Source organism: Streptomyces sp. NPDC002787 (assembly GCF_053592095.1).
Map to the genome: position 1 here is coordinate 1 of NZ_JBSFVC010000044.1, position 45,343 is coordinate 45,343.

The window sequence follows — 45,343 nt, forward strand, 5'->3', positions numbered from 1 at the left end:
GCACCCCCCGCCAGCTCGGCACCCCCGCAGACGACCGAACCGGAGAGCGACAGCGGAAGCGGCGACGGCAGCGGCGGCGGGGGGTCCGGCGGAGGGGCAGGGGAGCAGAAGAAGAAGGCCCCGAGCGTGCTGCCCGCGTCCAACGTCATGCTGTGGAACCCGACCACCAAGATGTGCGCCAGCCTCCCGCAGCCCGAGGGCCAGGCGGTGGACCGGGTGAAGCAGTCCACCTGTGACGAGAGCGCCACCGGCGACCAGCGGTGGAACCTCGAGGTGAAGTACCCGAGGCTCGGCCCCGGCGGCGCCCCTCTCTTCCAGATCCGCAACGTCAAGAACCAGCTCTGCGTGGACCTGTCGGACTACGGTGCCAAGCCCATCAGGTCGCCGATCCTGGAGTACCCCTGCGACGGGACGACCGCCGACAACCAGCTGTGGTGGCTCGACAAGCAGGAGAGCGGCTACTACTGGATCCGCAACTACGCCAGCGACAACGAGTGCCTGGACGTGGCCGGTTACAGCACCGGCGGCGACGGGACCAACCTCACGCTCTTCACCTGCTCCAACACCGACGACCAGGAGTGGCGGATCATCCGTCCCTCGGAGGACTGAGGGCCCGGGGCGGTTCCCCCACGCCGTCCTGCCCGTCGACCCGGCGGGCAGACTGCTGCCATGCAGCTTCCCGCGCAGGCCGTCGCCGCCACCGTCCTGGTGGAGGTCGTCGGGATCTCCGCCCTGCCGACCAGACCGGGCGCCCCCTGTCAGGGCGAGGTGGTCGCCCACTGGGCCGAGAACGAGGCGGTCGACGCCCTCGCCTTGATCGAGACCCTGCCCGGCAGCGCACAGCACCGCTGCGGCTTCTCACCGGGCTGGAGCATCCGGGCGTACGGGGAGACCCTCAACCTCGCCTTGTTCGAGGCGGCGTTCTGCTTTACGTGCCATGAGGTCCGGATGCGGGGGACGGCTGTGCCGTCCGCGCCGGCCACCCAGTTCTTCGACCCGGCCGCCCCGTCGGCCCAGAGCCTCCTGGCCCTCTTCCGCGGGGCGGCCCGGCCAGGGCGCTGACCGGCTACGACAGCCGGGCCGGACATCGCCCGGCCCGCGCCCCCGCGCCGGGTCAGCTACCCGCCCGGCCCGGAGCCCTGCGTCGCGTCACCACGAAGATCGCGCCGCCCGCCGCGACGAGGCCCGCCGCGCCGATGGCGATCGGGATGGCGTTGCCGCCGCCCGTCTCCGCGAGGTCGCCGGGCTCACCGCCGTTGGGGGTGGGGGCGACCGGGGTGGAGTCGGAGGGGGAGGGTGACGGGGAGTCGGTCTTCGGGGTGTCGTCGGCAGGGGGGTTCTCGTCCGCCGGCGGGTTCTCCTCAGCCGGGGGCTGCTCCTCGGCCGGAGGGTTCTCCTCGGCCGGCGGCTGCTCCTCGGCCGGGGGCTGCTCCTCGGCCGGAGGGTTCTCCTCCGCCGGCGGCTGCTCCTCGGTGGTGCAGTCCTTCGTGCCGCCGTTCCAGGCCGCGATCAGCTTGTCCTTGATGACGGGGCGGTCGGGACCCTTGGGGACGTCGCCGTGCTCGAAGCCGTCCTTCGCGTCGAGCTTGCCGTCGAACTTCACCTTCCCCCGGTACAGGTCGATCTGGGCGTAGCAGCCCGCGTCGGGGACCGCGATGTCCAGGGAGTCCGTCGCGCCCGGCTTCACCGTGACCGTGTCGAAGTCGACGAAGACCTGCTCGCCGGAGGTGGCGAAGGTCGGGCCGTGGGCGAGGTAGGACGCGAGGGAGACCGTGCAGGTCGTGGCGTCGGAGGCGGCACGGACCTTGATGTGGACCTTGCCGTCCTCGGTGGGCTTGAGGTTCTGGTCGTCGAGCTTGACCCAGTCGGCGAACTTCACGCCGTCCAGGGAGAACTCGCAGCGGTCGGTCTCGGTGGCCGTGCCCGCGCCCTGGCCGGGGGCGTAGCTCTTCTGGCCCCAGCCGTCGCCGCCGGGCGTATCGGTGGCGAAGGCCGGACCGGAGAACGCCGCGCTCAGCGCGAGAGCGGCGATGCCCGTCCCCATCAGGCGGCTCACGATGACACGTCTCGCTATGGACATGCAGATCCCATTCTCGAACTCGGATCGTACGAGACCCGGGACGCGGCGGCGGGACGGCAGCACGAGGCCGCGCCGGGCCGCGCCAGGGTGTGAGTGGTCTAGAAAACACGGGGCTCATTGGTCACTTGAGCCACACGGTTCGCACATCGTTTACCAAGGGGTAGGGGCTGTCAACCTCGGGAAACGCCCCCTTCGGTGGCCGGTCCCGCGACCCCTGCGGCACACCTTCACCCCACGCGCGGCACATATGGGACACAAAGGGAATCAGCCCCTCCGGCGCGTCACGGGCACCCCATCGCCAGGTCGCCGAACGGCAAAAGGTTCACCAATAGACCATTTCGCCAAGGGAGTTGACAGAGGAACGGATTTGACAACCCCGCCCCCGCTCCCGAATCTACGTTCATGACATCCATTTTCATTATCGGCGTCAGGGGTGCCGCTGAGAGCGAGCGGGGTGAGCGCCCATGCGTGTGGCCTTCGTAGGCAAGGGTGGCAGCGGCAAGACGACGCTCTCCGCGCTCTTCGCCCGGCACCTCGCCCGGTCGGGCGCGCCGCTCGTGGCGATCGACGGGGACATCAACCAGCATCTGGCGCACGCCCTCGGCCTCGACGAGGACGACACCTTCGGCGCGCCGCCGCTGAGTTCGCGCACCGGCGAGATCAAGGACCATCTGCGCGGCACCAACCCGCGGATCGTCTCCCGGGAGGCGATGGTCAAGACGACCCCGCCCGGCCGGGGTTCGCGTCTGCTCCGGCTGCTCGGGGACGACGAGGTCCACCGCCACCACGTCCAGGACGTCGCGGGTGTGCCGCTCATGGTCACCGGCGCCTTCGACGAGAGCGACCTCGGGGTGGCCTGCTACCACTCCAAGCTCGGCGCGGTGGAGCTGTACCTCAACCATCTCGTCGACGGGCCCGGCGAGTACGTCGTCGTCGACATGACCGCCGGCGCGGACGCCTTCGCCTCCGGGCTCTTCACGCGGTTCGACATGACCTTCCTGGTCGTGGAGCCGACGCGGAAGAGCGTGTCCGTGTACCGGCAGTACCGGGAGCACGCCGCCGAGTTCGGCATCCCCATCGCCGTCGTCGGCAACAAGGTCACCGGCGAGGACGACCTGCTCTTCCTCAAGGAGCACGTCGGCGACGACCTGCTCGCGCACTGCGTGCAGTCGTCGTACGTCCGCGCACAGGAACAGGGCCGGGAGCAGGGTGAGTTGGAGGCGCAGAACCTGCACGCGCTCACCCAGCTGAAGGCTGCCGTCGACGCCCGCACGAAGGACTGGGCCACTTTCCAGCGCCACGCCGTCGAGTTCCACCTCCGCAACGCCGCCGCCTGGGCCAACGACGCGACCGGGCACGATCTGGCCGCCCAGGTCGACCCCGGGTTCCGCCACGGACCGGAGGCGCTCGCCGCCGGGTCCGACACCGCCGAGTCCGCCCCCCTCACCTCCTCCCCCTCCGCAGTCTCCCTCTGATCAGAACAGGAACACCCATGTCGCTCGACGTCTCCCCGCAGCTGCTCGCCGATGCCGAGAAGGGCGAGGTGCGGGAGGAGGAGTTCGTGGAAACGGTCCGTACGTCGCTGCCGTACGCCTACGACCTGATCGCCTCCCTCGTCGGTGAACTGCGCGCTGGTACCGCGGAGTTCGCCGACAACCAGACTCCGCCGCCGTCGGAGAGGGAGCGCGGGCAGCTGCTGCGGGCGCTGTCCAGTGACGCGATCCGGGGGAGCCTGGAGCGGCACTTCGGGGTGGCGCTCGCCTTCCAGAACTGCCACCGGGTGGCGGTGTTCCCGACCTCGGCGCGCGGCGGTGAGACGTACACCCGCTTCACCTCGCTGCGGTCGCAGATCCTCAACCAGTCCCCGGAGTTCCGCGACTGCTGACGGACTCGCCGACGACACGAGGCCGCGCCCGTGTCCGCACCCGTGTCCGCGCCCATGTCAGCGCCGTGTCCGTGCCGTGTCCGCGACCGGCCCGAATCGGCCATCGACCGCCCCCTCCGCACCCCACCCGCGGAGGGGGCGGTCGCTTCGACACGCCGGAGCTCAGGGGCGCACGGGGGCGCATTACCGGCGTACGGCTGCACGGATGGTCGGGGGTGGAGGCGTCCATGTGTACGGCTTCGGGGTGTTCGTGTGGGCGGCTTCGTCCCGGTTACGCCCGATCCCTCCCCTTGTCAGGGGCTCGCGTGTGGCGGTCCCGTGCCTGGCGTGTGCCTGTTGTGTGGCCGACGCGGGCCGGGGGGCGCGCCACGGCGTGCGGCCGTGTGAATTGCGCCGTCACGAGTTGGCCTGCTTGCGATCACACAAGGTGAATAATGGGCCCGGAGGGCGTCTCAGCGACAGAGAGGGCCGCCGTGGGGACCGACAGGGACAGTGCCGTCACCCGTCAGCGCTTCGACGTGGCCGATGCCGCGCCGTTGTTGATCGACGCGGACGGGGTCGTGACGAGCTGGACGCGGGACGCCGAGCGGCTCTTCGGGTATCCGGCGGCCGAGATCCTGGGCCACAGCGTCCGTACGCTCCTGGTCGACGAGGACGGCGAACGCATCGGCCGGCTGGCCGAATCCCATCGTGCCACCGGCGGCTGGTCGGGCATCCTCACCGGCCGCCACCGCGACGGGCACACCATCAAGGTGATGGTCCGCGTCGTCCCGACCCGGGAAGCGGCCACGCCGGCTCCCTCCGCCACGCCGACCTCCCGGTCCGGTCCGGCCGACGCGACGACCTCGCCGACGGCCCGCGCCGCCTGGCCCGCGCCACGCCCCGGTTACCCCGACGCGCCCCACGCCACGACGCCGTCTCCGGCCCCGGCTCCGTCCGCATCCCCTGCTCCCCCCTCGCCCGGGGTCGGCCGCGCCCCCGCCCGGGAGGCGGGCACATGGCCGGCCGCCGGCAACACCGGAAGCCCGCCCCGGCCGAGCCCACCCGCACCCAAGCCCGCCCCACCCTCACCCAAGGCCGGGCGGGACCCGGTCCGGGAGCGCGGCAGCTGGCCGGCCGCCGGGGACATCAGCGGCCCACCGGCTCGGCAGACCACGCCCGCCCCCGCACTCCCGTCCTCCCCACCCTCGTCCCCGGCCCTCCCCCCCTCCCCCTCCGGCCTCCCCGAAGTCCTCAAGCCCGCCCACTGGGTGGCCCTCGTCTCCGACGCCACCCAGGCTCCCGGCTGGGACATGAGCCGGACCGTGTTGGAGCGGATGACGACGTGGTCGCCCGTGGGGATCGCGATCGTGGACACGGAGCTGCGGTTCGTGTGGTCGAACGCGGCGTTGGAGCGGTTCGGGGGCGGGAAGGCACACGAGCGGGTGGGGCTCAGGCTCGCGGAGGTGCAGCCGGGGCTCGACGCGGAGCGCATCGAGGCGCAGATGCGGCAGGTGCTGGAGACGGGCGTACCGGTGCTCGACTACGAGCACGTGGGCCGGGTGCGGTCCACGCCGTACCGCGAGACCGCGCACGCGATGTCGTTCACCCGGCTGGAGGACGACCACGGCCGCCCCATCGGCGTGTACTACACGGTCGTCGACGTGTCGGAGCGGCACCGCGCCCGCACCCGGCTGGCCCTGCTGGACCGGGCCGGGGAGCAGATCGGCCGGACCCTCGACGTACGGCGGACCGCGCAGGAGCTGGCGGACGTGGTGGTGCCGGCGCTCGCCGACTTCGTGACCGTCGACCTGCTGGACTCGGTGCTGCGCGGCGCCGAGCCGGGGCCCCTCGGCGACGGTTCCGTCCCGCTGCGGCGGAGCGCCCAGCAGTCCGTGCACCCCGGGGTGCCGGAGGCCGTCCTGGAGGTCGGCGCGGTCGCCTCGTACGCCGCCGGTTCGCCCCCCGTGCGGGCGCTGGTGAGCGGGCGGTCGTGGTCGGAGCCGAGACTGGACCCGTTGTCGGCGGAGTGGGCCGAGGCGGTCCCGGGCGGCCGGGCGGTGCCCGTCGAGGCACTCGGACTGCACAGTGTGATGATCGTGCCGGTGCGGGCGCGCGGCATCACGCTCGGCATCACCACGTTCTTCCGGCGCGACCGGCAGGACCCCTTCGACGCGGTCGACCTGGGCCTCGCCGAGGAACTCGTCCGCCGGGCCGCCGTCTGCGTCGACAACGCCCGCCGGTACACGCGCGAGCGCGACGCCGCCCTCGTCCTGCAGCGCAGCCTGCTGCCGCGCCGACTGCCCGAGCAGGACGCGGCCGAGGTCGCCGTCCGCTACCGGCCCGCCGACGAACTGACCGGCCTGGGCGGCGACTGGTACGACGTCATCCCGCTCTCCGGCGCCCGCCTCGCCCTCGTCATCGGCGAGGTCGCGGGCCACGGCATCGACGGCGCCGCCGCCATGGGCCGCCTCCGCACGGCCGTACGCACCCTCGCCGACCTCGATCTGCCGCCGGACGAGGTCCTCGCCCACCTCGACGACATGGTCGCCAAGTCGGCGCGGCAGGAGGGCCCCGAGCCGGGCACGGGCAGCGTCCAGACGGTCGGGGCGCGCTGTCTGTACGTCGTCCACGACCCGGTGTCCGGCACGTGCTCCATGGCCGCCGCCGGGCCGTTCGCCCCGGCCCTGGTCGCCCCCGACGGCACGGTCACCTTCCCGAGGCTGCCCGAGGGACCGGCGCTCGGTGTCGACCAGCGGCCCTTCGAGGCACTGGAGGTGGAGTTGCCCGAGGGCACGGTGATCGCCCTGCACACCGACGGGCTGCTCGCGGAGGCCCCCCGGGAGGCGCTGTGCCGCGCCCTGGCCCGGCCCGAGGACTCCCTGGACCGGCACGCCCAGCGCGTCCTCGACTCCCTCGCCCCGGCCCGCCCCACCGACGACGTCGCCCTCCTGCTGGCCCGCACCCGGCACCTGCCCGCCGACCGGGTCGCCTGCTGGGAACTGCCGGCCGACCCGGCACTGGTGGCCGAGGCCCGCAAGACCACCACCCGGCAGCTCGGTGTCTGGGGGCTGGACGAGCTGGCGTTCACCACCGAACTGGTCGTCAGCGAGCTGGTCACCAACGCGATCCGGCACGCCGCCGGGCCCATCCGGCTCCGGCTCATCCTCGAACGCACCCTGATCTGCGAGGTGTTCGACGGTGGCGCCACCGCGCCCCATCTGCGCCACCCGCGCACCAGCGACGAGGGCGGCCGCGGACTCTTCCTCATCTCCCAGTTCACCCAGCGCTGGGGCACCCGCTTCCTGCCCGAGGGCAAGGTGATCTGGGCGGAGCAGTCCCTGGCGGACCCGCTCGCCTGAATCTCCGTCAGGCCCCCGGCCGGCCCCGCGTCCGTACTCCGCGCGGGCGCACCCCCACTGACCCGACCGGATGAACTCGCCGGAGCGCCCGCTCCCGCGCGCCTCCCCCACCTCCTCCAAACCTCCACATCACCGACATTCCGCCTCGCCCTCGACCCGCCCATGCCCCGTTCGGCCTGATTAGCGGCACTTGGCGATTCATATGAATGCAGGGTCGGCTTCGGGCACCGGGCTCCGTCGCCTCGGCAGGACATCAGGAGAAGAGGGACGTGGTGAAGCGAAGAACACCGGGAGGTGTGGGTCTGGCCCTGGCCGTCTCGGCGGCGCTGGTGATCGGACTGGCCGGCGAGGCGGTCCCCGCCGCCCCCGGCGCCAGGAGCACCGCGGACGGCAAGGCACCCGGCGACGGCACCGTGACCGTACGCGTCGTCACCGAGGTGGACGCCGACGGGACGTACGACCACCCGCTGGAGAAGGGCCGGGAGGGCGTGCGGGTCACCCTGACCGACGACCACGGCACCGTGCTGACCCGGAAGACGGACTCCTACGGCCTCGCCCGGTTCGCCCCGGCCACGTCACGGCTGCGGGGCGGCAAGTACCGCGTCCAGGCCCACAACCCCGACCCCCGAACCCTCCAGCCGGCGATCGCGGGCCACGGCGACAAAGCGCACGTCATCCGCAGCAGCGTCGGCTTCGTGGACGTCTCCCGCAACCGGAACGCGACGTACACGACCGGCTTCTGGGAGCCCGGGGTCTACTGCCAGGAGAACCCGCACCTGGTCACCTGCAACCTGACCAAGGGCGACGCGCCCGAGTTCCACAAGGGCCTGGTGCGGTTCCCGGGGAACTCCCCGAGCGCCCACCCCGGCGGCCCGGTCACCCAGCTGACCAGCAACAAGCAGCAGGAAGCCGTGTTCGGCATCGGCACCGACCGCACCGGCAACACGTACCTGGGCACGCTGGTCAAGCGGCACGCGGCGTACGGCCCGGCGGGCGCGACCAACACGATCTACCGGCGCAACAGCGGCTCCGGGGTGAGCACCTTCGTCACCCTGCCGGGCGAGCTGACCCCGCACGACGCCGACGACTCCTGGCTGCGCGACGACGCGATCTACGGCAAGGTCGGCCGGGAGGGCATCGGCGACGTCGACGTCTCCGGCGACGGCCGGACCCTCTACGCGGTCAACCTCAACGACTCCAAGCTGTACACCGTGCCGATCCGCGGCAGGGGCGACGGGGTCTACCCGGGCATGTACCGGTCGTACGCGATCCCCGAGCCGGACGCCTGCGCCGGCTACTGGCACCCGTACGGCATCGGGGTGCGGGGCGGGCGGGTGCTCGTCGGCGGGGTGTGCGGCGCGGAGAACACGGTCACCCGGGACACCCCGTGGGGCGACCCGTCCCAGGTCACCTCGCACGTCTACGAGTTCTCCCGCGGCTCGTTCCGCCACGTGTTCCGCATGGCCATGAACTACCCGCGCGGCTGCGCGTCCCGGTTCACCGGACTGCCCGAGAAGGATTACCGCTGCACCAAGCCCTCGACGGTCGGCCAGCGGCTGAGCACCATGTGGGAGGCGTGGAACGAGCGCGTCCCGGAGCACGAGGAGCACTACTTCGTCTCCGCGCCGCAGCCGATCCTGTCCAACATCGAGGTCGCCGACAACGGCGACCTGATCCTGGGCTTCCGCGACCGTTTCGGCGACATGCAGGGCTCGGCGACGTACCCCTACCACCGCGACCGTCCCCTGGTCAGCGCCCTCGCCGCCGGTGACGTCCTGCGTGTGTGCAAGACCCGCAGGACGTACACGCCGGAGAACAACGCCCGGTGCGACGGGCTCTACGGCGCGCGCCCGAACAACGACGAGGGCCCCGGGTACGGCGAGTTCTACGCCGACTCGACCAGGCTGGCGCACGCCCACCACGACCAGATCACCCAGGGCGGCACCGTCCTCCAGCCGTACCGGAACAGGCTGTGGAGCACGGTCCACAACCCGTTCGACCTCCGCTCCCACGAACAGGGCGTACGCCGCTGGAACGCCGGCTACGGCACGACCGAGGGCAACCTCCTCGTCCAGCGGACCTGGAGCGGCGATGTGCGGGAACGCGCCATGCTCTTCGGCCACGCCAACGGGCTCGCCGACCTGGAGCTGGTCTGCGACGAGGCACCCGTCCAGCTCGGCAACCGCGTCTGGTACGACAGCAACGGCAACGGCGTCCAGGACCCCTCCGAGCCGGCCGTCCCGCGCGTGAAGGTCACGCTCGACCCGGAGTCGCCCGGCCCGAACATCACGACGTACACGGACGCGCGCGGCGAGTACTACGTCGGCGGCAGGCAGGGCCTGAGGGCGAACACCACCTACCGGATCGCCTTCGACTTCGGGGGCGTCGACACGGCCACGCTGCCCGGCCGCCCGAGCCGTACCTCCCTCAAGTGGACGGTGAAGGACGCCGTGCCGAACGGCGCGATCGACTCCGACGTCGACTCCCGCGGCCGGACCACGGTCCGCGTCGGCGCCCCCGGTTATGTGAACCACGGGGTCGACGCCGGCCTCACCAAGCCGCTGCGGCTGACGCTCGTGAAGCTCGACAGGAAGAACAACAAGCCGCTGGCCCGCGCGGTGTTCGAGCTGTGGCGGGACGACAACGACGTCCGCGGCCTCCAGCGGAGCGGCGGGAAGAAGGACAGGTTCGTCAACGACTGCGCCACCTCCCGCTCCGGCCGCTGCTCCTTCGGCTCGCTCCGGCCCGGTACGTACCACCTGGTGGAGACGGACGTCCCCGAGGGCTACCGCAAGCCGAAGCAGCCGGTCAGCGGGCCGTACGTCCTCACCCCGAAGAACGCCTCGCACGGCGACGGGCTGTTCGTGAAGCTCTTCAACCAGCGAGGAGGGCCGTGCAAGGGCAAGAAGTGCTGACGCGCTGACCCGGGAGGGTGACGTGAGGCGGGCCGCCCACCGGTCGACAACGGTGGGCGGCCCGTGGCCGGTCCCCGTTCGGCTCAGCAGGACGTCTCCGGGGTGCGCGGGATGACGTATCTCTGGGAGGGGGTACGGCGAATGAGTACCGGAGGCGGCGTTGACGGGACGGAAGACGAAGACACGGATACGAGGACGGGAACGGGGACGGGAACAGGAACGGGGACGGAGAGGAAGAAGAGGGGTCCGGGCGGTCGCGGCGGTGTCGGCGGTGTCGGCCGCGCTGATGTGCTGGACGGCGGCCCCGCGGGCGACCGCGGCCACCTCGCCGCTCGCACCGCCCGCCACCACGGACGACCCCGCGTGCAGCGCGCGTACCGGCCCCTACCAGCGGGACCTGGAGCGCCATCTGAAACTGTCGGTCGACGGTCGTCAGTCCACCGCCGACTGCGTGGCCATCCGCGCCTTCCAGCAGCGCACGGGTGTGAAGCCGGCGAACGGCTACGCGGGCCTCGCCACCTACCGGCTGATGCTGGTGGTGCAGGCCCGCGCCGATCCCAACGCGGCCGGGAAGTGCCCGGTGCGGTCGTACCAGGTGACGTGCGTGGACCTCGACCGGCAGCTGGTGTGGGTGCAGAAGGGGAAGCGGGTGATCTTCGCGCCGGTGCCCGCGCGCACCGGCAAGGACGGCTACGAGACCCGTACCGGCTGGCACAAGGTCTACTGGAAGCACCGCGACCATTACTCCGACCTGTACGACAACGCCCCCATGCCCTTCGCCCAGTTCTTCAGCGACGGCCAGGCCTTCCACGGCGTCCTCGACGACCTCTTCACCGGCGGCTCCCACGGCTGCGTGAACCTGCGCTACGTGGACGCCGAACGGCTGTGGCACATGATGCACGAGGAGGACTCGGTCTACGTGTGGGGCGTCAAGCCGGGGACGGAGCGGTCCTTGAGCCCGTGATCCACGGCGTCACAGAGCGATCAGACCGGCTGCCGTCTCCTTGAAGCCGCAGGCGTCGACGTAGAACGAACGCAGGTGCTCCTCGAAGTCGACGTGGAGCCATGCGCAGTTCGCGCTGCGGGCCTCGTGGGCGGCGGTCGCGACCAGCGCGGCACCAATACCCCTCCCCCGGCGATGCCGTGCGACCACCGTGTCCAGGACGAAGGCGTGAACCCCACCGTCCCACCCGACGTTGACGAAGCCGACGAGGGAGCCGTCCTCCCACGCGCAGACCCAGCCGAGACTGTGGCGCTCCAGCCGTCCCCGCCAGTCCGTCCGAGCGACCGGGTGGCCGAAGCCGTCAGCGTGCAGCGCGTTGAGGGCGGCGTTGTCGAAGTCGCCGCGCCACTCGTACTCGATCGTCACCTCTCGATCGTACGGATGATCGAGCAGCGCTGGGCCTGTCCGGCCGAACCCGGCCGGACAGGCCCTCGTCCCGAGGACGGCTCAGCGCTTGAGCGTGAAGGTGAAGTCGCCGGTGAGCCTGCCGGTCAGCCGGGCTGACGAGACAAGTCGCCCCTGCGTGATCAGTCTCTCGACCTCGGCCCGTGAAAGAGCGCACCCTTCAGCGATCAGGCGCACCGGCCGGACGGGAATCCGCGCCGCGAAGCGGACCGCGACATCGATCACCTCACGGTCCAGGTGATCCGATCCGCCGGTGTCGAGGCGCCAGGCGTCGTCCCAGTCGAGGGCGATGTGATTACGGCGCCGCACGACCGGATCCTGGAGCAGCTCGGCCGCCAGGCCGGGGTCGTTGTCGTGCATCCGGTCCAGCAGTTCGGGTCGTACGGAGCGCACGTTCATCCGCTCGAAGATGGTGAGCTTCGCCGTGGCCCCGCAAGCGGTACAGAGCGCGAGGAGCCAGGCGTCGAGGAGCTTGTGGTGCGCGTTGACGCGGAATTTACCGTTCGCCCGGAAGCGCCCGGACGCGCATGTGTGGCAACGGCGGAGAACGGTCGGCAGGCAGGTGGGCATGACCACCCAGCTATTGAGCACAGAGGTACACCGGTTTCAGTGAGAAGTCCGCAGCAAAAAGCAGCGCGGCGCACGGATGCGACGCGCGACGAATCAGCGCTCGGGAGGTCTCACACGGTGTACAACGGCACGCCCTTCACCAGACGACTTGGCTCGGCAGCACGGTAGTGGCGCACAGCGGCGCCGCTCCACCGGTTTTCGAGCGTCCTCTCTGTGACGTGGCCGTGTCATTGCAGGGTTCTTCTTGTCAGTAGCGGACGCTAAGTTGGGGGGTAGATCGCCGCCGCACCCGGGGCACGGGGCTCTGTCGGGAAAGCGGCGTCGGGAAAGGCCGACCATGACCAAGAGGTCTGACGCGGGAGACACGGCTTGCGCCTACCGGCGCACGGGAGCCGACCCGGTGCGGGACATCAGCAGGGTGAAGTCGCTGACGGACCGGGAGAGGGAAGTCCTGCTGCTGCTGGGCACGGGCCTGGGCAACCGGCAACTGGCCCGTGAACTCGGCATTGCCGAGCGGACGGTGAAGGCGCATGTCGCGCGCATAGTGGAGAAACTGGAGCAGCAGACGAGACTGCAGGCCGCGGTGCTCTCCGTCCTCGCCCATGAACTGCTGTGTGCCGATCCGCGGTGCGCGTGCGGTTCCGCCTCGCCCCTGGCCCGCCTCGCCGGGACGTCGGCGCTCTGAGTGCCGACTGCGGGGGGAACCCTTCGAAGGCCCCCTCGCGGCATAGAATTTGACGTTCACTTGTGGAAATTTTGACCATCCGCCCAAGCGCGGGCCCGCGACGAAGCACGGGAGCTGACGGGATGAGACGCCCTTCGCGGCGCGGGCAGGTCGCCCTCGGGGTGGGTGTGGGCGCGGCGGTCGTCGCCGGGGTGCTCGTGGCCCGGGAGGTGTCCTCCCCCGCCCTCGACGTACGGCCGGCCGCGCGGGCCGGTGACCCCGCCTGCACCCGGATCGCCGACCGCTACCCCGACCGGATCGCCGGCGAGTCCCGCGACCCCGTCGCCGTGACCGGCGTGGCCTCCTGGGGCAACGGCGGTGTCGTACTGCGCTGCGGCCTCGAACCGCCGGGCGAGACCGCCGACCCGTGCGTCGAAGTCGACGGCGTCGACTGGGTGTTCAGGGAGGACCGGTCCACCGGCTCCGGCTACCGCATCCTCATCACCTATGGCCGGAACCCGGCCGTACAGGCCTTCGTCGACGAGCGGATCACGGCGGTCGACGGCGTCCTCGTGGACCTCAGCGACGTGGTGAGACCGATCGAGCGATCACCCGACGACGCGTGCGTGGCCGCTCCGCGCTGACGGCCACGGATCGCTTCGTGACGACGCGTGCGTGGCCGCTCCACGCTGACGGCCACGGGTCGCTTCCCGCTGACGCCCACCGGTCGCTCCGCGCTGACCGCCACCGGCCGCTCCGCAGTGGTCAGACCGGCCGGTCCGCGGTGGTCAGACCGGGCGGTCCGCGCGGCCGCCGGAGAGGCGGCCCGAGGGGGCCGTCGGGACCAGGCGGTCGTAGCGCCAGGCGCACAGGCCCAGGGCGATCAGGAACTGCAGGTCGAGCAGGGCCACGGTCATCATCAGGAAGGCCCAGTCCACCGCGTAGGCCGTCCCGGAACCGGTCAGCACCATGGTCGCCACCAGGGAGAGCAGATACAGCACCGCGTACACGGAGACGTCGATGATCACCGTGCGCCAGCGCGACAGCGCCGGGAACACCTTCCGGACCACCGTCAGCACGAGGATCGCCACCGGAGGGAAAAGGAGCCCACCGCCTTCGATCATGTCCAGGCCGACACCGCCGGCCGACTCGTCCCCCGGGAGCATCCCCACGTGCATCACGGCCACCCCCCACAGCCACGAGGGAAGGGTGACTGTGGCCGCGTACTCGACCGCCCGGCGCCAAGGCGTGATCATCCGCGCTCGCTCCTCGCATCCCCGTACGTCACCGGCGGTCAACCGGTGACCACAGCAGTGTCCCAGCCGCCGTCGAGGGGGCGATCGGCAGGCTCCCCAAGGGGGCCAGGGAGGTCTCCGCAAGGAGGTTGCCTAAGCTGTGCGGCGATGAAGACGAACCCCCGCGCGGCTCTGAGCGTCGTGGTGGTGGCCGGGCTCGCGGTGACCGGGTGCGCCACCTCGAAGGCCCTGCCGACCGACGTGGAACAGGCCGAGCAGGCACAACGGGCGGGCGGGGCCGGGCTGTTCAGGAGCATCCCGGTGGCCGAGCGGCCCGCCGCACCCGACTTCTCCGGCACGACCGTCGACGGCGAGCCGGTCCACCTCTCCGACTACCGGGGCCACGTCGTCGTCCTGAACGCCTGGGCCTCCACCTGCGGCCCCTGCCGCGCCGAGTCCCCCGATCTCGACCGTACGCAACGGAAGTTGAAGGCGAAGGGCGTGCGGGTCCTGGGGATCAGCACCGACGCCGCCCGGCAGAACGCCCTCGCCTTCCAGCAGGACCTCGGCCTCTCCTACCCCAGCCTCCACGACCCGGGCGGCAAGCAGTTCCTGCGACTGCCCAACGGCCTGGTGAACCCCCAGATCCTCCCCTTCACCCTGTTCGTCGACCGCGAGGGCCGCATCGCCGGGGCCGTGCAGAGCAAGGTGTCGGAGGCGGAGGTGCGGAGCATCGTCACGCCGATGCTGGAGGAGTAGGGCGCGGGGGGAGGGGGCGGCTGGGTGCCGGGCCCAGACGGAGCCCTCCTCCTAGGAAGCCTCCTCGGAGGGCTTCGTCGCGGAAGGCGATCCCTTCTTGGACGGCTTCGCCTTCTTTTCCTCCGCCTTCTGCCCCTTCTCCTTCGTCTCCTTCTCCTTCTTCAGGAGGTCCTGGAGGCGTTTGACGCCGGCCTGGGTGGCTTCCTCGGTGGCGGTGTCGTCGATGCCGTAGAGGCCGCCGTGGGTGAGAAGGGCAGCCGTGTCGCCGACGCGTACGGTGACGAGGTCAAGGGTGAGGGTGCCGTCCCCGCCGTCGATGTCACCGGTGATGACGAGCCGCAGCCCCTGCCGGGCGTCGCCGATGCCGTCGGGCATCTCGATGGGGGTGACCTCGGCGCCGTACTCCCGCCCCTGGACGCCGGCGATGGTGAACTTCCCGCACTTGTCGACGAGTTGGCGAAGGTGGCCGAGGCGTGCGTCGATGCGGGCCTTGTCGTACGCACCGACCTGGTAGCGCAGCTGGGCGCCGTACTCGTAGTCGTCGAAGCCGGCGACGGCCGTGCCGCCCCTGGGCTCGCCGAGCACGTCCTCGGCGTACACCGCGTCGAGGAGTTCCTGGCACTCGGGACGGTCGGTGCGGCCCTTGAGGAGCCCGTCCCGCCAGGTCGCCGCGCCCTCGGTGCCGGTCCAGGCGTCGCCGAGGTCGTCCTGGCGGAGCAGCGCGCTGCGGGCCCTGGCCTCGGTGAGGGCGGGCGGGGACGAGACGGTCGGCGACGCGGAGGCCGTGGTCTCGTCGACGGCGGCCTCGGGGAATCCGCGTGGGTACCCTGGGTCGTCCACCGCGCAGGCCGCCGCCCCCGCGAGCATCCCGACGCCCACGACGCTGGCGAGAACACGGTACGGACGACGCATGGCGGAGCCTCCCGAGAGCGCACGACGTTTCCGCTCCTACGCCAACACCACCCGGCTCCGCCCACCAGCGCACGGGGGCATTCGGGTGACGGGCCCCTCGTACGGCGGGCTGCTACCCGGACGGGGTGTCGTCGGGCCGGACGGCCACAGTCGGGGGTGTGGCCGGTTCGGCGGTCGCCGTCGTGCCCCGGACGTCGACGATCGCGCCCTCCGCGAGACGGGCGTACAGCCACCGTGCGTCGGTGGGGCGGAGGCCGATCCAGCCGAGGGTGGTGTCGTAGTCGCCGGGGGCGGCCTGGTCGTCGTCGGGGGTGAGGGCGGCGATGAAGACGGTGCCGGGGGCGGCGCTCCGCGTCGGGGCCCGGCTCGCGCCCTCGCTCGGGACGGGCGTGGCGCGGTCGTCGGCCCCGTCGGCCCCGTCGGCAGAGACGCTTCCCTCGATCGGGACGCTCTCCTCGCCCGGGACGCTCTCCTCGCCCGGGACGTTCCCCTCGATCGGGGACAGTTCCAGGACCCACGCCAGCTTCATCTCGTACGCGCCGCCGACGCCGACCATCTCGCCGGTGACGAGCTTGGCGCTGCTCTTCGCGGTGACGGTCATCAGGCCCGTAGGGGTCGGGGTCTTGGCGACACCGGCGGAGACGGGCAGCGCGCGGCCGGCGACGGTGAGGACACGGCGGGAGAGATCCACGGTGACCTCGGGGGCGCCCGGTGTGGTGGTCGGAGTGGTGGTACCGGAGGCGGTCGTGGCGGGGGGCCGGTGCTGCTTCGTGCCGTGGGAGGCGGCGCCCAGCGTGAGGAAGGACGCCACGGCGGCGGCCGCACAGCCTCCGGCGACCACGGCGGCCGTACGGCGACGGCGTCGGCGGCGGCCCGCCGTGGCCCGGACCTCGGCACCGGACCCGGGCGGGGGCACCTCGGCGGTATCGGCCAACTCGCGCAGGCGGACGGTGAGTTCATCGGACACGGCCGTCCTCCTTCTCACCCTCGCCGGGGGCCAGTTCGCGCGCCAGCGCCGCCCGGCCACGGGACAACCGGGCCTTGACCGTGCCCACGGGGGCGCCGGTCTCGGAGGCTACCTGCTCGACACTCAAGTCGCACAGATGGTGCAGAACCACTGCCTTCCGCTGTGCCTCCGGAAGCCGGCGCAACGCCTGGACCAGCACCGCCCGCTCGGGATCGGGTCCGGGCGCGTGGTCCGGGGGCGGGTTGCGGCGCACCAGCTCCAGCCAGCGGCGCGCCCGCCGCCAGCGGCTCACCGCGAGCCGCATCGCCACGGTCCGCAGCCATGCCTCGGGCGCCCCCTCCGCGAGGAACTCCCGCCGCCGGTCCCAGGCCCGTACGAAGGCCTCCTGCACGACGTCCTGGGCCTCGCCGTGGTCGCCGGTGAAGGCGTAGAGCTGGCCGGTCAGCCGGGGGAAAGCGGTGGCGTAGAACGCGTCGAACTCTTCCTCGGTCATGCCCCTGCCGTTGTCCGAAGTCCCGTGCATCGCCATGCAACCCGGTCGCCCCCGTCGTGCGTACAGGTCCCGTACGTACGTCGCACATCGAAACACATCGTCGAAGCACATCGCCGGAAGACGTCGTCGAAGCACAAAGCCGGAAGACGTCGTCGAAGCACATCGCTGGGGGAAGACCATGACCACCAGGAGCAGGATGCTCGCCGTGGCGGCCGCGTGCGCGGTCGCGCTCGGGATCACGGGGTGCGCGGGCAGCGGGGAGGGGGTGCGGGTCGAGGGGTCGAGCGCGATCCCCCGGGCCGAGGCCGAGGTGGACGCCGGGATCGACGGAGCGCGCGTCGACATCGCCGACGGGCGGTCCGGCGGCCTCGGCCCGGCGATATCCGTCACCTTCGACCGCCCCGTCCCGGCGGCCGAACGGGCCGGTGTGGAGAGACAGTTGAGGGTCGTCATGGAGTCCGACGCCCAGGGCTCCTGGAGCTGGGTCAAGGGCCGCGATCTCGCCCCCGGGCAGCGCGTGGACTTCCGGCCGCGCGTCTCCTGGACGCCCGGCACGAGGGTCACCGTCCAGGTCGGCGCGGACCTCACCCGGCACTTCACGATCGCCGCGCGCTGACCACCGCTCACAGACCCGTCGGAAAAAAGTTCGTCGGCGGTGTCATCCGGCCCGTGCGTCCCCCGGGTTTACAGGGGTGTCAGACCAACACACCTATGGGGGTTGTCCGTTCATGGCCATGGCACGGATGCACAAGTACGTCGCCGTCGCAGCGCTGACCACGCTGCTGGCGGGGGCGCCGACGATGTCGTACGCCGTCTCGCGGGGGGACACGGCGCACGGCGCGGACAGGACGGTGGCGGCGGGGGCGGCGGCGGGCGCGGTGGCCAAGAAGGCTCCGACCCCGCGCATCGTCAAGCCCGGTGAGCACGTCGTCGCCGCGCCCGGCTTCGAGCTGTGGCTCACGGCGGAGGGCAAGCACTGGACGGACCCGGACATGCCCGACTTCCCACAGTTCCGCAGTGTCGTCGACGGCAACATCGACCCGACCCGGCCCGGGGTGTCGCTCCAGGCCAGCGGCTTCGAGGGCCGCTACTACCTCTCCGGCCTCTACTACGGCGGCAAGGGCACCGCCTCCCGCGTCGAGGTCGCGACCAGCACGGGCAAGGTCCACGGCAAGCTGATCGAGCTGGCCGGGAAGCCGGGCTGGGGCGTCTGGTACGCCATCGCCGACCTGCCCGAGGGGGACAACGGGGAGGACTTCCTCCGCAAGGTCACCGTCTACGACACCAAGGGCCGCGTCTACTCCAAGCTGCCGCTGAGCTGACCCGCGGCTCGAAGTGACCGTGCGGGCGCGGGACTTGACCGCTCCCCCGTCCGCACGGCACGCTCCCCCCACTCCCGACCCCGAGGACCGTCGTCCGTGCCGCACGAGACACCCGGACCGCACGAGCAGCCCGGACCGCCCGAGGGCGGCGACTTCGCCGCGTACGCCACCGCGGCCTGGCCCCGCCTCGTGCGTACCGCGCACATGCTGACGGGCGACTTCCACGAGGCCGAGGATCTCGTACAGACCACCCTGGCGAAGGTGTACGCCCGCTGGGGGCGCATACCGCGCGACGACGTCGACTTCTACGTACGGCGCTCGCTGGTCAACAACAACATCAGCCGCGTACGGAAGAGACGCGTGGCCCATCTGCTGACACCGTTCCTGCCGGAGCGGGTGCACGAGCGGCAGGCAGGGCACGCCGAGTCGGTGGCCCAACGGGCCGCCGTCACCCAGGCGTTGGCCACGCTGTCGGCCCGGCAGCGGTCCGTGCTGGTGCTCCGCTACTGGGAGGACCTCGGCGAGAACGAGATCGCGCAGCTGCTGGGCTGCTCGCTCGGCACGGTCAAGACCCATCTGCGGCGCGGCCTCCAGGCCCTGCGCGTCCACCCCGTGTTCGCCGCCGCCCCCCACACGGACGGCGCCCACGGCCCCAAGTCCTCCGCTTCCCCTCCCCCGTTCGCCCCGGCGCCCCCCTCGCCCGTCCCCGGAGCCCGCCCATGAACCACCCGACCTCCGGGCCCGACCCGACCGGGACCGGCACAGACACAGGCGTCGGAACAGACGCAGGAGTCGGCGCGGGCACCGGCGTGAGCGCGGGCAGCGACGTGCCGGCCGATACCGGGCAGGTGCTGCGGGAGGTGTTCGCCGGGGTTGCGTACGACTTCACGCCGCCACCCGTGCCGTTGGAGGCGATCGAGCGGGACGGCCGCAGGCTCCGCCGGCGGCGCCGGGCCGCCGCGCTGAGCACGGGCTGCGGGCTGCTGCTGATCCCGCTCGTCGTGCTGGGCCTCCGCCTCGACGGCCCCTCCTCCACCGTGCAGCCCATGACCCCGCCGCGCATGAACAGCAGCGCGTCCCCCTCACCGACGCCCACGCCCCCGTCCACGCCCACCCGGAGCACCGCGACCGCGACGACCGCCCCGCCCTCCGCGCCGCTCGCCGGGCAGGTGCGGGTGGTCGCACCGGGTGAGCGGGTCAGGACCGAGTACGGCTCCGAGTTCTGGCTGACGGCGGAGGGCAAGCACTGGACGGACCCGGAGCCCGAACCGGGCGTTCCCCCGATGAAGGAGTTCCGCAGCGTCGTCGACGGCAACCTCGACACGTCCGAGCCCGGCCTCTCCATGCAGGGCTCGGGCTCGGCCACGCAGGGCTACCTCGTCTCCGGCCTCTTCTACGGCGTCCGGTCCGCGGCCGCCGGCGTGCGGATCACCGCCTACGACGGCGAGGTCATCGACGGCACGGTGCTGCGGCTGAAGGGCAACACGAGGTGGGGGGTCTGGTACGGCCGGGTGCGGCCCCCGGAGGATCCCGCCCGCTCCCCCGACTTCGAGGACCCCGTGCGCAAGGTCAGCGTCTACGACACCGATGGCGGCGTGCTCGCGGAAATGGACTTCGGCACCTGAGGTCCCCGCGTCGCTCTCACCTCTTCTCGTACGGGTTCTCCGGCTGGGCCACCCGCCGCACCGACGCCGCGTCCAGCGCGGGCGGCCAGGCCTGCTCGGAGCCCGGGGCTCCCTTGCGGTGCCAGGTGCCGGTGACGGTGACCCAGGTGTCGGCGGCCGGGGCGTCGGCGTCCCGGATCTCGACCCTGTAGGGGCTGGCGTCGGCGGCACAGCAGGAGACGAGGAGCCGGGTGAGGTACCAGGTGCCGTCGTCCCCGTGTGTGACGAAGCCGGTCATGCGGACCGTACGGCCCTTCAGGGACCGCTCGCTGTCGTAGATCGCCCGGGAGGAGAACTCACCGAGGGTCAGCTCGACCGGATCCCCGCCCGGCAGCGCGGGGAACGTCCCGACGCCCCGCGCCGCGTACTCGGCGGCCTTTCGGTCCGCGCTGTACGAGCCGAGCGCCGGGGGCGGGAAGAGGAGGAGCACGAGCGCGGGCACGGCGAGCAGCCAGGCGACGCGGGGGCCGCCGCCGTGGCCGTGGTCATGGCCGTGGTCGTGGTCATGGCCGCCCACGTCGTCGTGGGTCTCGTGCTGGTGCCGGCCGCCCGCCCTGAGTGCGCGCACCCCGGCGGTGATGCCCAGCACCACCAGCAGTACCCCCGAGACGATCAGGAACGGCCTGAGCCCCGGCTGCACGTACCGCAGATACAGCTCGCTGAAGAGGGAGACGCGCAGGATCGCCGCGCCGGAGAGGAGCAGGAGGACAGCCGGCCCGTAGCGCTTCACAGCAACCACCACCCCACCAGCGCGCTGCTCGCCACGGCCACCACCCACGTCGCGGCGGAGAAGCGGAGCGCGAACGCGCGGCCGAAGGTCCCCGCCTGGAGGGCGATGAGCTTCAGGTCGACCATCGGGCCGACCACCATGAACGCCAGCCGCGCGGTCGGGGAGAAGCCGCTGAGCGACGCGGCGACGAACGCGTCGGCCTCGCTGCACACGCACAGCACGACGGCGAGGGCGGCGAGGAGGAGGGCGGACAGCCAGACGGAGCCGGTGAAGACGTCCAGGAGGGACCTCGGTACGACGATGTTGAACGTGGCCGCCGCCCCCGCGCCGACGACGAGGAAGCCGCCGGCGTGGAGGAAGTCGTGCTGCAGCCCGGCGGCGAAGTCGCCCCAGCGGGAGCCCTCCCTCTTGCCGGGCCCCGTACTGCCGCGCTTCGGCAGCCGCAGCCACTCGTCCCGCCCGAAGCGCACCCACAACCAACCCATGACCACGGCCGTGGCGAGGGAGGCGACCAGGCGGCCGAGGACCATCATCGGCTGGCCGGGGAAGGCGACGGAGGTGGCGACGAGGACGACCGGGTTGATCGCGGGGGCGGAGAGCAGGAAGGCGAGGGCGGCGGCGGGCGCGACTCCGCTCCGCATCAGGCTCCCGGCCACCGGGACGGAGGCGCACTCGCAGCCCGGCAGTACGACACCGGCCGCGCCGGCGACGGGGACGGCGAGGGCTGGGTTGCGCGGCAGCAGCCGGCTGAAGACCCGCTCCGGTACGAACGCGCCGATGGCCGCCGAGACGAGGGTGCCGAGCAGCAGGAACGGCACCCCCTGCACGACGACCGCCGTGAACACGGTCCACCAGGCGGCCATCGCGGGCGTGGCGAGGTCGAGCGCGAGCACCGGGCCGAGCACGGAGACGACGGTCGCGATGGCGATGAGGGCGAGGCCGCCGGGGACGGCATAGAGCAGGACGCGCACGACGATCCGGACGCCGGCGAGGAGGCCCGGCCACGCTCCGCCCCTCGGCCGCTCCCGGGCCGCTGGCCGCTCTCGGACCTCCGGCCGCTGCCCGGCGCTCCTCCGGTCTTCCTCGGTCTTCGCGGTCTTCGCGGTCTTCACATGAAGAAGGTATTGAGCGGGGCTGTGCGGGGGCCCGAAATCGTCAAAGAGGCGGCTGTGCTGGCGCCGGTCCGAGCGTCGTGGTACCGGGGGCCGTGCGGTGGCCGAGGCCGGTGCGGTACGCGTCGAGCGCGGCCTCCACCCGGCCGCCGCGCCGGTACAGGTCGCCGAGCAGCCGGCACAGGTCGGCCAGGTCACCGGCCGCGCCCGCCCGCTCCAGCAGGCTCAGCGCCCGCACATAGTGCTCCTCGGCGCCGTCCGCGTCCCGCGCGTCCTCGGCGATGATGCCGAGGAGGCGGTGCGCGGCGGCGGAGTGCAGGGCGCCGCGTTCGGAGCTGAGGTCGCTGAGGACCTCGCGGAGCAGTTCGGCGGCCTCGTCGGACTTGCCGCGGCGGTGCAGCACGTCGGCGAGTTCGACGGCGACCTGGCTGGTGTAGAGGGCGGCGCGTTTGGCGGAGAGCATGCAGCGGGCCTCGCGCAGCTCCTCCTCGGCGCGGGCGTAGTCGCCGTTCTGGGCGTGGAGGTAGCCGCGCATCCAGTGGCAGTTGGCCAGCTCGGTGCGGATCTGGAGCTGCCGGTAGAGCTCGGAGGCCTTGGCGAGCGACGCGTCGGCCTCGGCGATGCGCCCCTCGGCGATCATCGTCCGGGCGACGGACCGGTGCATCCGGGCGACGAGGGCGGGGTCGCCGGACCGCGGGGCGAGCGCGAGGGCCAGCTCGGCGGCCTGCGCGGCGCGGGCGTGGGCGCCCATGTCCATGTAGGGGGCGATGACGCCGGTGTAGAGGAGGAGTAACGCGTCGGGGTCGTGCATGCCGTTGCGGTTCAGCTCGTCGAGGGTGGACTCGTATAGGTAGCAGGAGTAGCGGAGCTCACCGGCGAGGTAGTGGGCGAGCGCGCGACCGCGCAGGGCGGGAACCCGGGCGGACAGCGGGGCGTCCGCGAGTCGCTGCTCAGCCTGCTCGAACCGCAGCTGGGCGGTCTCCAGGTCCCCGGTCTCCAGGGCGCACTCACCGAGCCCGAGCAGCGCGTCGGCCTGCTCGGCGACCAGCCCGTACTCCTCCGCCTCCGCGAGGACCACCGTGAATCCCTCGGCGGCGGCCTCCGTGGCGCCGCCGGTGAGGGTGCGCTGGGCGCCGGTCAGCCGGAGCCGCAGTTCGGTGGCGAAGCCGGCGGGGCGGCCGGTGGCCAGTTCGTCGTAGCCCACGCCGAGCCGCTCGGCGATATGCCGCAGGGCGGGTTCGGAGGCCCGCACCCGGCCCGCCTCCAGGGTCGAGATGTACGCCGGGGTGTATGCCGGTTCCGCCAACTGCCGCTGTGTGAGGCCCCGTTGCGTCCGCAGCTGCTGCACCCTGCGCCCGATGACCTCGGGGTCGTCACGCTCGGCCATACCTGCCATGACGTAAGCATGCCAGTAACCCCGCTTACACCGGCCGCTTTACCCCAACTCCCCACACACTCTTGCCGTTGGTAGACCAAAGCCTTACGTTGAGCGACACGTCGAGCTCGCTGAACCCGTTGAGCCCGATGAACCCGTCGAGCCCGTCGAGCCCTTCAGCACGTTCCACACGTGGGAGGTCCCCATGATCCGAGACCTGCTCACCCGCCACGCCCGCCCCTTCGTCGCCGCGCTCGCGACGGTGGCCGCCCTGATGACCGTGGCCAACGCCTTCCCCCGCTGACGCGGTCCCGTTTCGCTTCGCTCAGAACTCGGCGGTGTCCAGCTCGAAGCCGAGGGGGGCGGGCAGGGGCACGGCCAGCCCCATCTTGTGCTGGGCACTCTTGGCGTACTCGTCGCCGGACGGATCCGAGTACACGGTCACCTGCCCCTCCTCCCGGTCGATGAGGAGGTAGACGGGGATGGCGGCGCGGGCATAGCCAAGGATCTTCTTCTCACGGTCACGGTCGGCCGTACTGCCGGAGGTGACCTCGGCGACGAGCAGGACGGGGGAAGGGTCGTGCCACTCTTCCTGGTCGCTGAAGCTTCCCTTGGGCGCGATGACCAGGTCGGGGACGACGTGGCCTGTCGCGGAGGAGCCGGGGACGGTCAGACCGATGCCGGTGAAATTCCGCAGTGAGTTATCGCGGACTTTCCGGCCGACCTGATGGTTGACCTCGGACACAATCTCCTCGTGTTCCCCGTTGGCCGGAGGTGTCACGCAGATCTCCCCTTCGATCAGCTCCACACGCCAGCCCTCCGGGGCCGCCGCACTGAACAACTCGAAGGCCTGCTCCACGCTTACGCCGCCCATGGCCAAGGGCTCCTCGTACTCGCCGTCAGGATCGTCGTAGGGACCGTAAATGTACTCACCCTGGTACCCCGGCATGATGATCGGCTCCGCCGTCGCCATGACAGATTTCCGTTCGCTCAGCGCGACGTTCTCAGAGTAGACCGGAAGCCCGCACAAGGAATCCGGAGCCATTCACTCGAACGAGTGTGCTGTTACGTTTCTGTACGAACCGTGACGAGCACGACGTCACTCGGCTAGTGCCGCGCCCTCGCCGGTCAGAGCGAGCCGACGAACGCGGCGAAGGCCTCCGGCGAGACGGTGAAGGCACCGGCGTCGGGGTTCTTGGAGTCGCGGAGGGCTATGTGGGGGGTCAGGGGGGCGACTTCGACGCATTGACCACCGGTGTCACCGCTGTACGAGGACTTCTGCCACTGGGCGGTGCCGAGGGGGGTGCATTCGACGCATTCGCCGCCGGTGCTCCCGCTGTAACTGGACTTACGCCACTGGGCGTTCGCCAGACCCGGTGTGCTCCCCATAACGCTCCTCCAGTACCCGCTTGATCAACTCCGCCGAATCCTCCACGGAGAGCGCGGCGGCCTGCAAGCCAGCGTAACGAAGGGCGGCCTCGCGGATAGTGTCCGGATTGGCCGTCATGTGGCCCGAGATCAGGTCCTCGGTGTAGATGACGTCCGGGTCGTTGTCGAAGCGAAGCAAGGTGAACGCCCCATCCAGACTTGTGTGTTCACCTGCCCTATAGGGCAGCACCTGGACGCGCGTCCAGCGCTCGTTCTGGAAGCCCAACAAGTGCAGCAGTTGCTGCCGCATGACCTCCAAGCCGCCAATCGGACGGTGCAGCACCGCCTCGTCGAGGATCACCAGACCCAGCGGCGGGTGCTCCCTGCGCAGGATGCGCTGGCGCTCCATACGTGCCGCGAGCAGGTCGTCGAGCTTGTCCGGCCGGCCCGTGGCCAGGACCGCACGGGCGTACTCCTCCGTCTGCTGCAGCCCGTACACGACTTGGGCCTGATACGTGGAGATGTACGTCGCCCGCGCCTCCATGTCCGCGAACGGCTGGAACCACGACGGCAACTGACTGCGGAGCACCAACCCCACCAGCCGCGAGAACAACCCGTCCGTCATCAACGCGGCGTCCACCCGTTCGGCGAACCCCCTCGTGGGAACCTTCGCGCCGGTCTCGATCTGGCCGACCAGAGAGGCGGTGCAGAAGATGACCGAGCCCAACTCCTTCTGCCAGCCCCGCTTCCTCTCTCCTCCTCCGCAACTCCGAGCCGAAGTAGTCCAACGGCGAGGCATTGGAGTCCAGTCGGCGCACTTTCGACATGCACCGACCGTAACCGAGCGATCACGCCCATGTGCCCCGAATCACACAACATGGTTCGGGTCAGTCGCCCACGCGTGGCAGGAGGGAGACCATCTTGCTGCCGTTCCGGGCGATCAGTACGTCCTCGTAGAGCATGACCTGGGGCCTGCTCCCGTTGACGGGCCCGTACTCGCCGGTGTCGACGTGGCTGCGCCAGAGCCGCTCGCCCGTGCGCAGATCGAGGCCGGATGCGTCGCCGGTCGGGCTGAAGAAGTACACGACGTTCTGGCTCCACGACACCACGGGAGACGCGATGCCTTCCCACATCGTTTCCTTGTCGGGCATCTTGACGCCGACCGGGGCGGTCCACAGGGTCTTTCCGGTCGTGAGCGAGTAGGCCGAGGCCTCGCCCTCCCAGGACACGGAGATCAGACGGTCACCGATGAGCTCCGAGGTGGCCGGGGATCCCTCGATCCGAAAGGAGTACGAGGTCTGCTTCCCCGAACTGTCGACGATGGTCAGCCCCAGGTCCTTCTTGCCCAGGTCCTTCCTCGCGAACAGGGCCATCCAGTCTCCCGGGGTCCCGACGAGTTGATACTGGCCGGGGAGGGTCGTGACCTTCTCGGCGCGTCCGGTGGCGGGGTCGAGACGGAGGACGTCGGTGTCGCCCGGCCGCTTGGTCTCCGGCGTGCACAGGAGATAGGGCACACCGCTCAGCACCGCCCGGTCACACCAGATGCCCTTGTCCCAGGTGTGGCGCCACTTCACCTCACCGGTCAGCGGATCGAGGGCCGACATCGTGCGATCCGTCGGGGTGTTGGCCAGTATCGCGCTGTCGATGAGCATGGCGGAGTTGTCGTCGCGGTTGTCGTGCGCCATCTCCACCGACCACAGCACCTTGCCGGTGTCGGTGTTCACCCCCATGAGGTCGGTGCCGCCCGCGTAGTCCCCGTTCGGCTGCTTGTCGGCGGTGTGATTGCGGTAGCCGTAGAGCACGCCGTCGCGCACGGCGAACGGGTGGTCGGGTCCGTCACCCTCGCCGTTGACCTCGACCGTCCACAGCCGCTCACCGGTGTTGGCGTCGAATTTCACCGCGTCGTACTTCGACCCGACGCAGTACAGCGCGGAACCGTCCGCCAGGCAGCCCCGCTCACCGGCGCCCGGGACGCTGCTCCGCCACGGTTTCCAGCCCTCCGGCGACGCCGCCGGCCGCACCGGCCGGTCCTGGTCGGTCACCCCGCCGCCCCGAAGCCGAGCACCGCGCCCACGGTGATGGCGGCCACGGCCGCCGCCGCCCCCGCCGCCTGCGAGAAACGGCGCCGGGCGCGCCGCCGCACCACCTTCTCGACCAGGTCGCCGGGGGCGCGTACGCGGTCCAGGTCGACCGCGTGCAGTGTCTCCCGGACCTTCGTCTCCACCTTCTGCTCCACCTGCTCGGTCGTCATCCCTGGACCCCCTTCGGCGTAAGACTGAGCTGCCGCGCCTGTTCTCCCGTAGACACTTCCGGCACCAACTCCGGTACCAGCGACCGCAGTTTGGCGAGCGACCGGTATGCCGTACTGCGCACGGTGCCGACCGGACACCCCAGCAGCGCGGCGACCTCGGCCTCCGGCAGGTCCTCGAAGTAGCGCAGCACGACCACGGCCCGCTGGCGCTTCGTCAGCCGGCCGAGCGCCGCCCACAGCGCGATCCGCAGCTCGGACTCCGCCCCCGCGTCGGCGTCCGTGCCGGACTCGGGCAGTACGGGCACCGTCGTCTCGGCGCGGTGTCTACGCAGCCGCCAGCGGTTGACCTGCTGGCGGTACATGACCTGGCGGACATACGCCTCGGGCTGCTCGATACTCGACCAGCGCCCGTACGCTTTCAGCAACGCGATCTGCAGCAGATCCTCCGCGCCGTGCCGGTCCCCGCCGGTGAGCAGCACCGCGAGCCGCAGCAGCGCGGTGGAGCGCATCGCTACGAACTCCCGGAACTCATCGTGACTCGAGGCCTTCATCGACCCTCCCCCTTCTCGGCAACCACCACGACGCGATGAGCCGCCCACGGCTATCCCTCGTCGAGCGAGATTGTGCGTCCACCCCGAGAAGAGAGGAGTCAGCCACTGAACCAGCCACTGATCCAGCCGCTGATCCAGCCGCTAGTCGCACACCCTCCGGTACGGCGCGTCCGGTACGTACGTCTCCCACTCCGCCCTCGTCAGCTCCTGGTACCCGGCGCGGGCGCAGACGTGGGCGACCGTGCGGGCGGGGTCGACCGCGTGGTGCCGGAGGGAAACATGACTGCCGCCGGTGAAGAGGGTCGTGTTGTCGGGACTGAAGGCGAGCGAGGTGATGCGTTCGCCGGGGGTGGGAAGGGGGCCGCCGAGGGGCTGTTGGGTGGTGGTGTCCCAGAGCTGGATGGTGCCGGCGTCGCCCCCGACGGCGAGGGTGTGGCCGTCGGGGCTGAGGGCGAGGGCGCTGACGGCTTCCGGGGTGTCGCCGAGCGGGGCCGGGAAGACGTTGCGCAGGACGCCCGCGCGGCGGTGCAGGTCGCCGTCCCACAGGGCGACCCGGCCGGTACGGTCGCCCACCGCCACCCGGCTGCCGTCGGGGCTGAACGCCAACGCGCTGATGCGGTCGCCCTGTACGAGGTCCAGTGCGACGCTCCTGCCGGTGCTCTCGCGGGCGACCCGGTTGTCGCCGACGACCAGGGGGGCGCGGGGGCTGAGCGCGAGGTGCGCACTGGCCAGGCCCGGACCGGTGAGGAAGTCCGTCCGGCGGCCGGTCACGGTGTCCCACCGCTCGTTGCTCGGCTCACCGTCGGGCGGGGTCCGGGTGGTGAAGAGGGTGCGGCCGTCGGGGGTCAGGGCCAGGGCCGTCACCGCCGTGCCGGACTCGGTCAGGCCCAGGTCCAGCACGCTCTGCTCGCGGTCCCGCTTCAGGTCCCAGACGGTGAACCGCTGCGACGCGGCCCGGTGGCCGGGCACGGTGACGCCGTAGACGAACCTGCTGCCGTCGGGGCTGAAGGCCATCTGCGGGACGTCGGCACCCGGGGGGAGCGATACGGCCGGCACCTCACCGGGTGCGCGGGGGCCGGGGGCATCACGAGCGTCGGGGGCGGCGCGGCCGGCGCGCGCGTCGACGGCGTCGCGGGCGGCGGAGGCCGGGGCCGCGGCCGGCTGGGGCGGTGGTGGAGACGGCAAGGTGCGGACCAGGCGGCCGTTGTCGGTCTCATGGAGTTCGAAGGCGAAGCCCGCCCCCGTACCGGTGCCCGTGCCGGTGCCGGTGCCGGTGCGTTCGGCGGTGGCGAAGAGCCGCCCGTCCGGGCTGAGCAGCACGCCGTCCATGGGGCGGTCGCGCCAGGCGGCGGTGACGGTCGTCGTCAGATCGAGGGTGTGGACGGTGCCGCCCTCCAGGTAGCGCAGGACGGGCGGGCCCGGGTCCCAGGCGAGGCCGCCGCGCAGGTGCTGGTTGTTGAGGGGGTGCCGTAGGACGGGCGCGGCCGGGGAGGACAGCCGCCACACGCGGATCTCGTCGGCGGAACCGGCCGTCGCCAGGAATCCGCCGTCCCGGCTGAACGACGCGTACCGCACCCCCGGGTCGCGGATCTCGGCGACCCGGCCACCGGTACGGACGTCCCACACCCGCACCCTGTCCCCGGCCACCACGGCGAACCGTCCGCGCGCCCCGAACAGCACCACGGAGCCGTCGCCGCAGACCCCGGTGTCCCCCTCCCACGACCCACGCGACACGCGCCGCCCCCCGACCTCCAGAACCCGCGGCGCCTTCCCGGTGGGACACACGGCCACCAGCCGGTCGTCACCACTGGGCGCCACGTTCGCGGGAGTGGCCCCCCGCGTCTCGAACAGCACCGCGCCGTCCACGACGGACCTCAGCCGCACGAGACCGGAACCGGGGGTGTCAGCGCGCACCGCCGTACCCGCTTCGGCGTCACCCGCTTCGATGTCGCCCGCTTCGGCGTCACCCCGTTCGGTGTCGCCCGCTTCGGCGCCCACCACATAACTCCGCCCGCTCGCCCCGAAGGCGATCGCCTCCGCGCCCGGGGGCAGCGGCCCGCCCCCGGTCCAGCTCCCCGTCTGCGTGTCCCAGAGGCGTACACCCCCGGCCGGGTCCGCGAGCGCCAGGACCCGGGCGTCCGAGCCGGCGGCCAGGATCTCGCCCTCGGGCAGGCGGCCGGAGGCGGTGACGTGGCGGGTGCTGAGGTTCCAGGTCTGCCAGGTGCGGTCGTCGATGCTGAGGAGGGTGCGGCCGGAGTCGGCGAGGAAGCGTCGCGAGCGGTAGCCGGAGGCGGGATCGCTGAAGGCGTCCACCTCCGGCTGGGCGAGCGAGCCGAGGAGGGCGCGGCGGGTCTCCGGCAGCGGGGCGATGCGCCAGGCGGCGACGCCGAGGAGGAGCGCGGCGCGGGGGTCGGTGGTGCGCAGCCCGTCGGCGACGGCGGCGATCCGGCGGGCGGTGTTCTCCGTCCGCTGCCGGAGGTTGTCGTCGTGCTGCCGCCACGCGGCGAGGCCCACGACGAGCGCCACCGCGAGGACCGCCGACAGCGCGCCGACCAGGGTCCGGGCCCGGCGCGTGGCGCGGGTGGCGGCGCGCCGCTCCGCCTCACGGGCGTCGAAAGCCGCTGTGAGGAAGTCCCGTTCGACCGCGGTGAGCGCGGCGTCGGAGGCGTGCCCGGGGAACACCTCCTCCGTACGGGCCAGGCGGGTGCCCCGGTAGAGCGTGCCGGGGTCGCGGTCGTGCTCCAGCCACGCGCGGGCGGCCTCGGTGAGCTGCCGGTGGTGGCGCAGCCGTTCGCGGTCCTGGCCGATCCAGCCGTGCAGCCGGGGCCAGCAGCCGATCAGCGACTCGTGGGCGAGGCGTACGCCGTCCTCGTCGACGGTCAGCAGCCGGGCGTGGGCGAGCCGTTCGACGACCAGGGGCAGGTCGGGGTGGGCGCACTCCCGCAGTTCGTCCGTGGTCAGGGGGCGCCCGGTGTCGACGGTGCCCCGGCCGGGCTCGACCAGCCGCAGCAGCAGCTGCCGGGCGGCGGCGGCCTGGGGCGCGGACAGCTGCCCGTAGACCTCCTCGGCGCTCGCCGCGATCGCGCCGTTGAGTCCGCCGGCCGCCTCGTACGCGGCCGTCGTCAGCATGCGGCCCTTGCGGCGGCGCCAGGTCTCCAGCAGGGCGTGCGACAGCATCGGCAGTGCGCCGGGCCGGCCGAGGACCTCTTCGACGACGGTCGCGGCGAGCGACCGCTCGACCAGGAGTCCGGCCGCCTGCGCGGGCCGTACGACCACCTCGCGCAGCTCGTCGGCGGTCATCGGGCCGACCGCGAGGCCGGCGTGGCGCAGCGCGGCCGCGAGGCCCGGGTGTTCGGCGCAGCCGGCGTAGAAGTCGGCGCGTACGGCGATGAGGACGCGGAGCCGGGAGTCCGGGTCGCGGGCGGTCAGGAGCAGGTCGATGAAGCGGGCCCGTTCCGCCTCGTCCCGGCAGAGGGTGAACACCTCCTCGAACTGGTCCACCACCACCCAGCTCTCCGGCTCGCCCTCGCCGACGGTCAGCAGATGCCCGTACGTCTCGGCCGGTCGCGGGCCCGGGGTGAACACCCGCAGCACCGCCACGCGGTCCCGGCGCGCGATCTTCTCCCGGACGCGGGGGAGGAAGCCGGCGCGCAGCAGCGAGGACTTGCCGCTGCCGGAGGCGCCGAACACGGCCGCGAAGCGGTGTGCGGAGACCACGTCGCACAGCTCCTCGACCAGCCGGTCGCGGCCGAAGAACAGCTCGTGGTCGTCCGGTTCGAAACGGGCGAGGCCCCGGTACGGCGCCGGGCCGTCCCCGCCGTCGTCCACCACGGCCGCGCTGGCCGCCGCCTCGGCCTCCTTCCAGCGCGCCTCCCACTCGGCGGGGTCGCCCCCACAGGCCCGCACGTACGCCTGGACGACGGCGAGCGAGGGGAGGCGTTCCCCGGCCGCCGCCTGGGAGAGCGTCGTCGCGGAGAACTCGGCGCCCTCGGCCATCGCCCGGTAGGACGGGCTGCCCGCCGACCGGCGCAGTTCGCGCATCTCGTGGGCGAGGCGCTGCACGGGGCCGGCGCTCGGGTCGACAGGTCTCTCGGGACGCCCCACGAATGCCCCCTCCGAGCAGCGCGGATGTATGTGCACGGGCGCGTCAACCTACGTGTCGTGCTCGGCGGCCGTAACCCTGTGCGCGCCAGATGTGGCGTTGATGACTCGGGAGATACGCGCGGCCGAACAAACGGAATCCGCCGCCTCAAAGTTGATTGCCCTGATCAGAACAGGTGCCGATCAACTCTCCGCTTGCCAGCGTATGACCGCCGAGCCGCCAGACCGGCCTCCCCGCACCGACCGAGTCAAGTGGAGAACCGTTGATGTCCCCTGCAGCCCAGCGTCCCAGGAAGTCCCGTTTCGGCCGCCTCGGCCGTGCCGCGCTCGTCGCCTCCAGCGCCATCGCGCTGACCGTCGGCCTCACCGGCAGCGCCCACGCCGGCGTACTGACCCCCCTGCCGGAGAGCACCACCACGTTCCAGAAGACCTTCCAGCCGGTCTTCGACTACGACACGGACGGCTGTCTCCCGGTCGCCGCCATCGACCAGTGGGGCAACCTCAACGGCGGCCTCGACGACAGCGGAGCCATCACCGGCCAGTGCCGCGACAACCACCTGGGCAGGGCCAACGTCTACTCGCGGGCCAAGTGCAACAACGGCTGGTGCGCGATCGTCTACACCGAGTACTTCGAGAAGGACATGTCCTGCGCTGGATGCACCAGCACGTCGCACCGCCACGACTGGGAAGCCGCCGTGATCTGGATCCGGCAGGGCGCGAGCACGCCCTCGTACGCGTCCGTCTCCGCCCACGGCGACTACACGACCAAGAACTGGAGCGATGTCCCGAGGGACGGGAACCGTCTCAAGGTCGTCTACCACAAGGAGGGCCAGGTGCTTGACTGGGGGACCCACTCCTTCCGCTTCGCCGGGTGGGACGAGCGCGCGGAGGCCTGGGGCGACGGCGGCTGGGACTTCCCGCCCCTGGTCACCTGGAACAGGTTCCCGGCCGGCTACAACGGCGTTAACCTCCAGAGCCGGATGCAGAACGCCACCTGGGGCAGCGCGAACTTCCCGCTGAAGGACGGCCGCTACAACAACGAGCTCAACGCGGCCAAGAACGGCCCCGCCGCCGGCATCCCCTTCGACGTATGGGCCGCCGGCTGACGGACGCAGGAACGGACGCGGAAAGGGGCCTGCCCCGACGGCACTCCCCCGCCGGCGGGGCAGGCCCCTTCCCTCACGTAAACCCATTGAGTTCTCAACCGCCCCCTGTGACCCTCTTGTCGGTGGCATGACTTAGTCTTCGCTCACGCGTCACACGCGCCGCACAGGTCGAACACACCGGCCCCGCGCGACGACGCGCCCACTTCTTTCGTTCCGGGGGGTTCGAAACCCGTGCGTATGCGCACTCTTCCGGCTGCCACCGCGCTGGCAGTCCTCTTCAGCTCGGCCGCGCTCGCGGTCGGTACGGCCGCACCGGCCGCCGCCGACAGCAGCAGGCCCATCGCCGTCTCGTCGCCGTCCGACACGGTGGTGGACGCCAAGCACCAGCGGCTCTTCATCAGCGACCGGGACAACAACAAGATCGTCGTCACCACCTACGCCGGTGTGGTCGTCGGCCAGATCACCGGCCTTCCCCAGGTCAGGGATCTTGAACTCAGCCCGGACGGCACCACCCTGTACGCCGCCCTGTACGGCGCCGACAAGATCGTCGCCATCGACACGGAGACGCGGGCGCAGACGGCCGAGTACGCGACCGGCGCGAACACCGAACCGTCGCGGCTGGCCTTCGCCGCGGGCAAGCTGTGGTTCGCCTACGGGGACCAGTGGGACTCCGGACTCGGCGCGGTCGACCTGACCGCCGAGACCCCGACGGTCACGCTGGACCTCGCCGCGGGCCACGACTACGCCAGCCCGCCCCAGTTGTACGCCGACCCGGACAACCCGGGCACGCTCGTCGCGCTCGACGCGGGCATCAGCTCCGGCCCGGTCATCGTCTACGACGTCTCCTCCGGTACGCCGGTGATCCGGATCTCCGCGGACAAGGGCGGCTTCCCCAACGACGCGGCCCTCACCCCGGACGGCACCCACCTGGTGATGGCCGGCCCAGGCAACCGCGCGCTCTCCGAGTACCGCCTCTCCGACCTGGAGCAGACGCGCACGTTCCCGGTGCCGGACGAGCCGATGGGCGTCGACATCGCCCCGGACGGCACGGTCGCGGCGACGATCTTCGACTTCGACGGCAAGGGCGACACCTACGTCTTCGCCAACGGCGCGGACCAGCCCGCGAGCGTCCGCGATCTGCAGCCCTCGGTGCTGTGGAACAACAACGGCGTGGTGTGGGCCCCGGACGGCACGAAGCTGTTCGCGCTGACCTCGTCGTCCGGCACGACCACGTTCCACGTCGTCGACGAGCCCCGCAAGTACGGCAGCACCGCCACGGTCAGCGCCCCGGCGACCGGCACCCGCGCCAAGCCGCTCACCGTCTCCGGCAAGCTCACCTCCAACCTGGCACTGCCCGCCGGCACCCCGCTCACGGTCACCCGTACCGACATGGAGTCCCCCAAGGGCAAGTCCCTCGGCACCAAGACCCTGGGCACCGGCGGCAAGTTCTCTTTCACGGACTCCCCGCCGGCCGGCGGCAAGGTGACGTACAAGGTGTCGTACGCGGGCGACGCGGACCACACCGCCGCGTCCGCCTCCGACACCGTCGAGGTCTCCCGGGCGACGCCCACGCTGACGCTGGACAAGAACCGCAAGACGTACTCGTACGGCGCGGACGTGAAGTTCACCGCGCACCTCGGCAAGACGTACAAGAACCGCAAGGTCGAGATCTGGGCCGACCCGTACGGCTCGGACAGGCCGAACAAGCTGGTGAAGTCGGGGACGGTGAACTCCTCGGGCAACCTGTCGGTCACCCTCGACCTCAAGCGCGACACCAAGCTGTCGGTGAAGTTCGCGGGCGACGCGCGCTACAAGGCGAAGACGGTCACCAACACCGTCTACACCAAGGTCGCCATCTCCTCCTCTATCTCCGGCCACTACAAGACGCAGACGGCCTGGGGCCAGAAGTACCACTACGTCCGCAAGTCCAAGGACCCGGTCCTGAAGACCACGATGACGTACTACCCGAACCGCGAGCAGCGCCTGCAGCTGCAGTTCTTCTACGACGGCGCCTGGCGGGACTGGGGCTCCGAGTACTTCCCCCTCGGCACCGCCGGCAAGTCGAACGTCACCCTCACCGGCGACCCGACCACCAACGTCCGCCTCCGCTTCCGCTCCGAGTACCGCGACACGGGCTCGGGCGACAACGTCAACACCACGACGTACGGGGCGTGGAAGTACTTCATCTTCACCAGGTAGCCCTCAGGCCTGCCGAAGTAGTGCGGCACCGGCCGGACGCCACGGGCTCGTACCCCGAGGCGCCCGGCCGTTCCGTGCCGTGGTGCGTCAGGCCGACGAGGGTGGCGGCGGCTCGATCGTCTCCACGCGGGCCGCCAGGTCGCGATACAACGCCTCCAGCTTTCGCACCCGCTCTGCCAGGTCGTCCGGTGGCCCACCCGCCGGGCGATCGGTACCGGGATCGAGGAAGTACGTGTCCCGGTACTCGTCGTGCAGTTGCAGGAGCCCGGCCCTGCGGAGCTCTCGGATCGCGAGGTGGACGTCCCCCTCCGGTACGCCGTAACGGTCCCGTAGCTCGGCAACCGTCGGCAGGATGTCGCCGCGGACGTAACGGCGCTCCGCCAGGCCGTCCTGGATGTGGTCGACAAGTTCCTCACGAGAGCGTTCCGGGTCGCTCGTCGTGGGTCCCGGCAGCTGGACCGCCTTCAGTCGCGGGGGCCTCGCATACTTCTTCTCCGGCATCCGTTCAGGACCTCTCGTCCGTCGTCGCCACGCTGCCCCGCTGAAGGGTCAGGCCGACTCCGTGCCCACTGGGTAGCCCGTCTCCGTGTCGAACAGCACCGATTCCCGTTGCGTGCTGCCCTCTTCCCCGGCTCGGGCCAGTCGATCAACTACAGCATCTGTCAGCAGTCTTCCTACGGCCAGGAAGGCGACGCCTGCGTCCACATATCCGCCGCCCCCCGAGACGATCCACGTCACCGACAGCGCCGACCCGACCCAAGCCGTACTCAACTCCGCCCCCTCCGCCTTCGGCGCCCTCCTGGCCGTGCTCGTCGACTCCGCTGTGGAGCGGCTGAATTCGGGAGCGGACATCTCCCTCGGCCGCTACCTCGAACGCCCCACGTATCTCTCCCTGGCTCTGGTGACCTGCTCCCCGAACCGCTCCCTGCCCGACCTGCGATGCCCCACAGGGTGACCCGTCACGGTCCGGCCGGCTGCTGGACAGCGCGTTCTCGGCGCCCCTGTGGGGCTCCTGTCAGTGGCGTGATCTAGTCTTCGCTCACGCGCCACACGCGCCCCACACGGTCCCCCCACCCGGTCACGGATCAAGCACGTCCTCGGTCCCGCGCCGGCGGCCGTATGCGACGGCGTCTCCATCGCTGTCCCTTCGTTTTCCTTCCGGGGGTTCGAAAAACCGTGCGCAGACACGTACGTACTCTTCCGGCCGGCACCGCGCTGGCCGTTCTCTTCAGCTCGGCCGCGCTCGCGGTCGGGACGGCCGCGCCCGCCGTGGCCGACACCAGTACGCCCCTGCCGGTGCAGTCGTCCGGCGACATCGTCGTCGACGGTGTCCACCAGCGGGTCTTCGTCTCCGACCCCACCGGCGGCCAGGTCGTCGCGACCGACTACGCGGGCACGGTCCTCGGCACCGTTCCCTCCCTGCCCGGGGCCAAGGGCCTGGAGCTGTCCCCCGATTCCGGCACGCTCTACGCGGCCGTGCCGGGCGACGACGCCATCGTGGCCATCGACACGGCGACGGTGGCCGAAACCAAGCGGTACCCGACCGGCGAGGGCACCGACCCGCAGTACCCGGCCTGGGCGGGCGGCAAGCTGTGGTTCGGCTACGGCGCCGCCGCCCAGGGCAACATCGGCTCGCTGGACGTCTCCGGCACCGACCCCGTGCTCACGCTGGGCCAGGACCGCGGCTGGTACGCGGCCCCGACCCTGACCTCCACCCCCGGCGCCCCGAACACCCTGGCGGCGGGCATCGAAGGCATGAGCCCGATCACCGTGGCCGTCTACGACGTGTCGTCCGGTACGGCGACGAAGACGGCGAGCGGCCCCAACACCAGCGAGTACGTGGCGAGCAACCTGAGCGACCTCGCCCTCACCCCCGACGGCTCCCACCTCGTGGTGGCCAGCGGCGCCCCGTACTTCCACCAGGTGTACAAGACCTCGGACCTGACGCCGGACGGGAAGTACCCGACCGACGCGTACCCGAACGCCGTGGAGATCGCCCCCGACGGCACCGTCGCCGCGGGCATCAACGGCATGTACGAGCCGGACGTGTGGGTCTACGAGCCGGGCGCCGCCACGGCCGCCCACATCTACGACTTCACGAACACGGCCGACGGCACCGGCGCGGGCACGCTCGTGTCCGGCGGCCTCGCCTTCACCCCGGACGAGTCGCACCTGTTCGCGGTGGTCGCCACCAGCACGGGCGGCTACGCGCTGCGCGACCTGAACGACCAGGCCCCGCCGCCGGCCCCCACGCCGTCCCCGACGACCCTCACGGTCAACGCGCCCGCCACCGCCACCCGCGCCAAGGAGCTGACGGTCACCGGCAAGCTGACCTCCGACGCGGCCTTCGCCTCCGGAACCGCCCTCACGGTCACCCGTACCGACCTGGAGTCCCCGGCGGGCAAGGCGCTCGCCCCGGTCACGGTCGCCGCGGACGGCACGTACTCCTTCAAGGACACCCCGCCGGCCGGTGGTTCGGTGAGGTACACCGTCTCCTACGCCGGTGACGCCACGCACGAGGCGGCCTCCGCGTCCGACACGGTCCAGGTCTCCCGTGCCACGCCCACGCTGACGCTCAACAAGAACGGCGACGTGTACGCGTACGGCGCGGACGTGACGTTCACCGCGCACCTCGGCACGACCTACAAGAACCGCAAGGTCGAGATCTGGGCCGACCCCTACGGCTCCGACAGGCCGAACAAGCTGGTGAAGTCCGGCACGGTCAACTCCTCCGGCAACCTGTCCGTCACCCTCGACCTGACCCGTGACACCAAGCTCACCGCCAAGTTCGCGGGCGACGCGCGCTACGCGCCGAAGACGGTGGAGAGCCGCGTCTACACCAAGGTGAGGGTGTCGACGACGCCGAGCCGCCACTACAAGACCAACTACGCCTGGAACCACACGTACTACTACTTCCGGAAGTCCGTGGACCCGCTGTTCACGACCTCGATGTCGATGTACCCGGGCCGCGACTACCGCCTGCAGGTCCAGGCGTACTACGACGGCGCCTGGCGGACCACGGGCACGAAGTACTTCCCGCTGGAGGCCGACGGCAGGGCGGCGGCCGAGCTGACGGGCACGCCGGCCACGGGTGTCCGCTTCCGGATCCGGTCGTCGTACATCGACACGACGTCCGGTGACAACGTGAACACGACGACGCACGGCTCCTGGAAGTACTTCATCTTCACGAGCTGAGCCGACGGGTTCTGCCCGGGTTCTCTGCTCGGGTTGCCTGTTCGGGTTTTCTGTTCGGGTTTTCTGTTCGGGTTCTCCCCACGGCGGCGCGCCTCGGTCAACGACCGGGCGCGCCGTCGTCGTGCACGCAGGGAACGCGGGATTCCGATTCATTTCGAAAGCGTTCTCCCTTACCTGCCGGTACATGTGACGATACGAACCTGCCGGAACTTGAGACCTCAACCGAGGTCACGGTCGCAAAGGAACAGGACATGACCACCCCTGTGCCCGCGGTTCAGTCAGCAGCGGCACCCATCCCCTCAGCGACATCGGCGTCCACGGGACGGCTGCTCGTCGTGGACGACGAGGAGGGCATCCGTTCCATGCTCACCATGGCGCTGGAATTTCTCGGGTACCAGGTGAGCGCCGCGGCCACCGGTCGTCAGGCGCTGCAGGCCGTCACACGGTACGGCCCCGATCTGATCCTCCTCGACGTCAACCTGCCCGACCTGAGCGGTTTCGAGGTCTGCCGGACGCTGCGGGACCGGGGCAACGACGTGCCCGTGCTGTTCCTCACCGGTCTCGGCGGCGTCGACGACCGGGTGCGCGGCCTCGACATGGGCGGCGACGACTTCGTCACGAAGCCCTTCGAGTTGAAGGAGGTCGCCGCCCGCGTCCGCGCCCTGCTGCGCCGGACCGGTGGCGGCCACCCCACGCCCGACCGCAACCGCCTGCGCGCCGGCGCGGTCCAGCTCGACGCCGACGCCCACCAGGTCTGGGCCGGCGGCCGCCCCGTCGACCTCACCACCACCGAGTTCGCCCTCCTGCGCTACCTCATGGAGAACCCCGGCCGCGTCCTCTCCCGGGGCCAGATCCAGGAACGCGTCTGGAACCACCGCGACGAGGGGTCCGGCGTCGTCGACACGTACATCTACTACTTGCGCCGCAAGTTGGGCGAACCGGGCCAGTCCCTCATACGAACAGTGAGGGGAGTGGGCTACCAACTGTGCCCTCACTGAGTGAAGGAGAGCTGGGCGGAGTGGACGGGCTGGGCGGATGAGTGGGTTCACAGGGCTGGGCGGAAGCATCAGGGCAGCCGGACTGCTCGCACCAGGTGACACGTGCCCCCGGCCGGACCCCGGCCACCCCCTCCCTCCCGTCGAGCAACCGATCCGCCCCCACCGCACGGGCCAACGCACCGTCGCCTTCTGGCTGATCGCCACCCTCACCACCCTGGGCATCGTCGCCGCCCTCTCCGCCCACACCCTCGCCCACCACCTGGCCGCCCGCACGGACCAGGAGATAGCGGCGATCAGCGACCTCGGCCTCGCCCCGCCCCTCGACAGCAACTCCCTGGTCCTCGTCCTCGACGCCGACGGCAGGGTCGTACATCGCCACCCCGGTTCCGCCGGCCTCCCCGCCTTCCCCACCCTCACGCCCGCCCGCCTGAAGGAGTACGCGGCCCGCCCGAACCCCTCCGCGTTCGGGGAGAGTTACCGGGCGAAGGTGGCACGCGTCCCACAGGCGGGCCGCGACCACGAGGGCACCTACATCGTCACGGCGCGCTCGACGGCTGAGGACCGCCGAGCGGTCGAACGACTCCTCCAGGTCGAGACGGCCGCCGCACTCCCCCTCCTCGCCACCGTCCTGGTCGGCGCCCGCCGTCTCGGCCGCCGTGAGCTCATGGAGCGGCAGGACACCGAACGGCGGCTGCGCGAGTTCATGGCCGCCGCCGGGCACGAACTGCGCAACCCGCTGACCACGATCTCCGGTTACGCCGAGCTCGCCCGGGTCGGCGACCCCGCGTACGAGCCGATGCGGCAGGAGGTGCTCGGCCGGATCACCACCGAGGTCGGCCGGATGAGCACGCTCATCGACGAGCTCGTCCTGCTGACCCGCCTCGACCTCGGCCAGCCCCTGCAGCTGAGCTGCGTGGACCTGGCCCAGCTGTGCCGCGACGCGGCCTCCGCCGCACGCGACTGCCACCCCGACCACCCCGTACGGCTGCTGCTCGCCCCCGGCGACCACACGGTCACCGGGGACCCGTTACGGCTCCACCAGCTGGTCGCCAACCTGCTCACCAACGCCCGCGTGCACACACCGCCGGGTACGACGACCACGCTGGGCCTCGGTACGGAGGACGGCTACCGGGTCATCGAGGTCCTGGACGACGGTCCCGGAATCCCGGACGAACTCCGCGCGCGGCTCTTCGACCCCTTCGTACGGGGCGAGGAGACGCGGGCCGCCGGCAGCGGACTCGGCCTCAGCATCGTCACGGCGATCGCGACGGCCCACGGCGGCATGATCACGCTCGAACCGTCCCATCCGTCGCACCGGGGCGCGTGGTTCAGAGTGAGAATCCCGGCGGCTTCATAACCGACAGGTTGTGAGAGGGGATGCACTTTGCCGACGGTTGGAGAGTTTCTGATCATTCTCTGATCAAGCTCCGATCCGTTCCGGAGCTACGCCCGCTTAAGTGATCAACGTGCGGTGTCACCACGTGTACTGACGGTGTGACCTCGCACAACTCCCCCTCCGAGGTCGGCCCGGTATGCGCCCTGATCGACGGCTCATCGATCAACGACGAACGGAACGACGGCTCATCGACCGGCTCGGCTAACCGGGTACGTGCTGGGCCGACCTCAACTCCGGGTGCGGTTCCCGTAGTTCGGCGAGGTGCTGGCGCGCGTGCTCCACGGCGCCGGCCCGCCGCCCCGGCACGCGCCCGCGCAACTCCACGAGTTCGACGCCGAGTTCCCGGGCTCGCCCCGCGTCCTCGACCAGGCCCCACTGATGGTGCGCCCGGTCGACGGCCGCCTCGACCGCCGGGTCCCGCGCCGCCTGCCCCGCCGCGAGCCGCGCCTGAGCCACCCCCATCCAGGCCGCACAACTCCCCGCCGCGTCCCCCGAGAACATCGCCAGATCGGCCCGCACCTCCCGCCAGTGCAGCACCTCCTCCGACCCCTCCCCGAACTCCCGCAAGGTCTTCTCCTCCCACCGAGCGGCAAGGGCGACGGCCTCGGAATGCCGCCCCGCCTCGACGGCGGCGGCGATGACGGTATGAGGATCGACAACAGCGACGTCCGAAGCCGAGCCATCCACCACGGCCGGGACCAGGCCGTCCACCACGGCCGGAGCCGATCCATCCGCCACAGCCGGAGCCGACCCATTCACGACAGCCGGGGCCGCACCCGCCACCGGCCCCGACGAGCCGCCCTCCGCCGCCCCCGACGGACCGTTGGTCGCCGGTGCGGGTGAGTTGCGGGGCGAGTCGGGGGGTGAGCCCGTAGGGCGATGGTGGGGAGCTGGGGGCGGCGGAGCCCCCTGGAACGGGACGGGACGGGCAGGGGCCGCGGGGGCGAGACCTCCGAGGGGGCCGGCCGGGCCGGGCGCCGTCGCGTCGAAGGCCAGGACCAGGTCCCCGTAACCCCCCGTCCGCGCGAGCACCTGCTCATGCAGCACGCCCGCCTCCGGCCGCTGCCCACTCCGCAGTATCGTCGCCAGCGCCTTCATGTACCCCGGCACGGCCACCCCCCGCCGCACCCCCGCCCCCGGCGGCGCGATCCGCCCGTACACACTCACGCCCGGCCCGGCCATCAGCGGCCGCCCGGCCAGCTGCCGCCACACCTCGGCATCCGCGTGCAGATCGACGAACAACGTCGTGGACCCGGGCGCCCGCAGCCGAAGCTCCTCCACGATCCAGTGCCAGGGAAAGGCCGTGTAACGGACGGTCGCCGGCGTCGTACGCGCCAACGCCAGATGCACCAGCCGCTGCTTACGGTCGAGTTGCAGCTGCCCGGCGAGGTACACGGTGAGCGGCCCGGGCGCGGTGGCCGCCGCACGCAACCGCGTCAGGACGGCCTGCGGCTCCAACGGATCGGCCAGCTCGACGACGTTCGCCGTACCCGCGCCGGACAGCACCTCGGGCGTGACGGCCGCCAGTACGGGAAGCACGGAGGCCGCGTCCACGAGGCACCCCTTGCCCATGGGCGAGGCCGCGAGCAGCAGCACTGTTCCGGGCATCGTTCCCTCCCCATCCGATCACGTACGCCAGCCAGCACGGTAACCGCTGCGCGTGCAAACGGGGAAAGGAGCGCTCACTTCGGGTCGCCCGCACGCCCCGCCGCACCGGGCCCCCGCCGCACCGGCTCCGACGCCCGGCGCACCGCGAAGATCGTGGTGTCGTCGTCGAGGGAGCCGCCGGTGTGGGCGAGGACGCCGTCGCGGACGAGGCGGACCAGGGACTCGGGGTCGGTGGCGGGCGCGCCGTCGGCGAGGGCACGGACGAGGTACTCGCGGAGGGGGAAGAAGACGCCGTTCCCGTCGCGCGCCTCGGTCACCCCGTCCGTCACCAGGAGCAGCGTCTCGTCGGCGGCGAGCCGCGCCGTGGCCGTACGGGTCTCCTGCGGCGCCAACTCACCCATACCCAGGGGCAGTCCGTCCCGGAGCGGCAGAAAGCGTACGCCGTCGGGGGAGACCAGCAACGGGGGTTCGTGGCCGAAGTTGATGACGTCCACGGTGACCGCGCCGCCGAGCCCGGTGAGGTCGGGGCCCCAGTCCGTGCGTTCGCTGCGCAGCTGGGGGAAGTCGAGCAGTACGGCGGTCGCGAAGCGTTCGGCGTCGTCGCGGCCGACGTGCGCGCAGTAGCGCACATGGCGGACCATCCGCGTTTCCAGGCGTTCGGCCACGATGTCCGGTTCGCGCTCGTAGTAGGCGGCCTCGCGGAACGTGCCGAGCAGCACGGACGCCGCCTCCACCGCCGCGAGCCCCTTGCCCTGGACGTCCCCGATGACGACGCGGGTGCCGTGCGGGCTGGGCTGGATGTCGTAGAAGTCGCCGCCGACACGGGCCTCGCTGTCGGCGGCGAGATAGATCTCCGCGTGGTCGAGACCGCCGACGTCCGGCGGGAGCTGGCGCAGCAGGATACGGCGGGTGGTGTCGACGACGGCCCGCATGTGCATCATCCGCTCCTGCCCGCGCAGCCGTACCGCGCAGGCCAGTACGGACAGCACGCCGCCGAGGACGACGAGGACGAAGTCGGGCAGGCCGGTGCGGTCCTGGTGCGGCCAGGAGCTGTCACCGAGGACGTACATGAACGTGGCGAGCACCGCGAAGAGCGCCGTCGTCCACACCCGGCAGAGCGCGGCGGCCGTGCCCGGCACGAGCACCAGCCACGACAGGACGCGGAAGTCGCCGCTGGTGACCCAGTCGAGCACCGGTACGGCGAGCAGCACGACCAGGGGCGGTACCCAGGCGATGCTGCGCCCACGGACCCGCAGCGGCTGCTGCCGCTCGACGGGGTCCACCTCCCGGCGCACACGCGGCATCGACACCCGCATGTCCCACAGCGAAGCACGCCCCCACGCTCCACGCATCCCGACTTGCCAGCGGACCGGCCCAGGTGTGCCCTGGTAGTCGGGGCGGAGAGTTGCGGGGGAGGGAAGAGAGGAGCGCTCCCATGGCTCACACGGCACCCACTCCGGGCCGGCCGGGTTCGGGCCGACCGGGTTCGGGCCGACCGGGAATTCCGGGCAGTCCCACGCCTTCGGACCGGCACACGCCTCCGGGCAGGCGGCCCGACCCGGCCACCCCCGACGTCTTCAGCGAGCGCACCCACACGCTCACGAACCGGCTCCTGCCCGTGGTCCTCGGCCTCGTCTACGGTTACTGGGCCGCGGCGATCGACCGCGACGCGGGCCCCATCACCGGCTGGAACCTGCTCTTCGGCTTCGTCACCGCGTTCGTGTTCGCGGCGCTCTACCTCGCCGTACAGACCATCGCGCCCCGCCTGCGCCGCGAGCCGCACGCCCTCCTCTGGGCCTCCTTCGCGGGCTGCGCCTTCGGCTTCCTCTACAGCCAGGCCGCCCAGCACACGGTGGTGCGCTCCACGCTCATGGCGCTCGGCGTCGCGGCGGCGGTGTTCGCGGTGACGTTCTACCGCTACTACACGCACGAGGACGCGGAGGGCCACCGGCTGGGCTGAGACCGACCCAGAGCCCGGACCGCCACCCCGTTCGGCTTGTCCTGTGCGGCCATTCGCAGGCATGCGGGGCGGGAGCGTTCGCCTGACCGTGGGCGGGGCGCTTGCCTGGAGGGGTGTTCCGACGTGCCCGCGGCCCCCTGTCGGCCGTGCTGACCGTGCTCGCCTGCCTGCTCACGCCGGTGGGCGCGCTCGCCGCGTGGGCGACGTACGAGATCGCGGACCGGACACGGTACGAGGCGGTCATGGCGCCGCTGGCCACCGACCCGGACGTACGGGAGGCGCTCGCGGACGCGGTCGCCTCCGGGATCCTGCGCGAGGCCCGGGTGGGCCCGCCGCTACGGGGGCCGGTACGGGACTTCACCCTCGACGCGGCGCGCTCCTTCACGCAGACGGAGGCGTTCCGCACGGCGTGGCACACGGCGAACCGGGCGGCGCACGACGCGGTACTGCGGGCGGTGCGCGAGGAGGGCCCGGACGGTACGGGCACGGGCGGCCACGGCGGCGGCGAGGGACGGCCGGTGATGCTCGACCTCGCTCCGGTCGGTGAACGCGTCAAGCGTCAACTCATCCGCGACCACGTGCCGTTCGCCCATCGCATCCCGGTCGCGCACACCGAGGTCGAGGTGCTGTCGGCCGCGCAACTCGCTCAGCTGAGGAAGGGATACCGCGTGCTCGAAATCGCCGCGTTCTGGCTCCCGGTCGGCGCGCTGGCGCTGGCCGCCGGTGGCATCCTCGTCGCGACGCAGCGCCGCCGGGCGATCTGCGCGACGGGGCTCGGGACGGCTCTCGGAGGCGCCCTCCTCGGCGTCGCCGTCGCCCTGGGCCGTCACCTCACCCTCGCCGACCTGCCGCCCGATGTCTCTCCTGCGGCCGCCGGCGCCGTCTACGACGCCCTCACGGCCACCCTCTGGACCGTCACCTGGGGCCTGCTGGCCCTCGGCACGACCGTCGCCACCACCGCCTGGCTCACGGCCCGCCTCGCGCGACTGCGGCGAGCGTCCGCAGCGCCGAAGCCAACTCCGACAGAGAAACCGACGCAAGCCCAAGCCTGACGCAATCCACCGCGAAAGCCCCCACCAAGTCCCCCTGGCCCCCACAATCCGACGCCACCGCCCGACCCGACCCCTCCGACCGGCCCGAGTTCCTGGGGCCTGCTGGCCCTCGGCACGACCGTCGCC

41 protein-coding genes and 1 pseudogene are annotated in these 45,343 nt (G+C 71.8%); 22 read left to right on the plus strand and 20 right to left on the minus strand.

The window, feature by feature from the left end:
• Both ACWD26_RS39275 and ACWD26_RS39280 read left to right on the plus strand, forming a co-directional pair.
• Positions 1-609: RICIN domain-containing protein (locus ACWD26_RS39275; protein ID WP_451277724.1), on the plus strand; the 609-nt coding region annotated here is incomplete at its 5' end.
• A 60-nt stretch (positions 610-669) separates the two neighbouring features.
• On the plus strand, positions 670-1,062 hold the full coding sequence (locus ACWD26_RS39280; RefSeq protein ID WP_451277726.1) for a hypothetical protein: 393 nt from the start codon (positions 670-672) through the stop codon (positions 1,060-1,062).
• 52 nt (positions 1,063-1,114) lie between these two features.
• On the opposite strand, the gene ACWD26_RS39285 is transcribed toward ACWD26_RS39280, so the two are convergent.
• Positions 1,115-2,080, minus strand: coding sequence for an LAETG motif-containing sortase-dependent surface protein (locus ACWD26_RS39285; protein WP_451277728.1), 966 nt, complete (start codon positions 2,078-2,080; stop codon positions 1,115-1,117).
• A gap of 464 nt (positions 2,081-2,544) precedes the next feature.
• On the opposite strand from ACWD26_RS39285, the gene ACWD26_RS39290 reads away from it, so the two are divergent.
• From ACWD26_RS39290 to ACWD26_RS39310, 5 genes are all read left to right on the plus strand, one after another.
• Positions 2,545-3,555, plus strand: coding sequence for an ATP-binding protein (locus tag ACWD26_RS39290; RefSeq protein WP_451277730.1), 1,011 nt, complete (start codon positions 2,545-2,547; stop codon positions 3,553-3,555).
• A 17-nt stretch (positions 3,556-3,572) separates the two neighbouring features.
• Positions 3,573-3,965, plus strand: a complete 393-nt coding sequence (locus ACWD26_RS39295) for an SCO5389 family protein (RefSeq protein WP_451277732.1) — start codon at positions 3,573-3,575, stop codon at positions 3,963-3,965.
• A gap of 473 nt (positions 3,966-4,438) precedes the next feature.
• Positions 4,439-7,306 (plus strand): SpoIIE family protein phosphatase, encoded by a 2,868-nt coding sequence (locus ACWD26_RS39300; protein WP_451277734.1) that lies wholly within the window; start codon positions 4,439-4,441, stop codon positions 7,304-7,306.
• A 269-nt stretch (positions 7,307-7,575) separates the two neighbouring features.
• The gene (locus ACWD26_RS39305; protein WP_451277736.1) at positions 7,576-10,221 is read left to right on the plus strand and encodes an SdrD B-like domain-containing protein; all 2,646 of its coding nucleotides are present in this window, start codon (positions 7,576-7,578) and stop codon (positions 10,219-10,221) included.
• A gap of 286 nt (positions 10,222-10,507) precedes the next feature.
• Positions 10,508-11,185: a L,D-transpeptidase family protein gene (locus ACWD26_RS39310; protein ID WP_451277805.1), complete on the plus strand. Its 678-nt coding sequence runs from the start codon at positions 10,508-10,510 to the stop codon at positions 11,183-11,185.
• A gap of 9 nt (positions 11,186-11,194) precedes the next feature.
• Here ACWD26_RS39310 and ACWD26_RS39315 read toward each other — a convergent pair whose 3' ends face one another.
• Together ACWD26_RS39315 and ACWD26_RS39320 are read right to left on the minus strand one after the other, a co-directional pair.
• Positions 11,195-11,590 (minus strand): GNAT family N-acetyltransferase, encoded by a 396-nt coding sequence (locus ACWD26_RS39315; protein WP_451277738.1) that lies wholly within the window; start codon positions 11,588-11,590, stop codon positions 11,195-11,197.
• 81 nt (positions 11,591-11,671) lie between these two features.
• A complete protein-coding gene (locus tag ACWD26_RS39320) occupies positions 11,672-12,220 on the minus strand; it encodes a DUF1062 domain-containing protein (protein WP_451277740.1) in 549 nt (182 codons plus the stop codon).
• 316 nt (positions 12,221-12,536) lie between these two features.
• Between ACWD26_RS39320 and ACWD26_RS39325 the strand changes: the two genes are divergently transcribed.
• Positions 12,537-12,884, plus strand: coding sequence for a LuxR C-terminal-related transcriptional regulator (locus tag ACWD26_RS39325; RefSeq protein ID WP_451277742.1), 348 nt, complete (start codon positions 12,537-12,539; stop codon positions 12,882-12,884).
• A gap of 122 nt (positions 12,885-13,006) precedes the next feature.
• The gene (locus ACWD26_RS39330; RefSeq protein ID WP_451277743.1) at positions 13,007-13,507 is read left to right on the plus strand and encodes a DUF3515 family protein; all 501 of its coding nucleotides are present in this window, start codon (positions 13,007-13,009) and stop codon (positions 13,505-13,507) included.
• A 144-nt stretch (positions 13,508-13,651) separates the two neighbouring features.
• Here the strand turns inward: ACWD26_RS39330 and ACWD26_RS39335 are convergent, their stop codons facing one another.
• Positions 13,652-14,119 carry a hypothetical protein gene (locus tag ACWD26_RS39335; RefSeq protein ID WP_451277745.1) on the minus strand — a complete coding sequence of 156 codons (468 nt, stop codon included), beginning with the start codon at positions 14,117-14,119 and terminating at the stop codon, positions 13,652-13,654.
• Positions 14,120-14,266: 147 nt separating this feature from the next.
• Here ACWD26_RS39335 and ACWD26_RS39340 point away from each other — a divergent pair, with 147 nt between their 5' ends.
• Positions 14,267-14,857, plus strand: coding sequence for a TlpA family protein disulfide reductase (locus ACWD26_RS39340; RefSeq protein ID WP_451277747.1), 591 nt, complete (start codon positions 14,267-14,269; stop codon positions 14,855-14,857).
• Between the two features lie 51 nt (positions 14,858-14,908).
• Here the strand turns inward: ACWD26_RS39340 and ACWD26_RS39345 are convergent, their stop codons facing one another.
• From ACWD26_RS39345 to ACWD26_RS39355, 3 genes are all read right to left on the minus strand, one after another.
• Positions 14,909-15,769: a hypothetical protein gene (locus ACWD26_RS39345; protein WP_451277749.1), complete on the minus strand. Its 861-nt coding sequence runs from the start codon at positions 15,767-15,769 to the stop codon at positions 14,909-14,911.
• A 112-nt stretch (positions 15,770-15,881) separates the two neighbouring features.
• A complete protein-coding gene (locus ACWD26_RS39350) occupies positions 15,882-16,736 on the minus strand; it encodes a L,D-transpeptidase (protein ID WP_451277751.1) in 855 nt (284 codons plus the stop codon).
• On the minus strand, positions 16,726-17,229 hold the full coding sequence (locus ACWD26_RS39355) for a SigE family RNA polymerase sigma factor (protein WP_451277753.1): 504 nt from the start codon (positions 17,227-17,229) through the stop codon (positions 16,726-16,728). The genes ACWD26_RS39350 and ACWD26_RS39355 overlap by 11 nt, the downstream gene beginning before the upstream one ends.
• A gap of 178 nt (positions 17,230-17,407) precedes the next feature.
• On the opposite strand from ACWD26_RS39355, the gene ACWD26_RS39360 reads away from it, so the two are divergent.
• The 4 genes from ACWD26_RS39360 to ACWD26_RS39375 all read left to right on the plus strand — a co-directional run bounded on the left by ACWD26_RS39360 (position 17,408) and on the right by ACWD26_RS39375 (position 20,176).
• Complete coding sequence (locus ACWD26_RS39360; RefSeq protein ID WP_451277755.1) at positions 17,408-17,845, plus strand: Ig-like domain-containing protein; 438 nt, start codon at positions 17,408-17,410, stop codon at positions 17,843-17,845.
• A 118-nt stretch (positions 17,846-17,963) separates the two neighbouring features.
• Positions 17,964-18,551 carry a hypothetical protein gene (locus ACWD26_RS39365; protein ID WP_451277757.1) on the plus strand — a complete coding sequence of 196 codons (588 nt, stop codon included), beginning with the start codon at positions 17,964-17,966 and terminating at the stop codon, positions 18,549-18,551.
• Between the two features lie 96 nt (positions 18,552-18,647).
• Positions 18,648-19,274 carry a SigE family RNA polymerase sigma factor gene (locus tag ACWD26_RS39370; protein ID WP_451277759.1) on the plus strand — a complete coding sequence of 209 codons (627 nt, stop codon included), beginning with the start codon at positions 18,648-18,650 and terminating at the stop codon, positions 19,272-19,274.
• Positions 19,271-20,176 (plus strand): hypothetical protein, encoded by a 906-nt coding sequence (locus ACWD26_RS39375; protein ID WP_451277761.1) that lies wholly within the window; start codon positions 19,271-19,273, stop codon positions 20,174-20,176. Before ACWD26_RS39370 ends, ACWD26_RS39375 begins: the two co-directional genes overlap by 4 nt.
• 16 nt (positions 20,177-20,192) lie before the next feature.
• Here the strand turns inward: ACWD26_RS39375 and ACWD26_RS39380 are convergent, their stop codons facing one another.
• From ACWD26_RS39380 to ACWD26_RS39425, 10 genes and pseudogenes are all read right to left on the minus strand, one after another.
• Positions 20,193-20,945 carry a TIGR03943 family putative permease subunit gene (locus tag ACWD26_RS39380; protein ID WP_451277763.1) on the minus strand — a complete coding sequence of 251 codons (753 nt, stop codon included), beginning with the start codon at positions 20,943-20,945 and terminating at the stop codon, positions 20,193-20,195.
• Positions 20,942-21,922 (minus strand): permease, encoded by a 981-nt coding sequence (locus tag ACWD26_RS39385; protein ID WP_451277807.1) that lies wholly within the window; start codon positions 21,920-21,922, stop codon positions 20,942-20,944. Before ACWD26_RS39385 ends, ACWD26_RS39380 begins: the two co-directional genes overlap by 4 nt.
• A 178-nt stretch (positions 21,923-22,100) precedes the next feature.
• Positions 22,101-23,444 (minus strand): tetratricopeptide repeat protein, encoded by a 1,344-nt coding sequence (locus ACWD26_RS39390; protein ID WP_451277809.1) that lies wholly within the window; start codon positions 23,442-23,444, stop codon positions 22,101-22,103.
• Positions 23,445-23,757: 313 nt separating this feature from the next.
• Entirely contained in the window at positions 23,758-24,306 is a 549-nt protein-coding gene (locus ACWD26_RS39395) for a Uma2 family endonuclease (RefSeq protein ID WP_451277811.1), read from the minus strand.
• Positions 24,307-24,560: 254 nt separating this feature from the next.
• Positions 24,561-24,821, minus strand: a complete 261-nt coding sequence (locus tag ACWD26_RS39400; protein WP_451277765.1) for a DUF397 domain-containing protein — start codon at positions 24,819-24,821, stop codon at positions 24,561-24,563.
• Positions 24,781-25,627: pseudogene (locus ACWD26_RS39405) on the minus strand (helix-turn-helix domain-containing protein). The gene ACWD26_RS39400 and the pseudogene ACWD26_RS39405 overlap by 41 nt, the downstream one beginning before the upstream one ends.
• A 60-nt stretch (positions 25,628-25,687) precedes the next feature.
• Positions 25,688-26,842 (minus strand): outer membrane protein assembly factor BamB family protein, encoded by a 1,155-nt coding sequence (locus ACWD26_RS39410; protein WP_451277767.1) that lies wholly within the window; start codon positions 26,840-26,842, stop codon positions 25,688-25,690.
• A complete protein-coding gene (locus ACWD26_RS39415; RefSeq protein ID WP_451277769.1) occupies positions 26,839-27,051 on the minus strand; it encodes a hypothetical protein in 213 nt (70 codons plus the stop codon). Before ACWD26_RS39415 ends, ACWD26_RS39410 begins: the two co-directional genes overlap by 4 nt.
• The gene (locus ACWD26_RS39420) at positions 27,048-27,602 is read right to left on the minus strand and encodes a SigE family RNA polymerase sigma factor (protein WP_451277770.1); all 555 of its coding nucleotides are present in this window, start codon (positions 27,600-27,602) and stop codon (positions 27,048-27,050) included. The genes ACWD26_RS39415 and ACWD26_RS39420 overlap by 4 nt, the downstream gene beginning before the upstream one ends.
• A 141-nt stretch (positions 27,603-27,743) precedes the next feature.
• Positions 27,744-31,706: an nSTAND1 domain-containing NTPase gene (locus ACWD26_RS39425; protein WP_451277771.1), complete on the minus strand. Its 3,963-nt coding sequence runs from the start codon at positions 31,704-31,706 to the stop codon at positions 27,744-27,746.
• 263 nt (positions 31,707-31,969) lie between these two features.
• On the opposite strand from ACWD26_RS39425, the gene ACWD26_RS39430 reads away from it, so the two are divergent.
• Together ACWD26_RS39430 and ACWD26_RS39435 are read left to right on the plus strand one after the other, a co-directional pair.
• Complete coding sequence (locus ACWD26_RS39430; protein ID WP_451277772.1) at positions 31,970-32,809, plus strand: NPP1 family protein; 840 nt, start codon at positions 31,970-31,972, stop codon at positions 32,807-32,809.
• Between the two features lie 237 nt (positions 32,810-33,046).
• On the plus strand, positions 33,047-35,008 hold the full coding sequence (locus tag ACWD26_RS39435) for an Ig-like domain repeat protein (protein WP_451277773.1): 1,962 nt from the start codon (positions 33,047-33,049) through the stop codon (positions 35,006-35,008).
• Positions 35,009-35,095: 87 nt separating this feature from the next.
• Here the strand turns inward: ACWD26_RS39435 and ACWD26_RS39440 are convergent, their stop codons facing one another.
• A complete protein-coding gene (locus tag ACWD26_RS39440; protein WP_451277775.1) occupies positions 35,096-35,509 on the minus strand; it encodes a GntR family transcriptional regulator in 414 nt (137 codons plus the stop codon).
• 85 nt (positions 35,510-35,594) lie between these two features.
• Between ACWD26_RS39440 and ACWD26_RS39445 the strand changes: the two genes are divergently transcribed.
• The 4 genes from ACWD26_RS39445 (at position 35,595) to ACWD26_RS39460 (ending at position 40,558) form a co-directional block, all read left to right on the plus strand.
• Positions 35,595-35,963, plus strand: a complete 369-nt coding sequence (locus tag ACWD26_RS39445; protein ID WP_451277777.1) for a hypothetical protein — start codon at positions 35,595-35,597, stop codon at positions 35,961-35,963.
• Positions 35,964-36,184: 221 nt separating this feature from the next.
• Complete coding sequence (locus ACWD26_RS39450; protein ID WP_451277779.1) at positions 36,185-38,203, plus strand: Ig-like domain repeat protein; 2,019 nt, start codon at positions 36,185-36,187, stop codon at positions 38,201-38,203.
• Positions 38,204-38,454: 251 nt separating this feature from the next.
• Positions 38,455-39,201, plus strand: a complete 747-nt coding sequence (locus ACWD26_RS39455) for a response regulator transcription factor (RefSeq protein ID WP_451277781.1) — start codon at positions 38,455-38,457, stop codon at positions 39,199-39,201.
• Between the two features lie 37 nt (positions 39,202-39,238).
• Positions 39,239-40,558 (plus strand): sensor histidine kinase, encoded by a 1,320-nt coding sequence (locus tag ACWD26_RS39460; RefSeq protein ID WP_451277783.1) that lies wholly within the window; start codon positions 39,239-39,241, stop codon positions 40,556-40,558.
• Positions 40,559-40,798: 240 nt separating this feature from the next.
• Here ACWD26_RS39460 and ACWD26_RS39465 read toward each other — a convergent pair whose 3' ends face one another.
• Together ACWD26_RS39465 and ACWD26_RS39470 are read right to left on the minus strand one after the other, a co-directional pair.
• Positions 40,799-42,205 carry a hypothetical protein gene (locus ACWD26_RS39465; RefSeq protein WP_451277785.1) on the minus strand — a complete coding sequence of 469 codons (1,407 nt, stop codon included), beginning with the start codon at positions 42,203-42,205 and terminating at the stop codon, positions 40,799-40,801.
• A gap of 74 nt (positions 42,206-42,279) precedes the next feature.
• Positions 42,280-43,521, minus strand: a complete 1,242-nt coding sequence (locus ACWD26_RS39470; protein ID WP_451277787.1) for a PP2C family protein-serine/threonine phosphatase — start codon at positions 43,519-43,521, stop codon at positions 42,280-42,282.
• Positions 43,522-43,640: 119 nt separating this feature from the next.
• Between ACWD26_RS39470 and ACWD26_RS39475 the strand changes: the two genes are divergently transcribed.
• On the plus strand, positions 43,641-44,165 hold the full coding sequence (locus tag ACWD26_RS39475) for a hypothetical protein (protein WP_451277789.1): 525 nt from the start codon (positions 43,641-43,643) through the stop codon (positions 44,163-44,165).
• A gap of 113 nt (positions 44,166-44,278) precedes the next feature.
• Positions 44,279-45,217, plus strand: coding sequence for a hypothetical protein (locus ACWD26_RS39480; RefSeq protein WP_451277791.1), 939 nt, complete (start codon positions 44,279-44,281; stop codon positions 45,215-45,217).
• Positions 45,218-45,343: the final 126 nt, after the last annotated feature.

Bases quoted from the DNA above. Each gene is read 5' to 3' on its own strand.
- ACWD26_RS39280 (WP_451277726.1), top strand. From the start codon at position 670: ATGCAGCTTCCCGCGCAGGCCGTCGCCGCCACCGTCCTGGTGGAGGTC.
- ACWD26_RS39285 (WP_451277728.1), bottom strand. From the start codon at position 2,080: ATGTCCATAGCGAGACGTGTCATCGTGAGCCGCCTGATGGGGACGGGC.
- ACWD26_RS39290 (WP_451277730.1), top strand. From the start codon at position 2,545: ATGCGTGTGGCCTTCGTAGGCAAGGGTGGCAGCGGCAAGACGACGCTC.
- ACWD26_RS39295 (WP_451277732.1), top strand. From the start codon at position 3,573: ATGTCGCTCGACGTCTCCCCGCAGCTGCTCGCCGATGCCGAGAAGGGC.
- ACWD26_RS39310 (WP_451277805.1), top strand. From the start codon at position 10,508: ATGTGCTGGACGGCGGCCCCGCGGGCGACCGCGGCCACCTCGCCGCTC.
- ACWD26_RS39325 (WP_451277742.1), top strand. From the start codon at position 12,537: ATGACCAAGAGGTCTGACGCGGGAGACACGGCTTGCGCCTACCGGCGC.
- ACWD26_RS39330 (WP_451277743.1), top strand. From the start codon at position 13,007: ATGAGACGCCCTTCGCGGCGCGGGCAGGTCGCCCTCGGGGTGGGTGTG.
- ACWD26_RS39335 (WP_451277745.1), bottom strand. From the start codon at position 14,119: ATGATCACGCCTTGGCGCCGGGCGGTCGAGTACGCGGCCACAGTCACC.
- ACWD26_RS39340 (WP_451277747.1), top strand. From the start codon at position 14,267: ATGAAGACGAACCCCCGCGCGGCTCTGAGCGTCGTGGTGGTGGCCGGG.
- ACWD26_RS39345 (WP_451277749.1), bottom strand. From the start codon at position 15,769: ATGCGTCGTCCGTACCGTGTTCTCGCCAGCGTCGTGGGCGTCGGGATG.
- ACWD26_RS39355 (WP_451277753.1), bottom strand. From the start codon at position 17,229: ATGACCGAGGAAGAGTTCGACGCGTTCTACGCCACCGCTTTCCCCCGG.
- ACWD26_RS39360 (WP_451277755.1), top strand. From the start codon at position 17,408: ATGACCACCAGGAGCAGGATGCTCGCCGTGGCGGCCGCGTGCGCGGTC.
- ACWD26_RS39365 (WP_451277757.1), top strand. From the start codon at position 17,964: ATGGCACGGATGCACAAGTACGTCGCCGTCGCAGCGCTGACCACGCTG.
- ACWD26_RS39375 (WP_451277761.1), top strand. From the start codon at position 19,271: ATGAACCACCCGACCTCCGGGCCCGACCCGACCGGGACCGGCACAGAC.
- ACWD26_RS39390 (WP_451277809.1), bottom strand. From the start codon at position 23,444: ATGGCCGAGCGTGACGACCCCGAGGTCATCGGGCGCAGGGTGCAGCAG.
- ACWD26_RS39395 (WP_451277811.1), bottom strand. From the start codon at position 24,306: ATGGGCGGCGTAAGCGTGGAGCAGGCCTTCGAGTTGTTCAGTGCGGCG.
- ACWD26_RS39400 (WP_451277765.1), bottom strand. From the start codon at position 24,821: ATGGGGAGCACACCGGGTCTGGCGAACGCCCAGTGGCGTAAGTCCAGT.
- ACWD26_RS39415 (WP_451277769.1), bottom strand. From the start codon at position 27,051: ATGACGACCGAGCAGGTGGAGCAGAAGGTGGAGACGAAGGTCCGGGAG.
- ACWD26_RS39420 (WP_451277770.1), bottom strand. From the start codon at position 27,602: ATGAAGGCCTCGAGTCACGATGAGTTCCGGGAGTTCGTAGCGATGCGC.
- ACWD26_RS39430 (WP_451277772.1), top strand. From the start codon at position 31,970: ATGTCCCCTGCAGCCCAGCGTCCCAGGAAGTCCCGTTTCGGCCGCCTC.
- ACWD26_RS39435 (WP_451277773.1), top strand. From the start codon at position 33,047: ATGCGCACTCTTCCGGCTGCCACCGCGCTGGCAGTCCTCTTCAGCTCG.
- ACWD26_RS39440 (WP_451277775.1), bottom strand. From the start codon at position 35,509: ATGCCGGAGAAGAAGTATGCGAGGCCCCCGCGACTGAAGGCGGTCCAG.
- ACWD26_RS39455 (WP_451277781.1), top strand. From the start codon at position 38,455: ATGACCACCCCTGTGCCCGCGGTTCAGTCAGCAGCGGCACCCATCCCC.
- ACWD26_RS39460 (WP_451277783.1), top strand. From the start codon at position 39,239: ATGAGTGGGTTCACAGGGCTGGGCGGAAGCATCAGGGCAGCCGGACTG.
- ACWD26_RS39465 (WP_451277785.1), bottom strand. From the start codon at position 42,205: ATGCCCGGAACAGTGCTGCTGCTCGCGGCCTCGCCCATGGGCAAGGGG.
- ACWD26_RS39470 (WP_451277787.1), bottom strand. From the start codon at position 43,521: ATGCGGGTGTCGATGCCGCGTGTGCGCCGGGAGGTGGACCCCGTCGAG.
- ACWD26_RS39475 (WP_451277789.1), top strand. From the start codon at position 43,641: ATGGCTCACACGGCACCCACTCCGGGCCGGCCGGGTTCGGGCCGACCG.